Raw genomic sequence first — 47,102 nt, forward strand, 5'->3', positions numbered from 1 at the left:
GAACCTGAGGCACGCCAACTATACCGAAAGTGGGATAATGTAAAACTAATAAGCGAAGAATTGAAGGATCGCGCCGTCCCACGAAAGGTATATGGCGCAGGAATGTGGGGACTGAGTATTAAGACGAAAGAACGCCTAAAGGAGAAAAATGGTCGAGGCCTTTCATTTGGAGTAGTTGTTACCTTAAAAGAAATGTATGGAGAAAATCGCATTGACGATTTTATTAAACTCTGCATGATGCGGGGATGGATAGTCAATCGCATTGATGTTGAAAATCAGATTGATATTTACAACAAGGCAGAAGAAGAAATTGAACTCTAAAAGGAGGAAAAACATGAATCGAAAGACAAGTAGCAGTGCTATGGCATCAAGGGCTTCTAAGGCATTGAATAGCAGCAGTTCTTCAAAAATCCAAAAATCACTCGCTGCCAGCGTTCTCTCACAGCGAGTTGCATCGAAGCAAACCGGGGCAGCTATGGAGGATATCGCATCTCGCGTGTTGCAAAGCAATAAATACTCAGACGAAACAAAAAGCTTTGCCGCCAGCGTCCTTTCGCAGTCGAATGTAGAAAGATAAAACATTTTCGTAAAATATATCTGCACATATTAGCAGGGCTGTAATCTCAAGTAAGAAATGGGATTGCAGTCCTGCTTTTTGCATTATTATAATCTTATTAGTTTCCACACCGTCAGCTGCACATACCACGCCGCCACGATCAGCCGCCAGACCAGAACAAAGCCTCCGATAATCCCAGCCAGAATGAAGCTCAGCGCGAACAGCGCGCTCCCGCCGCCCAGGGAGCCGCCGCCTGGTATGATCCAGAGGCGCAGCCGCCAGATGCCGAACGGCAGCCCGCAGAGTATCCATAACCATAGGTAGTCCAGCTCACCGGTTTTCACGCAAGCGGACCGGAAGATGCAGTACAGCAGCGCGGCGGCCGCCACGGGCAGGATCGTCTTGCAAAAGAAATCCTTTATTGCTTCGCCTCTCGTCATAGGCTCGCCTCCTTTAATATGTCTATATCGTTATTATATTTGATGTTCTGACAAAAGCCCAGGATAAAACGCAGAAAACGGATTTATTCCAGCTCCACATTCTTTTTCCGCTCCTGCTCCGGCTGCGGCGGGGAAAGAAAATCCTCCACATTCTGACGCATGGCAGCATAGTCCTGTTCTTTCCGCTGGGCTTTCTGCAATTCAGCTTTTAGAATGGCTTTTCTTGCGTTGAGCTCGTCTATTTCGGCCTGCATCCGCTCTGTGGCAGGCAGCGGAACCGCACCCAGCCGCTTACACTCCCTGGCGGCGGCTTCAAAAAGGATGATCTCGCTCTCATGCCCTCGCAGAAACTTTTCCTTATCCCTGGACGCCTTATAGCGGTCATAGATTGGCTTGAGCTGGCGGTAGGCGGCGACGTGCTTCATCTTCAAGGCCAGCTCGTCGATTTTCGCCCCGGTATCCCGAAGGTCCGCTTTCAGCCGGGCAGCGGAGGCGGATGCCACCTCGCACCGATCCAACAATTCTTCATAACTGCCGATACCATGCTCTGTCAGGAAGTTGGAGGTATCTGCAATCCGTTTCAGATTTTCGATGGTCGCCCAGCGGCGATAGCCTGCGCTCTGCTGTGCCTTAATGTTGTTCTGGATATCAATGAGCAGACTGATCTTTCCGTTGTGCTGTTTCGGCTGGCGGGAAGGTCTGGAACGTCCGGCGATTCGGGCGGCAAGGGCTTCTTCGGTGTAGTCCACACCCAGCGTTTTCAAACGGGTGAATCGTTCCTGATCCGGCGCTCTGGCTGAGATATACTTGCCGCGCTTGATCTCATAGCCCTCCCTCTGTAGGCGGCGGAGCAGTTCTTCTAGGTCGGAACAACCCGGCAGGAGCCGGTCAATAGCAGCTTTCAGCTTCGCCTTATAACTGGTGCCGTTTTGCGTGGTCTGATGTTCAATATAGCTTTTGCCCTTGTCCTGTCCGGGGATGATGACGGACAGACCGTGTTCTTTGCAAAGCCTGTCCGAAGTGCGGCGGATATAGTGATAACTCCGCTTGTTGGAATGATAGTGCTTGTGATCCGCAAAGCTGACCGCATTGAAAATCAGGTGGTTATGAACATGATCTTTGTCTATATGAGTAGTAAGTACAAATTCATACTTGCCGCCCAGGATTTCTTTTGCAAGCTCCATGCCGATCTCATGGGCCTGTTCCGGCGTAACCTCCCCAGGCTGAAAGGCTTGGATCAGGTGACGGCCCAGGTTCGTTCCCTTGTCGATGGCATGGCGGCGGGTCCAGGAAAATTCGATATCCGCAGTTTCGGCGGCACAGCCATAGGAAGAAACAAGCAGCTTTCCGTCCGTCTTTTCCGGGTTACAGATATAGTCAATGGCGGCTTTCAGCGTTGACTTGATAGGATGTGTCTTTGTAACTGCCATATCTCATCCAGCCTTTCCCGTATCTCGTCCATGTCGGCCTGATACGCAGGACCTCCGGCGTTGATCCGCTTGGCAATCTGGTTGATATTCCGACCAATGGCGGAAAGCTCTTTGGTAAATGCCTTGATATCTGCGGTGTCCGTATAGATGATATATCCGTCAATCGCCATCTTGCGGAGGTAAGCGCCATATCTGCGTGTGGGTAACTGGCTCATTTTTTCGTCTATGAGCCGTTTTTCGTCCTCCGTGACATAGAATTTTATTTGAATATTTCGCTTTCGGTTTGCCATGCGCCGCCTCCGTTCCTCATAAGGGTTTGGGACTATCCCAACAAGCAATTTTGAATTTTCGGGTAAGGGACCTGAAAATCTCAAAATTCGCAAGCGGGTACTCGCTTGCTGTGCTTGCTATCGTTTCTTTTCCCTACTTATAAAGCGTTTCGGAAACCTCAAAATGCCCGCAAAATAAAAAAACAGAGGATGTTCAGACCCCCTCCGTTTCTTCATTCGGCTTTTCAATTTTTAAGGCCCCGTCAATGGCACCCTCCACGATAGGCAAATACTGTTCCGGGCAGAACTTTAACTTCTGTCCGACCCGCTGGCGCAGCTCGCTTTCCTCTCGCATGACCTCTGGATTGAAATATCTCTCCATTGGCAGACCGCAGATTTTTACAAGCTGTATGATGACCGGCAGGCTGGGGATCGTGCCCTCGTTTTCAATGTTGGCAAGATACCTGGTATCAATATTCACCTTTTCAGCTAAATCTTTTCGTGCAAGGTTCTTCGCCTTCCGTGCTTCTTTTACATCCGCACCGAAGGTTTCAAAGCCAGGGCAGTCTTTCACTTTTGCCATTCAACATCACCCACATACATTCTATATTTCATAGTCTGCACATGGAATGATGTGATATCCATTCTTCCTACACTTTATATTTCATATCTCGGTATTGCTATCATTCGGCTAACCGTATATAATAATGACAAAGGATTTTTTACGGGAGGATAGCAAAATGCTTGAATATATCTCTGCACCAGAAGCGGCAAAAAAGTGGGGCATTTCCGAACGACGGGTTCAAAAGCTGTGTGAAGAAAATCGCATACCTGGCGCTTTTAAGTTCAGCCATATGTGGCTGATACCAACGGGCGCTGAAAAACCAAAAGATATGAGGATAAAAAACAGATAACTCCATACTGGTACAACATGAGTGCTTTATACTTTTTTAAGGAGGTGCTTTCTATGGCTCAGATAATGATCGTTGAAGATAACCAAGGAACAAACAAAGCTATTTGCGAATACTTGAAAACAGCGGGACATACTCTTTTTCCTGCTCTTGATGGCGAAGAGGCTCTGAATATTTTTCGTGATAACATCATTGATTTAGCAGTGTTAGATATTATGCTACCCAAAATGTCCGGTGTAACGATTTTACATGAGATCAGAAAGATTAGCAACATCCCTGTTGTTATGCTTACGGGCCGTTGACGATGAATATACACAGTCCAACAGTTTTGATGAACTAGCAGATGACTACATAACTAAACCGTTTTCTATGCTTATTTTAGGAAAACGAATTACGGCCTTGCTCCGCAGGAGCGAGAATAAATCTACTGTAAGCACAATTCGGCTTGGGAATGTTACCGTAGACTTTGCGGGATATACCGCACATGATGAAAATGGGAAAATTGACATTACCCCGAAAGAACTCGAAATCCTGAAAGTCTTGATTGAAAATAAAGGCTTGGTGTTGTCCCGCAATCAAATACTGGACGATGTTTGGGGCTATGACTGTGATGTAATAGATAGGACAATAGACGCCTACATACGCAACATTCGGAAAAAACTCCGCTTGGATTGCATTACTACGGTTAAGGGCATTGGCTACAAATTCGAGATGGAGAATCACTATGAAAACAAAGCTATTTTATAAAATATTTGCATTTACATTCGGAATGATGCTTCTAATCACCGTTTTGGCTCATGTACTGATTTTTATGATTGCTCCATCGGAAAATGTCCTTATCACAAGCACAACGGTCACAAACGAAGATGTGCTTGCGTTTTCCGAAGTGGATATGCCGCAACTCATAACGCAGACAATCCTAAAGTCATTTCCGCTTTCATTTGCCTGTTGCATGGTAATTTCGCTGGTTTTTTCGTTTTTGTTCTCCAAAGGAATAACGGGCCCGATATTGTCTATCTCAACGTCTGTCCATCAAATGTCAAAGTTGGATCGTACCGCCGAGATCACCGTGATCTCCACAGACGAAATCGGCGGATTAGCTAATGACATCAACAGCTTGTATCAATCGTTGCTTGTGACAATCCGGAATTTGGAGGAAGAAAAAGATAAAGTTCAACTCGTTGAAAAAGAAAAGATTGATTTTCTGCGTACTGCGTCCCATGAATTAAAAACACCTGTTACAGAGTTAAATGCGACATTGGAAAACATGATTCTTAAAATTGGAGAGTACAGCGATTATGAATCATATTTGCCGAGATGCAAAGAAATTACTGAGCAGCTTGCAGAAATGATAAAAGATATTCTCAATGCGTCACGCCTACAAATGCAGATGGAGGATGTTCCTGTAACAACTTTTTCATTAGCAGAATGTGTTAGCGAATTGTGTGAGCCATACCGCCTGATTGCTGAAACGAACGGGCTGCGGTTTCAGATAGAGATTATTGAAGATATGTCAGTGCGTTTGCCAGAAAATCAACTAAAAAAGGCACTGTCGAATATCCTGTCAAACGCCGTGAATTATACAGAAGCTGAAAGGCACATAAAAGTTAAGTTGGAAAAATCAGTTTTGTCAATTCAAAACGAGTGCGTTCCGCTGTCACCGGACGAACTGCAACACATATTTGAACCGTTCTACAGGCCGAATAGAGCACGCGATCCGGCAAACGGCGGCAACGGCTTGGGGCTGTATATCGTAAAAACCATTTTAGATAAGCAGGGGCTTCAATACTGTTTCACTTCTATGAAATCAAAAACCGGCATGGAATTTGTAATCTATTTCTAAACAAGGCTCTGCCCTTTCATCGAAGGGCAGAGTTTTTTGCGTTCAACACTGGTACAACATTGCCTTTATATCCTTTCAACATCAACAGGGTATTCTACTGTACGAAAGGAGGAAAAGTGATTGATTTTTAGAAGCATAAAGTTCAAGGAGGTAATACGATGAAACTGAAAATCTTGACTGGCGCACTTGCGCTCCTGCTTACAGGAAGTGTCCTGACGGGCTTTTCTACACAAGCAGCACCATCAAAAGCAGAATCCGATGACCATCTAGCACAGGAAATTTCCGAGGCTGTATTCCGAATGGATGGTGCTACCGCTCAGGTGAGCTATGATGGCGGAAGTACATGGGATACATCTCCCACCGTAGAACTGCCGGATTTCTACAGCTATGAAGAATTTGCTGGATGGATTGAAACTGAAAGCGACAACCTACAGGCGCTTGTAGCCGCAGGGGAACTTACTCAGGAGGAAGCTGCCGCTGCTATTGCTCAGTATCAATCCGCATTGTCTGGGATCGAGGACGAAGTACAGGTTGGCAAGCGAAGTTCTTATGAAGAGGACCAAATTTTCTTTAGTATGCCTAATAATCCGCAGTCCGAGGTTTTTCAGACAGTCTTGTATGACGGTAACAGTTATCGGAACTTTGGCCCGTATAATACAAAAGCTGAACTGTATGCGGCTTTGGAGCAATACACAAACGATCAGACTAAATCTGGAAATATGACAGAAGTAGAGGCAAATTCGATACTAGACAAGTACAGATAAGAACAACTGCCGCACGACGGCAAAAGAAAAAAAGCCGTCGTAGAGCAGACAATTTGACACGCCCATTTGAAACGGCGGCTTTGATTTTCAGAGCCGCCGTTTCTTTGCGTTTACACAAACCAATGACGACTTGCAGGGACACGGTAGCCGATTGGAGGTTATTTTGCCGTGTCCTTTTCTCTTTTTCGCAGTATCCATGATCTGCACCAGCTAAAAAAAGCGTAGCCCCTCCATCGGAGCAGTCCGGCTTTGGATATGAACTATACCATGTAAGCAATCTTCTTTATAAAACATTTCTGCGTCTAGCAGGTCCGTTGCGACTTGCTGGGCGCTTTTTGCTGTTTTCCGAGGACAAGCCCGCCTCGAAAAAAATTTTTGAGAAATTTTCAAAAAGGAGGCTTTTAGCGGGTAGCGAGCGGCTTTGCGTTCGCCTTGTTAGCGGAAAGGGAGAAACCCACCTCATTCCCCCAGGAAAGGGGGTGAAAAGATGGATATGATCCCCCGCAATGACTATGGCGAGCGGTGCCAGTTCGATGCTTACTGCAAGCTGGTACTGTACCATGAGGCAATCGACTACCTTCGGGAAATGCAGAGGCGCCGTGACAGGGAACTGTCATTCAGCGACCTTCCGCAAATGGAGATGGACAAGCTCTGCGTTGTAGATCATTACCCCAGTGACAGATTTACATTCTCGTCCCACGGGTATGATCTGCATATCGAAAACGAGCTTGTGGCTGACGCCTTCGCCGGTTTGTCTGTTCAGGAGCAGAGTATTTTGATCCTGCATTTTGTTCTGGACCTGCCGGATCAGGAGGTTGGCCGCCTTGTTGGAATGTCTCGCAGTGCCGTTCAACGGCGAAGGGCAAAATCATTGACCGAGCTGCGGATCAAGTTGGCCGCACTCATGCCGAAGGGAGGTTGAAGGTATGAAGAAACCCACTTACAAGGGCAAGGAGCTTCTTCCTCTTTCGGTAATCGATGCCGCCCGTGACGGGGACTCTCAGGCTGTGGATCAGGTACTCCGGTATTATGAGGGCTATATCAATAAGCTCTGCACCCGGACGCTTTACGATCCTGACGGCCAGCCCCATGTTCGGGTGGACGAGTACATGAAGCGCCGATTGGAGATCAAGCTCATTCATTCCATTGTCAGCATGAGCTGACAAGCCCGGTCTGAAAGCGGAAACAGCTTACCCTTTCCCTGTTTCTCTCTTTCGTGACCGGAGGCAGCACCTTAACAAAGAAAGCCCGTTGGGAGGCCAACGCCGCAGTATAAGGCAAACGGATACATTCCTGTTTGTGCCGAGCCATACGGCCGGTGCGCCATGACCTCGTTTCAAGTCCGCAGGACGGGACCACTGTAACGGGCGAGCGAACAGCACCAGATCGTAAAACAAGCGTGGCGGCTTGCGGGCGATGACACACGGGCAGGGTTAAAGATACTCGCGCATTGAACGCCCACAAAGCATTGTGCGCCGCACCCATCAGCATGGGCCGGGGTTAGACTCCCGTGGAGCTGTGCCAGCAGCCGTCCGTTTTGCCTCTTTCATTGCTATCTTTATGCTTTATGAAAGGGGATTTTATCATGCAAGATAAAGCTACAAATCCCGGCAAGACCAGCAGGCCAGAGAAAAATCCTCTGGATGCAAAAACGACCTATCACATTGGCAATCGGTCGTTCGTTGTTGAGCCAGTTTTCAAAGAAGAAAGCCCGGATACCCTGGGCAGCGTTCTCCTTCGCCTGATGAAGTCCGAGAGTGAAAAGCTGTAAATAGCTTTCAAACCCGGCTGACAGAGGCAGCAAATGGCGGTATAATGTGTTCGTACAAGTATATTTGCTATTCGACTGCCTTGACGGAAGGAGGACTTATGAAACAGCCGAATAACAAAAAATCCCGTGACGTGACCGCCTTTCTCTATGAAAGACTTTCCCGTGACGATAATCTTGAAGGCGAAAGCTACAGCATCGGCAATCAAAAGAAGTTGCTTGCCAAAGTCGCAAAGGAAAAGGGCTATACAAATCTGGTCCATTTCCTGGATGACGGTATTTCCGGCGTGACGATGGATCGCCCCGGCTTCGTGGAAATGATCCGCCAGTTGGAACAGGGAAAAGCCGCCGCCGTCTTTGTCAAAGACCTTTCCCGCCTGGGGCGAAACTACATTGAGGTCGGACGGCTGACGGAAGAATTTTTCCCGGACCATGATATTCGCCTGGTGGCCGTTTCGGATAACATCGACACGGCGGAGGGCGAAAATGAGCTTGCCCCGATCCGCAACCTGTTCAACGAGTGGTATGCCCGCGATATCAGCAAAAAGCGGCGCATCAGCAATAAGATCAAGGGCAATGCCGGTGAGCCGATGGGCCAGCCTCCCTATGGTTACATCAAGGACCCGAATGATCCGAAGCATTGGATCGTGGATGACGAGGCAGCCCAGGTTGTGCGCCGCGTTTACAGCATGACTTTGGAGGGGTTCGGAACAGAGCAGATTGCCGCCCAGCTTGAAAAGGACGATGTCCTGACCCCGCGGGCCTACTGGCTCACGAAGGGCATCAAACGCCCTGGCAAGGGCAAACAGCAGCCGCCTACCAAGTGGAACAGCTCCACAATAACCAAAATTCTCTCCCTGCAGGAATACTGTGGTGACATTCTCAATTTCAAAACTTATTCCAAATCCTACAAGAATAAGAAGCGAATCGACAATGACCGTGAGAATTGGGTGGTGTTCCAGGACGTCCATGAGGCGATCATCGAGCGTGCTGTGTATGAGCAGGTGCAGCAGAAGCGTGGCAAAATCCGCAAGCGCCGCACCAACAATGGAGAACACAATATGTTTTCCGGACTGTTGGTCTGCGCCGATTGCGGCAGTAACCTTCACTTTCACTTCAATCAGGGCAATCCGGAGATCAAGTATTTCAACTGCTCCAACTACAAGGGCAATCGCGGCACCTGCACCTCTACCCATTATGTCCGCGTAGACTTCCTGGAGGAAGTAGTGCTGGGAGAGATACGGCGCTTAACGAAATTCGCCAGCCTCTATGAGGACGAATTTGTAAAAGCTGTGATCGGTCATTCCCAGCAGGCGGAACAGACAGACCGCAAGCTGAAGGAAAAAGAGCTAAGAACGCTCCTTGCCCGTGATGAAGAATTGGACGGCCTTTTTGAGCGCATCTATGAGGACAATGTTTCCGGCAAGCTCTCCGATGACCGCTTCGCAAAAATGTCCCGGCGGTATGAGGACGAGCAAAAGGAGCTGGCGGAGAAAATAAAAAAGCTCCGCTCCGAGATAGAGAAGCAGAGCAGCCGTTCCATGACGACAGATATGTTTATCGGTCTTGTCCGCAAGTACACCAGAGCGAGGAAACTGACGCCCCGGATGCTGAACGAACTGGTTGAGAAGATTGAAGTATTCAATGCGGAGAAGATCGACGGCGTATGGGAGCAGCGGCTTCGCATCCACTATAACTGCGTCGGAACGATCGAGATTCCAACGGTGCTGCCCCTGCCGATCCCGGAAGTGTCCGTAAATACAAGAAAAGGCGTAGTCGTCAACTACGCCCCCTGTGAACTCGCTGTATAAAAAGCGAGTGTTCTTACAGCCTTTCAAATGCTATAAGAACACTCGCCATGGTGCGCGAGGCGGGACTTGAACCCGCACGTGCGTAATGCACACTAGAACCTGAATCTAGCGAGTCTGCCAATTCCACCACTCGCGCATTTTGTCGCGCCCGTTCAGCGCGAGATTTATATTACCATCAACAATGCGGTTTGTCAACCACTTTTTTCGATTTATATTTCAAGCAATTGTAGTCCTACAACACGCCCGGAGAGCGGACGGAGGAAGGGTTTGCAATAAGACGGAAAACTTGGTATAATACTTTATTCATACCTGCACACGGACAGGAAGCAATTGCGAGGTGCGCGAGTTTGTACTTAAAAGCGCTGGAGATTCAGGGCTTCAAATCGTTCCCGGAGAAGACGGTGCTCTCCTTCGGGGAGGACATCACAGCCATCGTGGGCCCCAACGGCAGCGGAAAATCGAATATTTCAGACGCCATCCGCTGGGTCATGGGGGAACAGTCCACCCGCGCCCTGCGGGGGGGCAAGATGGAGGACGTGATTTTCGGCGGCACGGCCCGCCGCAAGCAGCTGGGCTTCGCGGAGGTCTCTCTGGTGCTGGACAATGCCGATCGCATGTTCCAGGTGGAGGAGAGCGAGGTCATGGTCACCCGGCGGTATTACCGCTCGGGGGAGAGCGAATACTATATCAACCGCCGCTCGGTCCGTCTCAAGGACGTAAACGAGCTGTTTATGGACACCGGCCTGGGGCGGGAGGGCTATTCCATCATCGGCCAGGGCAAGATCGACGAGATTTTGTCGGTCAAGAGCGCCGATCGCCGTGAGGTCTTTGAGGAGGCGGCCGGTATCTCCCGTTTCCGTCACCGCAAGGAAGAGGCCGAGCGCAAATTGGAGCGCACGCAGGAAAACCTGGTGCGCATCACCGACAAGATCGACGAGCTGGAGCTTCAGGTGGAGCCGCTGCGGGCGCAGAGTGAGAAAGCCAAAAAATTTCTGATCCTCCGGGACGAGCTGCGCGGGCTTGAGATCTCGCTCTGGCTTGAGCAGCTGGAGCGTCTGCGCGCCAACGCCATCAAGATCCTCTCCTACTATGAGAATGCGGTGCGTCAGAAGCAGGCGGCTCAGACGGCGGTGGAGCGGCTCTATGCCGCAGCCGAGGACTACGCATCGCAGATGCGGGAGAAGGACGTGCAGGCCGAGGGCGTCCGCTTCATGATGATGCAGCGGCAGGCCGATGCAAACGGATTGGAAAATGCCATAGCGGTGCTGAAGACCAATATTCAAAACAACCTGGAGAATACCGACCGCATCCGGCGGGAGCTGGAGGCGCAGCAGGGGCGGGCGGGCTCCATCGGCGGTCAGATCGACGAGCGCCGCCGGCGCCTGGAGGAGCTGTGTGCCGAAATGGAGCAGCTCCGGGAAGCCCTCGCACAGCGGCAGCAGTCCGCTGCGGAAACAGCGCGCTCCGCCGGGAGCCTGGCAGCCGAGATGGAGGAGCTGCGCCGGAAGGAGGCGGTGGAGACCGCCTCCGCTGCGGAGGCCCGCGCCCTGTTGTCCGCGCTGGCGGCCGCCGCCCAGGAGCTTTACGACCGGGATGAGGCGGTACGCCAGGAACTCTCTGCGGGCGAGCAGCGCCTGCAGGAAGCACGGACGGCCCGCAAAGCCGCTGCGGCGGAGCTGGAACAGGCCAGGGAGGACCGGGACGCGCTGAAAAATGTCATCAGCGGCTACGCGCTGCGGCTGGATTCCCGGCAGAAGAAGGCCAAGCAGGCGGAGGAGCGCCATGTGCAGCTTCAGATGGAAGAGAACGCTCTGAAGTCCCGGATCCATATGCTTTCGGAAATGGAAAAGCTCTATGAGGGGTACTCCAAGGCGGTCAAAACGGTCATGGGAGAGGCCGGGCGGCAGCTCAAGGGCATCCATGGTCCGGTGGCCGGACTCATCCATGTGCCCGATCGGTATACCGTGGCCGTGGAGATCGCCCTGGGGGGCGCCATGCAGCACGTGGTGGTGGAACGCGAGGAGGACGGCAAGGCCGCCATTGCCTATTTGAAACGCCGGGACGCGGGCCGATGCACCTTCCTGCCGCTGAGTTCCATCCGGCCCTCGGAGTTCCGGGACCGGGGCGTGGAGGAGGAGCCGGGCTTTGTGGGGATGGGGGACGCGCTGATCCGGTTCGACCCCCGGTATGAGAAGATCTTTTCCAGCCTGTTGGGCCGCACGGTCATCGCGGAAGATCTGGACAAGGCCATCGCGATGGCCCGAAAGTACGGCCATCGTTTCAAAATCGTCACGCTGGACGGCCAGCTCCTCAATCCCGGCGGTTCCATGACCGGCGGCTCGGTGAGCCGCAGCGCCGGGATTCTGAGCCGTTCCAACGAGCTGGAGCGGCTGAACCGGCAGATCGGCGGGGTGCGGGAGCAGCTGGCGCAGGCCGGGCGCGCCCTGGAAGAGGCGCGCCGGGAGGCGGCTGCGGCCGCCTATGAGCTGGAGACCGCCCAGGCTCAGCAGCGCGCCCATGAGGACGACGTGCTCAAGCTGGAGGAGCGCAACAGCCACCTGGACGGCCAGCTGGCCGACCTTACCCGCCAGCGGGACGAGCTGCGCGCGGAGCTGGAGCAGATCCAGGCCCGCTCCGCCCAGACCGAGACCGACACCGGGAACGCCCGGGCCCGCATCGAGGCGCTAGAGGGCGCCGCCGCCGCCCTGAGGACGGAAGCGGAGGGGAAGGCCCGGGGGCAGAGCCGGCTGCAGGAGCGCGTGAGCGCCATGACCGAGGAGATCGCCAAGGTCAATATGCGCCTGGCCGCCCTGGATGCGGAGCGGCTGGCTTCCGAGCAGAGCCTGAACGAGCTGGAGCAGCTGCGGCAGGACCTGTCCGGCGACCGGGCCGAGCGGGAGCGGATGATGGCCGGCTTCCAGAGCCGGAACGCCGCGCTGGAGCAGGAGATCCTGGAGAAGGAGCAGCAGCTGCAAGTCATCCGTCGGGAAAACGGGGAGCAGCAGGAACAGATCGGGCGCATCAACGAGGAGAAGCTGGCCCTGGAGGCCCGCCGCAACCAGGCGGATAAGCAGGCCCGGGAGAAGAACAGCGAGCTTTTGTCCATGGAGCGGGAGGTCTCCGTGCTGGAGCAGAAGAAGGTCACCGCCGCCCTGGAGGAAAAGCAGCTGCTGGATAAGCTGTGGGAGACCTATGCGCTCTCCCACGAGGCGGCCCGGGCCCAGCGGGTCGAGCTGGAGAGCGTGCCAAAGGCCCAGCGCAGGGTGGCGGAGCTCAAACGGAGTATTTCCGCCCTGGGAAACATCAACCTGGACGCCATCGAGGAATTCCAGCGCATCAACGAGCGGTATACCTATCTGACCGACCAGCGGGACGACGTACAAAAGGCCAAAGGGGAGCTGGAGGGGATCATTGCGGACATCACCGAAGAGATGAAGAGCATCTTTGCCCGTCAGTTCGCGGTGATCAACGAGGCGTTCCAGCAGACGTTCCTGGAACTCTTCGGCGGCGGCAAGGCCACCCTGGAGCTGGAGGATCCGGAGGACATCCTGAACTGCGGCATCGAGATCCGGGTGCAGCCGCCGGGCAAGGCCCTGAAGATCATCACCCTGCTTTCCGGGGGGGAAAAGGCCTTCGTGGCGATTGCGCTGTATTTTGCTATTTTAAAGGTGCGTCCCACCCCCTTCTGCGTCATGGACGAGATCGAGGCCGCCCTGGACGATGCCAACGTTACCCGCTTTGCCCGTTATCTGCGCCAGATGGCGGACAAGACCCAATTCATCGTCATTACCCACCGCCGGGGTACCATGGAGGAGGCCGACGTTTTGTACGGCGTCACCATGCAGGAACAGGGTGTGAGCCGGATTTTGACCATCAACCTGAACGATGTGGAACAAGAACTGAACCTTCCATCCCATTCCCCGTACCCCGGGTGAGGTCCGCAGCGGCGGACCGGCCGGGAGAAAGCGGGCAAATCTTATCGTTGAACCGCGAAAGGAAGCAGACCACATGGGCTTTTTTGAAAAAATCAAGGCGGGCCTGACCCGCACCCGGGAAAACCTGGGCCACTCCTTCGACAGCCTCTTTGCCGGGGAGCTGGACGACGCCTTCTACGACGAGCTGGAGGAGACCCTTATCCTGGGCGACATGGGGGTGGAGACCACCCTGAAGACAGTGGAAGCGCTGCGCTGCCGGGTCAAGGCGGAAAAGATCAAGGAGATGGGCGCGGCCCGAGCCTGCCTGCGGCAGATCCTGACGGAGATGCTCCAGGTGGGGGAGGCGTCGCTGAAGCTGGATACCGCGCCCTCTGTCGTATTGTTCATCGGGGTCAACGGCGTGGGGAAGACTACCACCATCGGCAAACTCTCCGCCCGGCTCAAGGGGGAGGGCAAGCGCGTGCTGATGGCCGCCGCCGACACCTTCCGGGCCGCCGCCGCCGACCAGCTGGAGGTCTGGAGCGGGCGCAGCGGGGTGGACATCGTCCGCCAGCATGAGGGCGCCGATCCCGCCGCCGTGGTCTTCGATGCGCTCACCGCCGCCAAGGCCCGCAAGACCGACGTGGTGCTCATCGACACCGCCGGACGGCTGCACAACAAGCAGAACCTGATGAACGAGCTGAACAAGATCAGCCGGGTGGTGGACCGGGAAGCGCCCGGCTGCGCGCGGGAGACCCTTCTGGTGCTGGACGCGACCACCGGCCAGAACGGGCTGATCCAGGCCAAGCAGTTCAAAGAGGCGGCCGGCGTGACCGGTATCGTTCTCACCAAGCTGGACGGCTCCGCCAAGGGGGGCATCGTCATCGCCATCGCTCAGGAGCTCCAGGTGCCGGTCAAGTACATCGGCGTGGGGGAGGGCATCGACGATCTGATGCCGTTTGAAGCCGAGGCGTTTGCAGAGGCGCTCCTCTAGCGGGGAGCTGCGTCCCCCTCAAGTACGCCCCGCCTGCGCGTGGCGGAGACGGCTGCCCGCCGGTGCGGGCAAGCCGCGGCGGCCTGGAGGGTCCGGCTTGCGATCAATTGGAATGGAAATCGCCTGCGGCGATCGAAACGGGAGGAAACCATGGCAAGAATCGACGGACGGGCGGCAGATCAGCTGCGGCCCATTGAGATCATCCCCAATATCAACCGGTTCGCGGAGGGCTCCTGCCTGATCCGCTGCGGCAATACCCATGTGCTGTGCACGGCCAGCGTGGAGGAGCGCACGCCCCCCCATGTCCCCGAGGGAGAGGGCTGGGTCACCGCCGAGTACGCCATGCTGCCCCGGGCCAACCGGGAACGGTCCAGGCGGGATATCGCGAAACTGAAGCTCTCTCCCCGCTCAGCCGAGATCCAGCGGCTCATCGGCCGCTCCCTGCGCGCGTGCGTGGATCTGGCCGGGCTGGGGGAGCGCACCATCACCGTGGACTGCGACGTGCTCCAGGGGGACGGCGGCACCCGTACCGCCAGCGTCACCGGGGGCTTTGTGGCCCTCGCCCTGGCCCTGTGGAAGCTGGTGCAGGACGGCGTTTTGCCGGAGATGCCGCTCAAGACCTGCGTGGCGGCGGTATCCGCCGGCATCGTGGGGGATGAACTTTTGCTGGACCTGTGCTATGAGGAGGACTCTGGCGCCCAGGTGGATCTGAACTGCGTCATGACCGGCGAAGGGGCGCTGGTGGAGCTTCAGGGGACCGGTGAGGGCCGGAGCTTCACCATTGCCGAACAGCAGGCTCTGGTGGCGCTGTGCCAAAAGGGCATCCGGGAGATCCAGCGCATCCAGAAACAAGTTTTAGGAGGCGGACGCGATGAAAATGGTATTAGCCAGCAAGAACGCCCATAAGCTGACGGAGATGAAAGACATCCTCTCCCGGCTGGGGGTGGATGTCGTGCTGGAGTCCGAGGCGGGCGTGGATGTAGACGTGGAGGAGACGGGAGCCACCTTCGAGGAAAATGCCCGCCTCAAGGCGCATGCGGTGATGCAGGCCAGCGGCCTGCCCGCGATCGCGGACGATTCCGGGCTCTGCGTGGACGCCCTGAACGGTGCGCCGGGGGTCTATTCCGCACGGTACGGGGGCGAGGGGCTGGACGATACCGGGCGGTATCAGCTCCTGCTGGAGAACATGCGCGGGCAGCTGGACCGGCGGTGCCGGTTCGTCTCCTGTATCTGCTGCTGCTTCCCGGGCGGGGGCGTGGTAGAGGCCCGGGGGGAGTGCTGCGGCGCCCTGGCCTATGCGCCCCGGGGAGAGGGCGGATTCGGCTACGACCCCATCTTCTTTGTGCCCGCGCTGAAAAAAACCTTTTCCGAGCTGACGGCCCAGGAGAAGAACGCCATCTCCCACCGGGGGAAGGCGTTGGATTCATTTGAAAAAAAGCTGAAGGAATATCTGAAAAAGGCGGAAGGGTGAAGGCGGCATGAAGAACAGCAAGGTCTGCCCGAAATGCGGCGCTTCCGATCCGGAGCGGACCAAGAGCTTTCTGATGAAAAGCTGGGGAGCGGTAGAAGTGGAGCAATGGTGCTGTCTCTCCTGCGGATACAGCGAGCTGTGGATGCCGGAGGACGAAATCGAATCTTTAACGGAAAAGCGCCGGAAGCGTCTCGGCGGGAAGGAATGAAATATGGATCTAACCAGTAAACAGCGCGCCCAGCTGCGGGGGCTGGCCAACGGCATCGACACCATCGTTCACATCGGCAAGGACGGGATCGGAGAGAACCTGACCCGGCAGGCCAACGACGCGCTGGAGGCCAGGGAGCTGATCAAGTGCAGGGTGCTGGAGAACAGCATGCTCACCAGCCGGGAAGCGGCGGAAGAGCTCGCCCGGGCCACCCGCAGCGAGGTGGTACAGGTCATCGGAACAAAATTCGTTTTGTACCGTCCAAGCCATAATAAGGAGAAGAAGGACAAGATCGTCCTGGTATCGGACCGAAAGCGCAAGTGAGCGAGACCGGATAGGGGGCAGCGTCTATGAAACTGGGAATTTACGGCGGCACCTTCAATCCGCCCCATACGGGACATCTGACCGCGGCGCGGTCCGCCCTGGAGGCGTTGGAACTGGACCGGCTCGTGCTCCTGCCGGCGGCCCAGCCGCCCCACAAGGTCCTGCCGCCCGGCGCGCCCTCCGCGGAGCAGCGCCTGGATATGACGGCCATCGCCGCCGACGCTCTGCTTCTGCCCGGCCGGGTGGAGGCCAGCGCTCTGGAGCTGAAACGTCCCGGCGTCAGCTATACCGCCGATACGCTGCGGCAGCTCCGGGAACAGGAACCGGACGCGCAGCTGTGGCTGCTGATGGGCGCGGATATGTTCCTCAGCTTTCAGAACTGGAGGGAGCCGGATGTGATCGCCCGCCTGGCGGGCATCTGCGCCTTTGCCCGCACCCCGGACGCGCCGGAGCAGGCGCTGTGCGCCCAGGCCCGCCGTCTGGAGCGCGAGCTGGGTGCGCGGGTGCGGCTGGTCCACTCGCCCGATATCGTAGACATCTCGTCCACCCGGCTGCGGGCGCTGCTGGCGGCGGGGGAGGGACGGGAATTCCTGGCCCCGGCGGTGTACGGCTATATCATCCGCAAGGGCCTCTACGGCGTACACTATGACCGGAAGCGTCTGCCCGACCGGGAACTGCGGGCCTGTTCCTACTCCATGATCCGCGCCAAGCGCATCGCCCATGTGCAGGGCACGGAGGCGGAGGCAGCCCGGCTCGCCCGCCGGTGGGGCGCGGACGAGGAAAAAGCCCGGCGTGCGGCCATCCTGCACGACTGCACCAAATATCTGGACATGGAAGAGCAGTTGCAATTATGCGCGAAATATGGTATCGTACTGGACGAATTGGAGCAAACGGCGGTCAAGCTGCTCCACGCCAAGACGGGCGCGTGTGTGGCCCGGGACGTGTACGGAGCGGACGACGACATATTTGAGGCGATTTACTGGCACACTACCGGCAAGGCGGACATGAGCCGGCTGGAAAAGATCCTGTATATTGCCGACTACATGGAGCCGAATCGGGATTTCCCCGGCGTGGAGCGGCTCAGGACCCTGGCTTACCAGGATCTGGACGCAGCGGTGCTGGCCGGGTGTGAGATGAGCATCCGGGAAATGGCGGACCGGGGCCTGCCCGTGCATGCAAACACGGTGCGGGCGCGGGATTGGCTTGCGCGCGAGAGAAATGGAAAGGATCAATAGAATGAACCCGGAACAGAAAAAGAACCACCAGGGCGGTTCCCGCCTGCAAAAGACAGAGAAAAAGCCGCGGGAAAAACGTCCCGGCCGACCGCGTACCCGCAGGCAGAAGGTCCTGCGGGGGCTGTACATCGCCCTGACCGTGATCGCCGCCGTCATCGTGGCGGGCTTTATCGCCTGGAACCTGATTACCGCTCCGCCCGACGTGGACGACCCCAGCGCCAGCCGCAAGCCGCAGAGCACCACCATGGTGGACGACGACGGCAACGAGATCGAAGTGGAGATCCCCGGCCTTTCCGCCGACCGGAAGAAACAGTTCTATACCTTCCTGGTGGTGGGGCAGGACACCTTCGGCGGCGGCAATACCGATACCATGATGCTGGCGGCGTACGACGTGCCCAACCAGCGTCTCAGCGTCATGAGCCTGCCCCGGGACACCTACGTGGAGTATTATGGACGCAAGGTGCTGCTCAATTCGGTCTATAACCGCGCCGGCGGAGGGGACGACGGCATCGCGGCGCTGAAGGAAGAGGTGGGAGAGTTGACCGGGGTGGTCCCGGACTTTCATGTCATTATCCAGTGGGAGGCCGTCGGCAAGCTGGTGGACGCCATCGACGGGGTGTGGTTCGACGTGCCCCGGCGGATGTACTATAACGATCTATCCCAGGATTTCAAGATCGATCTGAAGGAGGGCTATCAGCTCCTGGACGGCAGCGACGCCATGGGGCTGCTGCGCTGGCGGCACAACAGCGACGACAGCGGCCATATTCTCAACAGCGGCTATGCCACGGGCGACCTGGGCCGCATCGAGACCCAGCAGTCCTTTATGAAGGCTGTGGTAGCCAAGTGCCTCCAGCCGGATGTGCTGCTGCCCAATCTGATGGAGTATATCAGCATCTTCCAGGAGAACGTGGTGACCAACCTGAACGTGTCCAACATGGCCTACTTCGGAAAATCCGCGATCGGCGGGCTGGACATGGACAACGTGGAGTTTTTGACCATGCCCAACAAGTCCGCCGGGGACGGGGCGCATCTGCTGCCCATCGCCAGTGAGATCCTGGAGGTGGTCAACGAAAGGTTCAACCCCTATCTGGAGGACCTGCGCCTGAACGAGCTGGATGTGGTGAGCAGTATTTCCTCCGGCAGCTCCGGCGGCAAAGGCGGCCAGACGGCGGCCACACCCACCCCGGCCCGCCCCGTGGAGGAGACGCCCGACGTGGGTACGGAGCCTTCCCCCAGTCCGGCGCCCAGTGGGGAGAGCACGCCGCCCGCCGCGGCGGAGACGCCTGCGCCCTCCGGAAGCGCCGCCCCCATTCAGACTCCCGTCCAAAGCGCTGCTCCGGCGGCCACTCCGTCGCCCGTGCAGACCGCACAACCCACCCCGCCTCCGGCTGAGACCCCTGTGACGACCCCGGACGGCGCTTCCGGACCGGGTATGGAACCCATTGAGTAAAGGAGAACTGCCAATGACACCAAAAGAGATTGCGCTGGAGTGCGTTCGTGCCCTGGACGCCAAAAAGGGCCGGGACATCAAGCTGCTGGAGACGGGGGAACTGACCACGCTTGCAGATTATTTTGTCATCTGTTCCGCCACCTCCACCACCCAGATCAAGGCCCTGGCGGACGCCTGTGAGAAGGCGCTCAAGGACGCGGGAGAGCCTCCCCACCACATTGAGGGCCACCGGGGCGGCACCTGGGTGCTGCTGGATTTCTCCAGCGTGGTGGTGCACATCTTCAACGAGGAGGCCCGGAAGTTCTACGACCTGGAGCGCCTGTGGAGCGATGCCGTGCCCATGGATCTGAGCGGTGTCCTGACACAGGACTAGGGCCTCCTGGGCCCCGCAGAGCGGAACGGCGCCTGCGCCGAACAAGCGTTTTGGCTTGGCCAAAACCTTGCTGCGGGGCGGATTCACTTCGCAGCGCAGGTGAAATAGGCGGCCGGGCTCCCGCAAAAGCGCAGCTTTTGCGGGACGGCCCGGAAGTTCTACGACCTGGAGCGCCTGTGGAGCGACGCCGTGCCCATGGATCTGTCCGGCGTGCTGACCGAGAATTAAATCAGATGGGGCCCGGCGGAGTTCCGCCGGGCCCCATGTCTGTTCGGAACGTTTTTTTGTCCCAGGGGAACCAAACCGCCCGCCCGTGCATCTATAGAGTGTCCGGACAAGGAAAGACGAGGTGAGCACATGGAACAGACCAGGGAAGGCGTGGACCGGGCATCGGCGCGGGAGGAATTTGCCGCGGCGGTGACCGAGCACAGCCGCGGCATGTTCCGGGCGGCCCGGAGCATTCTGGACAGCGACGCCGACGCGGAGGACGCGGTGGGCGAGGCCGTCCTGCGGGCCTGGCAGGTCTGGGACCGCCTGCGGGCCCGGGGAGCGGTCCGCGCCTGGCTGCTGAAGATCGCGGTCAACTGCGCCTATGAACAGCGGCGGAGGGGCGGCCGGGTGATCTATACCGACGAGCTGGAGCCGCTGGCCGGCGGCGCGGAGGACGCGTACCCCGGCGGCCTGTGGGAGGCGGTGCTCTCCCTGCCGGAAGAGCAGCGGGCTGCCGTGACCCTCTACTACTACGAGGATTTGCCCGTGGCGGAGGTCGCCCGGGTGCTGGGGGTGGCCCAGGGAACGGTGAAGTCCCGGCTGGGCCGGGCCCGCCAGCGGCTGAAGGAGCGATTGCGGGAGGAGGACGAAGCATGAACCGATTGGATGAGCGGTTGAAAGAGCGGGCCCGGCGGGAGGACTGCCCGGTTCCGCAGGGCTTTGACGGGCGTATGGACGCCATTTTGGAGGGGCTGCCGGAGGGACGGAGGAGGCCCAGCCCCCGCCGGCTCCGCCGGTGGGCGGCGGCTGGGGTCCTGGCGGCGGCCCTGTGCGTGGGCGGCGTGGCGGCGGCCTCCGGCGTGCTGGAGCTGATCGCCCGACCCGGCGGCTTCGGCGGCGCGGCGGAGGGGTTCCAGCCTTATTCCGCCGAGGTGGGGGCATCGGTCACCGACCAGGGCTACACCCTCACCCTGGAGGGCATCGGCGTGGACGAGGCGTTTATCACCCTCTATGCCACCATCACCGGCGAGGAGCCGATCCCCAATTGGGGCGGCGAGGAGGAGACGGGACCCGCGGTCTGGCCTCTGAACCTTCGGGCGGAGGGCCGTGAGCTGGAGGCCTGGGGAGCACAGACGGAATGGGAACGACTGGACAGCCATGCCATTAAGCTGACCCAGCGTTGCCCGGTGATGACCGTCCTGCCCGCCGTTGTGGAACTGGAGGTATATACCGACCAGTTGGTTCCCCGAGTACGGGGGAACTGGAGCCTTGATCTGTTGGTGGATAAAACCGCCCCCGATGGGGAGAGTCTGGTGGCGGAGCCGAACCAGACCTTTACGGTGGACGGACAGCGCATCACCGTGGAGAAGGTGGCGGTGGCTCCCTCCGGGGGAGGGCTGGTGCTGAGTACCAAGAGTGACCGCCCCTTTACCCATTTCATCCTGCGGGACGACCAGGGAACGGTGCTGCCCCACAGTTATTACGGCCTTGTGTCCGGCGGCCTTCGCGCCCTCTCCAATTTCTATGAATTTCAGGGCGGCCGCACCAACATGGCCTCCCTCACCCTGGTGCCCTGGGCGGCGGACGGCGGCACGCACCGGGTGTCCGGCAGCCTGGACGCCCTCCCGCTGACCGACGAGGGGGCGGACAACGGTTATACTCTCCTGTCACTGGATGTGGGAGAGGAGCAGGCAACGGCGGTGTTCCGTGAAGAGGGAATTCTGGGGCTGAGCGACGAGTACACCCCGGACTTCGGCCTGCTGGATGCTGACGGGGCGGAGCTGGCCCTGGGCGGCGCCAAGGAATGGGAACGCGATAAGGAAACCGGGAACTGGATTGTGACTTGGAGCTACCCGGAAATGCAGGCGGAGCAGGTCGCGGGCGTGTGCTTCTGGCAGCCTAACTGTATGCTGCTGGAGGACGAAGCGGTAACCATCCCGCTGAACTGAACACGGGGACACAGGCCAGCGGCGGGCGGGGGAATTCCCCCACCCGCCGCTTTTTGCAGCCTATTTCGATGGAAACGTGTGTATTCTTATATTGAGTAAAGAGAAACGGCCGTGCTGCCGTGGAACGGAAAGAGGCGGCCTCTGAACCGTTCAGGAGCAGATGCGCTCCAGCAGGGCCGTCAGCTCCGCCGCCTGCTCCAGGGCGTCGGAATAGCGCCGCCTGTCCTGGTAGACGCGCCCCTGGCTGTTCACGCCGAAGGAGCGCCCCGTCTCTGCCCGGTCGGGATAGACCGTGACGGCATAGGCGGCGGGGGCGATGGGGACGCAGCCGCCGCTGCGGCCGACCATCACCTGCCGGAGGGACTCGCCCTCCGCTGCGTCCACCCGCTCTCCCGGGGTGGTTGGGCGTAGAAATCAGAAGGCGGCCCCCGGCCCGATGGCCAGCACGGCGGCCGCCGGCACGGCCGGGACGATACCGACAATCTGCATACGCCGGCTTCCCCTCTGCGCCCACGTTCCCTTCCTTGTTATCCCCGCCCTATCCGCACCGCGGGGAAAAGTCAAGCCGCGGGGAAAAGTCAAGCATAACCCTTGCAAATCAGGGCTTTTTCGATTATAATAGCACAGACTGTACGCCCCGGAGGGGCCGATGATAGATCGAAAGAAAGCGTGAGAGAGTTGAAGTACGATTTCGCCCGCATCGAACCCAAATGGCAGAAGAAGTGGCTGGAGGAGAAGACCTACCACTGTGAAAACCACAGTAATAAACCGAAGTTTTACGGCCTGGTGGAGTTTCCCTACCCCTCCGGACAGGGCCTGCACGTGGGCCATGCCAGGCCTTATACCGCCATGGACGTGGTGGCCCGCAAGAAGCGCATGGACGGCTACAACGTCCTGTTCCCCATGGGCTACGACGCCTTCGGCCTGCCCACGGAAAACTACGCCATCAAAAATCACATCCACCCGGCCAAGGTGACCCACGACAACATCGCCAACTTTACCAAGCAGCTGCAGATGCTGGGCTATTCCTTCGACTGGGACCGGGTGATCAACACCACCGATCCGGAGTATTACAAGTGGACCCAGTGGATCTTCCTTCAGCTCTACAAGCACGGTCTGGCCTACAAGACCACCATGCCGGTGAACTGGTGCACCTCCTGCAAATGCGTGCTGGCCAACGAGGAAGTGGTGGAAGGTGTGTGCGAGCGCTGCGGTGCCCCCGTCATCCGCAAGGAGAAGAGCCAGTGGATGCTCAAGATCACCGAGTACGCCCAGCGCCTCATCGACGATCTGGACGGGGTGGATTTCATTGAGCGGGTGAAGATCCAGCAGAAGAACTGGATCGGCCGGAGCACCGGCGCGGAGGTGACCTTCCAGGCCACCACCGGGGATGAGATCGTTGTCTTCACCACCCGGCCGGACACCCTGTTCGGCGCCACCTATATGGTCATCTCTCCGGAGCATCCGTACGTGAAGCAGTGGGCGGACAAGCTGGAGAACCTGGACGAGGTCAGCGCCTATGTGGCTGCCGCCGCGCGCAAGTCCGACTTTGAGCGCACCGAGCTGGCCGCCGACAAGGAGAAGACCGGCGTACAGCTCCGGGGCGTGCGGGCGGTCAACCCGGTCAACGGCCGGGAGATCCCCATCTTCCTCTCGGACTATGTTCTGGCCTCCTACGGGACCGGCGCCATCATGGCCGTGCCCGCCCACGATACCCGTGACTGGGCCTTTGCCAAGAAGTTCGGCTGTGAGATCATCGAGGTGGTCTCCGGCGGCGAGGACGTGCAGAAGCAGGCATTTACCGCCAAGGACGACACCGGTATTCTGGTCAACTCCGGCTTCCTGGACGGCCTGACGGTACGCGAGGCGATCCCTGTCATCACCCGCTGGCTGGAGGAAAAGGGCATCGGCCACGAGCAGGTGAACTATAAGCTGCGCGACTGGGTCTTTTCCCGTCAGCGCTACTGGGGCGAACCCATCCCCATGGTCTGGTGCGAAACGTGCGGCTGGCAGCCCCTGCCCGAGAGCGAGCTGCCGCTGCTGCTGCCCGAGGTGGATTCCTACGAGCCCACCGACACCGGCGAGTCCCCGCTGTCCAAGATGACCGACTGGGTCAGTACCACCTGCCCCCACTGCGGCGCCCCGGCGAAGCGGGAGACCGATACCATGCCGCAATGGGCGGGCTCCTCCTGGTACTTTTTGCGGTATATGGACCCGCACAACCAAGAGGCCCTGGCCTCCCGGGAGGCGCTGGACTACTGGTCTCCGGTGGACTGGTACAACGGCGGCATGGAGCATACCACCCTGCATCTGCTCTACTCCCGCTTTTGGCACAAATTCCTTTACGACCTCGGCGTGGTCCCCACCAAGGAGCCCTATCAAAAGCGTACCAGCCACGGCATGATTCTGGGCGAGGGCGGCGAGAAGATGTCCAAGAGCCGGGGCAACGTAGTCAACCCCAACGACGTCATTGCCGAGTTCGGCGCGGATACCATGCGTCTTTATATCATGTTCATCGGCGACTTTGAGAAGGCCGCCGCCTGGTCGGCCAATGCCGTCAAGGGCTGCAAGCGCTTTTTGGATCGGGTGTGGAATCTGTCCGAGCAGCTTACGGAGCAGGCGGGATATTCCAAGGCCAACGAGAGCGGCCTCCACAAGACCATCAAGAAGGTGGCCGATGATATCGAGGCCATGAAGTTCAACACCGCCATCGCCGCGCTGATGGCGCTGGTCAATGATTTTTACGCCAACGGCTGCTCCCGGGGCGACTATGCCGCCCTGCTGCTCATGCTCTCCCCCTTCGCGCCCCATATGACGGAGGAGCTGTGGGAGGACCTGGGCTTTGCCGAAGCCCGGGGCGGCATGGCCTGTCAGCAGGCATGGCCCGCCTACGACGCGAGCAAGACCATTGCGGCCGAGGTGAACATGGCAGTGCAGGTGGGCGGCAAGCTGCGCGCCACGATCACCGTGCCTCTGGACAGCGAGCAGGACGCCGTGGTGGCCGAGGCCCAGAAGGACCCCAAGGTCCGGAAGTTTACCGACGGGATGGAGATCGTTAAGGTCATCCTGGTCAAGAATAAACTGGTCAACCTCATCGTCAGGCCGAAGCGATGAGCCCGCATCAGGGAATCCATCATATCTCCCTCAAGACGCAGGGCGAGGCGCAGTTCCAGCAGGTGCTGGCCTTCTACCGGGACGTGCTGGGCTGCCCCCTGGTCCGGACCTGGGGCGCCGGCGGGAACAGCGGCGCCATGCTGGATCTGGGCAACACCCTGCTGGAGGTCACCGCCAACGGCGCGCCCGGCCTGAAGAAGGGGCTGTTTGGGCACATTGCCTTCGCTGCCGCGGATGTGGACGCGCTGGCGGAGCGGGTCCGGGCGGCGGGACGGCCGGTATGGATGGGGCCTGTGGATCAAAACCTGGGCGGCGGCTATCCCATCCGCATCGCATTCTGCACCGGGCCGGCCGGCGAGGACATCGAGTTTTTTCAGGAACGCTGACGGAGGCAAAATGTCCTCTTGACAAGCAGGCGTATCGCGCATATAATGATACTGTTAAAGCCATATCTATGTGGCCCTTTGGCGGCGGGTGTCCGCCGTCTCGGAGGGAGGGGAAGTCAATGTCGGAAGTCCATGTAAAGGACGGCGAGTCCTTGGAGAATGCACTCAAGCGTTTCAAGCGCAACTGCGCCAAGTCTGGTGTTCTGGCCGAGGTTCGTAAGCGTGAGCACTATGAGAGCCCGAGCGTCAAGCGCCGCAAGAAGTCTGAGGCCGCCCGCAAGAACCGCAAGAAGTTCTATTAAGAGCAGTAAACCCCGCGCCGTTTGGCGCGGGGTTTTGTTATGCCGGACGGGGCGCCGTCAGCGCAGGATCTCTTCCAGCAGGTCCTCCACCTGAGGATAGGCCAGCACCGCGTCGGCGATGTTCAGGCTGCGGGCGATCTGCAGTTTTTTTCGAATGGAGCCGGCGTCGTCGAACAGCACGAAATGCGCGCCATTCTGCCGGGACATGTAGGTGAAGTAGTGGGCGCACAGCTCATTGGAGAAGAAGACCGAGGGGGCACGCTCCGCAATGCGCTTTTGCAGCTCCTCCCGGGTGAGCGGCATGCCCTGGCCGGTGGGGGAGGGGAGGTAGAAATCCTCGGCCACCCGCTCTACCGCCAGCGCCACCCGCTCCGCGCCATATTGCGCCGCCGCGTCCTGGAGCCGCTGCTGGAGGGAGCCGCCGGAGAGGGAGGAGGGGATGAGCACCTTGGCCTTGTCGGAGGAGCCGCCGTAGGCCTCAGTCACATACAGCGGCCAGCCCCGCCGGTGGAGCATATTCCCCAGGTCGTGGATCACCTGGGCCAGCAGTTGGAGGGGACGGCCCTCGAAGTCGCAGATGACCCCGTCCAGGCCCCGGGCGGAGCATTCCCGCAAGACCTCCTGACAGAAGGGGCCCGCTTCCCCGCCGCCGGAGAAGCCGGTATTGTCCACCACCATCAGACCGCCCCGAACGGAGACGGGCATGCTGGCGCGGAACAGGTGAGGACCGCCCCCCACCCGGTAGGCCACGTGGCCCACCGGGAGACCGAAGCGCCCGGCCGCCCGGCTGTCCGCCGGCGGCGCGGTCAGGATCAGGTTGGATTTGGATAACATACTGAAAGGTACCCCCTTGTCCATGTTGTGAGAAACGTGTATAATCACTGATATGCGGACAAGTTCTGGAATAGAAGAGGTGAAGGGATGGGTTTTTCCCTGTTGGCCGATTGGGCCGGGAAGTGTATTTTTGAGATCGACCCGGCGGCGCTGGAGCGGCGGGGGATTCGCCTGCTGCTGGCCGACCTGGATAATACCCTGGTCCCCTACGGCGTGCCCGAACCCACGGAAGAAGTGCGGGCTTGGGCGGCCGCGCTGGCGGGGCGGGGGGTGGAGCTTTTTGTGCTGTCCAACAACCGCCGTCCCCAGCGGCCGGAGCGCTTTTCCAAGGCGCTGGGGGTCCCGTTCCTCGGCCACGCGGGAAAGCCGAAGGTACGCTCCTTCGCTACGGCGATGGAGCGTATGGGCTGTACCCGGGAACAGACCGCGGTCGTTGGAGATCAGATCTTTACCGATATCCTGGGCGGGAAGCGGGCCGGAGTGACCACCCTGCTGGTGGAGCCGATCCGGCTTGCGGGCAATCCGGGGCGCTATCTGCGCTATGGGGTGGAGTGGCCCTTCCGCGTCTGGGCGAAAAGGAGAAAACGAGCATTATGAGCGCAAGATTCGGGCCGGCGGGCAACGCCGATTCCTTTCCGTACAAGTCCTCAGTGGATGCGCCCCGGTGGCTGAACGAGCTGGGCCTGGACTGCTACGAGTACCAGTGCGGCAAGGGGGTCAATGTGGGGGAGCAGACCGCCCGCAGGCTGGGCGCGGCGGCCCGGGAGGCGGGGATCGCCCTCTCGCTCCATGCGCCTTACTTCATCAACCTGGCCAATCCCGAGCCCGAGAGCCTGCAAAAGACCATCGGCTATATCGTCTCCGCCTGCCGGGCGGCAGACTGGATGGGGGCCGGGCGGGTGGTCGTCCATTCCGGGGCTCTGATGAAACGCAGCCGGCGGGCGGCGCTGGATATCGCGCGGTTGTCGCTCAAAGCGGTGCTTGCCGCCTGCGACGAGGCGGGCTTCGGCCATATCGCCCTGTGCCCCGAGACCATGGGCAAGATCAATCAGCTGGGGGACCTGGACGAGGTGCTGGAGCTGTGTACCCTGGACGAGCGGCTGGTGCCCACGGTAGACTTTGGACATCTGTATGCCCGTACGCTGGGCGGGCTGAGCGGACCGGAAGCCTGCGCGGCCATCCTGGACCGCATCCGGGCGGTGCTGGGAGAGCAGCGGGCCGCCGGTTTCCACAGCCACTTTTCCAAGATCGCGTTCACCCCCAACGGCGGGGAAAAGATGCACCTTACCTTTGCGCAGACCGATTTCGGTCCCGAACCGGAGCCCCTGATGGCGGAGGTAGCACGCCGGGGCTGGAGTCCCACCTTCATCTGCGAAAGCGCCGGCACTCAGGCGGAAGACGCGCTGAGGATGAAACGGATGTATCAGGCCCGCTTGTCATATGCGCCCCAACGCCCCTGAGACGGGCCGGTAGACACGGGACCGGCCGGAGATCGAAAAAACGCCAAGGATTTGAATATGATCAGAAAGGAAGAACTAGGATGAACCATCTCAAACAAATTGCAGCCGGGCTGGACGAGTACGGCCTGGACGCCATGCTGGTTACCAGCGCCCCCGGCGAGTTCTACGCCGTCGGATTCCATGGGGAGGGCGCAGTGGTGGTGACGAGCGGGGAGTGCCGCTACTTTACCGATTCCCGCTATATCGAGGCGGCGGAAAAGCAGGTTGCCGGGGCCCATATCACCATGACCGACCGCAGCAAGAACATTCAGGCGCTGGTAAAGGGCGCGGTGGAAGAGCTGGGCGTGAAAAAGCTGGGGTTTGAGGACGGCTATATGACCGTGGCCCAGTACAACCGGTACGCCGGGGACCTCCCCTGCGCGCTGACGCCTGCCAATCAGCTTATTTCCAAACTGCGCGCCGCCAAGGATGCCGAAGAGATCGAACTGATGAAGAAGGCGCAGGAGATCACCGACAAGGCCTTTTCAGAGATCATCCGGTTTATCCGCCCCGGCATGACCGAGCGGGAAATCGCCGCCAGACTCCAGTACGACATGCTGCGCCTTGGCGCGGATGAGATGTCCTTCGACCCCATTGTGGTCACCGGCCCCAACGGCAGCCTGCCCCATGGGATTCCCGGGGACCGGAAGGTGGAGCCGGGCAGCTTCATCACTATGGATTTTGGCTGCAAGTACGGCGGTTACTGCTCCGACATGACCCGTACCGTGGCGGTGGGGGAACCCACGCAGGAGATGCGCAAGGTCTATGACACGGTGCTCCGGGCCCAGCGGGCGGGCATTGCCGCCACCCGCGCCGGCGTGCCGGGCAAGCAGATCGACGCCGCCGCCCGCAAGGTCATCGAGGAGGCGGGGTACGGGCCGTATTTCGGTCATGGCTACGGCCACAGCGTGGGCATTGAGATCCATGAGTCGCCCAATGCCAATACCGCCGACGAGACCCCCATGCCGGTCGGGGCCGCCGTGTCCGCCGAACCGGGTATCTATCTGCCCGGCCGCTTCGGCGTACGCATCGAGGATGTGGTGGTCATGACCGAGGACGGCTGCGAGATCCTCACAAAATCGCCCAAAGAGCTGATTATCCTGTAAAAACCCTTGCCAACAAGGGAATAATGGAGTAAAATAGCATAGCTAAAATATGCGAAACCTTGTTTTGGAGGATGAATACCAATGCCGACGATTACTGCCAGTGATTTCCGCAACGGCGTGACCTTCGAGATGGATGGTCAGGTCATGCAGGTGGTCGAGTTCCAGCACGTCAAGCCCGGTAAGGGCGCGGCCTTTGTCCGCACCAAGATGAAAAACGTCATTACCGGCGGCGTGACCGAGACCTCCTTTAACCCTACCGCCAAGTTCGAAAGCGCCTATGTGGACCGCAAGGATATGGAGTACAGCTATAACGACGGCGACCTGTACTACTTCATGGATCCCGAGACCTATGACCTGATCCCCATCGGAAAGGATACCCTGGGCGACAATTTCCGTTTCGTCAAGGAGAACATGTCCTGCAAGATCAACTCTTACAAGGGCAAGATCTTCGCTGTGGAGCCCCCCACCTTTGTGGAGCTGGAGGTCACCGAGACCGATCCCGGCTTCAAGGGCGATACCGCCACAAACGTGACCAAGCCCGCCACTCTGGAGACCGGCGCCGAAATCAAGGTGCCCCTGTTCATCAACCCCGGCGACAAGATCAAGATCGATACCCGTACCGGCGAATATCTGGAGCGCTGCAAGGCCTGATCATCCGCTTTGGCGGTACGAAGGCAGAACCGCTCCGGCGGGTGTCGGAGGCCCCGCAGCGCGGGGCGCGCCGTATGGCGCGGACAAGCGTTTGCCGCAGGCAAAACCTTGGCGCAAGGCGGAATTTACTTCCGCCGCGCAAGTAAAAAGCAGGGCTCCCATACAAAGCCATGACCTGTATGGGATTCACCCGCACCGGCGAATATCCGGAGCGCTGCAGGGCCTGAGCCGGCAGCGGCAGAGCACGGGCCTGACCCGTAAGGCGGCGGCGTGACGCCGCCGTCAATAAAAGGAGAAAAGTATGACTATTTCTGAAAAGGTCGCATACCTGAAGGGGCTGGCCGAGGGCCTGGCCATCGACACCGAGAAGTCCAAGGAGGGAAAGCTCATCTCCGTGATGATCGGCATCCTGGAGGAGATCGGTCTGTCGATTGAGGATCTGGAGGAGAACACCGTAGCTCTGGGCGAGGAGATCGACGCGCTTTCCGACGACCTGTCCGAGGTGGAAGAGGCCGTCTTCGAGGAGGACGACGAGGACGAGGACGACGACTGCTGCTGCGAGGACGATTTTTTTGAGACCGAGTGCCCCAACTGCGGGGAGACGCTGGTCATCGACGCATCCGTGCTGGAGGAGGGCGTGATCCAGTGCCCCAGCTGCAAGGAGAAATTTGCGCTGGATCTTTCCGACGAGTGCTGTGACGAGTGCTGTGACGACGGCTGCGACTGCGGCTGCGGCTGTGAACACGACCACGACGAGGAATAACACGTAAGCCAACGAGCGCCCCGGAGTATTCCGGGGCGCTCGTTCTGGTCTGTTCGCTCCAGCCGTCTTCCGCGCGCGGCGGTTTTGTCAGCCGCTCCCGATCATCCGGGGCCTTGATCCTGCAGAGGACTTTGGGGAAGGCGGTAAAGCGCACCCATACGTGTGCCCGGATGGGTGCGGGCTCGGCCCGCGCTGTCGGCTCCCCCGGCCGCTGTTTCAGGAGAATTGGAAGTAGGAGGCGCCGGGAGGCGGACAAAAAGGGAAGGGGCCGAACGGATGGAGGGAAAGATATCCCGGCCGGCGGGGAATTCTTTTTGGAAACGGATTGCACCCGCACGACGGCGGTAGTATAATCTCTACGATATGCAATTTTTTCGAACGTAAGCAATGAACAAATAGGCGGTAGAAGGTATATGAGGACACAGGCGGAGCAAGAACGAAAAACACTGGAGGACGTGGCCCCGGGGGAGCGGGGCGTGATCCTCAAGGCGGGAAATGAACGGGGCGCCGTCAAGCGGCGGCTGGTGGATATGGGCCTGACGCCCGGCACTGAGATCACGGTGCGCAAGGTGGCGCCCTTCGGGGATCCCATCGAGGTCAATCTGCGGGGCTACGAGCTCTCCCTGCGCAAGCAGGACGCGCACCAGATCCTGATGGCCACCGGCGCGGAAGGGGAGGCCTTTGCCGATACCCGCAGGCAGCGCATCGGTATGGTGCAGCATCTGCCGGACGAGGAGGCGCTGCGCCGCATGAGCGCCGACCACGCCCACGAGGCGGCGGAGCACGGCGGCGTGCCGGATTATGCCAGTCACGATACCCGGGAAATGAAACTGGCTCTGGTGGGCAATCCGAACTGCGGCAAGACCACGCTGTTCAACGCCCTTACCGGCTCCAACCAGTATGTGGGCAACTGGCCCGGCGTCACGGTGGAGAAGAAGGAGGGCAGGGCGGACGTAGATGGCAAGGCGCTCACCGTGGTGGATCTGCCCGGCATCTACTCCCTGTCGCCCTATTCCATGGAGGAGATCGTGGCCCGGGACTTCATCGTGGGCGAGCACCCGGACGCCGTCATCAATATTGTGGACGCCACCAATATTGAGCGCAATCTGTACCTGACGGCCCAGCTGCTGGAGCTGGAACGCCCCATGGTCATTGCCCTGAATTTTATGGACGAGGTCGAAAAGCACGGCGACCGGATCGACGTGGCGCGGCTTTCCCAGGCCCTTGGAGTACCGGTGATCCCGATCACCGCCCGCTCCGGGAAAAACGTCAAGGAGCTGCTGCGGCGGGCCCATCAGCAGATGCATGTGGGCGTTACCGTAGAGCCCGACGATCTGTACGACGATTTTACCCATCAGATCCACCACAAGGTGGGCGAGTTGATCCACGACAAAGCCTATGCCGCCAAGGTACCGGCACACTGGGCCGCCATCAAGCTGATTGAGGGAGACGAGCTGGTGGAGCAGGCGCTGGGCCTGGACGAGGCCGCCAAGACGCAGCTGGAAGCGGTATGCCGGGAGTATGAGGGGGCCTACGCTCTGGGCGACCGGGAGACCCTCATCGCCGACGCGCGGTATCAGTTCATCCAGCGGGTGGTGGCCCACTGTGTGAAGAAGGGACGGCCGCTGGGGGAGCCGACCCTTTCCGACAGGATCGACTCCATCGTCACCCATAAATTCCTGGCCATTCCCGTGTTCCTGCTGATGATGCTGTGTATGTTTGCCCTCACCTTCGGCCCCGGCCAATTGCTCTCCGATGGGGTAGATACCCTGATCGGCGGCTATTTTGCCGGCTTTGTCCGTGCCGGACTCACCGCCGCCGGGGTGGCGCCCTGGGTGGAGGCCCTTCTGGTGGACGGAGTGATCGCAGGGGTGGGCGGCGTGCTCACCTTCCTGCCTCAGATCGCGATCCTGTTCCTGTTCCTCTCCTTTCTGGAGGACTCCGGCTATATGGCCCGGGCGGCCTTCATCATGGACCGGCTGCTGCGGCGCTTCGGCCTCAGCGGCAAGGCCTTTATCCCCATGCTGATGGGCTTTGGCTGCACGGTGCCCGCGGTGATGGGGGCCCGCACCATGGAGAACGAAAAGGACCGGCGTATGACCATCATGCTGGTGCCCTTCATGTCCTGCTCCGCCCGTCTGCCCGTATACGGGCTGCTCACCGCGGCCTTTTTCCCGCGGTACGGCGGCGCGGTGGTCTTTTCCCTGTACCTGCTGGGCCTGCTCTTTGCCATCGCTTCGGGGATCCTCCTCAAAAAGTTCGTCTTCAAGGGGGAGCCCGCCGCCTTTGTGCTGGAACTGCCGCCTTACCGCCTGCCCACCCTGAAAAATATCTCCCTGCACGTGTGGGAGAAGGTAAAGGGCTTTTTGGTCAAGGCGGGCACCCTGATCCTGGCCATGAGCGTGCTGCTGTGGTTCCTCCAGGCGTTTGGCGTGGAAAACGGCGCCTTCGGCATGGTGGAGGACGCCAGCCGCTCCCTGCTGGGATACGTGGGCTCCCGGATCGCGCCGGTGCTGATCCCCCTGGGGTTCGGCACCTGGCAGGCGGCCGTGGCCCTGCTGTCCGGATTGGTAGCCAAGGAGATGGTCGTCTCCTCCATGAGCATGCTTTACGGCTTCTCCGTCACCGCCGGCGGCGCAACGGTGGCCGCGGCGCTGAGCTCCACGTTCCAGAGCCCGGCGGCCGCCTACGCCTTCCTGGTGTTCGTCCTGCTGTATGTCCCCTGCGTGGCGGCGGTATCCACCATCCGCAAGGAGATGAACTCCCTCAAATGGACCCTGGCCTCCGTTGCCTGGCAGATCGGGGCGGCTTACCTGGGGTCCTTCCTGGTCTATCAGATCGGAAGTCTGATCCTGAAGGTGCTGTAACATGAAGTATGTCATTTACATCGGCGTGGCGGTTTTGATCCTGTGGGCGGCGGCCTACCTGATCTACCGCTTCCATCAGCGGCTCAGGGGCAAGCGGGGCTGCGGCTGCGGCGGCTGCTCCAGCTGTCCACACACGTATTGCCGCCACCGGAAGAAACCATAGGGCGGGGCGTGTACCCGCCGCCGCGGATCAGGAGGTTTTTATGAACGAAAAGCAGGCGCGGCTTCAGGAATGGATCACAGACAGTCCGAATATCGTATTTTTCGGCGGCGCGGGCGTGTCCACCGAGAGCGGCATTCCGGATTTCCGCAGTGTGGACGGCCTGTACAACCAGCAGTATCCCTATCCGCCCGAGACAATTTTGAGCCGCACGTTTTTTGAGCGTTCCCCAGAAGAATTCTACCGGTTTTACCGCGATAAAATGCTCTTTCCCGACGCCAGGCCCAACGCCGCCCATTGGAAGCTGGCGGAGCTGGAGCGGGCGGGAAAGCTCTCCGCGGTGATCACCCAGAACATCGACGGACTTCACCAGGCGGCGGGGAGCAAAAACGTGTACGAGCTGCACGGCAGCGTCCACCGCAATTTCTGCAGGAAGTGCCGCCGGTTCTACGATCTGAAGTTCGTGCTGCGCAGTCAGGGCGTACCTAGGTGCCCGGCCTGCGGCGGGATCATAAAGCCTGACGTGGTGCTCTATGAGGAGCCGCTGGACCAGCAGACCATGGAGGCGGCCCTGCTGGCCATTGCCCGGGCGGACCTGCTCCTCATCGGCGGGACCTCTCTGGCGGTGTACCCGGCGGCGGGCCTGATCCGCTATTACCAGGGGCGGCATCTGGTGCTCATCAACAAAAGCCCCACGCCCTACGACAAGAACGCCGATCTGGTGATCGCGGGACCCATCGGGGCCATCCTGGGGGAGATCCGGGTTTAGTGAAACGGCGGGAAAAAAGGAGATGGCCGGGACCATCTCCTTTTTCTTCGGTAAAAATTTATTGAATAACGATAAAAAAGAATTGACAATCAATATAATGCATGCTATCCTTTCTGAGAGAGGTGAGAAGATGGATATGACCGGAGTACAAAAGCTGGCGAGGGTATTGAACGTCCTGGTGACCATCACGTTTGTGTGCAATCTGCTCTCCCTGCTGTTGGTGCCGGGGCTGAGCATGACCCGAGGAGCGGAGGGCCTGCTGAGTCTCACGCCCTATGAAAATCTGCTGGAGGTTCCGCTGCGTCTTGCGGTGGTCTTTGCAATGAGTTGGGGATGGGTATGGTCCTCGGACGTTTACAGCGTCGTCCTCACCTTGTTCCTCCTGTTCTGCGGAGTGTGTACGGCGGTGATCCTCTGGCAGGGGCGGCGGGTGCTCGGGACCGTTATCTGCCGGACCCCCTTCTGCCGGGAAAACGGCGTCAGCATGCGCCGGGCGGCCCTGTGCTGTTTTCTGATCTCCGCCGCCGCGCTGGCACGGGTGGTGTGGGGGCTGTTTTACTACCGCTCCGCCGCTCCGCTGCTCACCTATAACGCCCTGTTTGTCCCCATCTTCCTGATGGCGGGCCTTTTGTGCATGGTCATGTCCGCCCTCTTCCGTCAGGCCGCCGAACTGAAGGAAGAGAATGACCTGACCATTTAAGGGGGCGGAACGATGGCGATCATGGTCAATCTGGACGTCATGATGGCGAAACGGAAGATGAGCCTGAACGAACTGGCCCAGCGGGTGGACCTGACCCTGGCCAACCTGTCCATCCTGAAAAACAACCACGCCAAGGCGGTGCGCTTCACGACCCTGGAGGCCATCTGCAAGGCCCTGGACTGTCAGCCGGGGGATATTCTGGAATATGTGCCCGATGATGCGGGAAAACGCTCTTAGGAAAGGGGAAATACGACATGGGTTATGCCTGGCTCAATCTGGGCAGTCTGGCGTTGGGAGGGATCGCCTGGGCCCTGCCGGTCGCCGCCCTGGTCCGGAGGGATAAAGCTACCCGCCGGGAAGCGGCCGTATGCTCTGCCGCCAGCGCAGCCTCCTGTTCGCTTGCTTTGTGCCTGGTGGTCTTCTACCTGGGCCATCTGGCCGACAGCCGGGACTGGTCCGCGCTGTTGGACACGGCGGGCGCGTTCCGGCTGTGCACCGGGGGGCTTTTCCTGGGGACTCTGCTGCTGAATGCGCTGGCGCTGGCCGGTCACCCCTGGCGGAGGGGCGGAGCGGGTGCGCATGAAACGGCGTAACGGCTGCGCGGCGCTGCCGCCGCTGTTGCTGTTGCTGGCGCTGTGCGGCTGTTCGGGCTCCCGGGCGGATTATGTGGGACGGCAGGTGGGCCTTGACCTGCCCCGGACGGAGTCGGTGACCTATCAGGACAGCCATGGCGGGTTCCACGGGGACGGCCTGCTGTTGGTGGAGCTGGCCTTCGCTCCGGAGGACGCCCCGTCGGTGGAGGACGGCATCCTCCGCCGGGGCGACCTGTGGAATGAGGGGCCGTTTGACGATTATCTGGGCGGCATCCTGTACGAAGGCGGCCCGGCGGGGGAGGGCGGCTGGCCCAGGGGGAACGACAACTGCTACTGGTACTTCCGGGACCGTCAGCAGGATGAACGCCCCCTGAACCGGCGGGGCTCCTGGAATTATACCGCGGCCCTCTACGATGCCCAAAGCGGCACCCTCTACTATCTGGAATTCGATACCTGAAAGGAGATGCCGGATGCGACGCTTTGCATGTGAGCGATGGTTCCGGGGAACGCTTGTTCCCGTGCTGCTGCTGGGATGGCTGCTGCTGCCCGTACTGTTCCAGACCCGGATGGGATTTCAAAGCGGCGCCCGCTGGGCCTGGGAGTGGAGCTATTTTGCCCTGACGGCGCTGGCCGCGGCCGGACTGCGGCGTTACCGGTGGAATGGGCGGGGCGGGCTGTGGTGCGCGCTGCTCTCGCCCGCTGCGGCGCTGGGCGCCGCCTTTTGCCAGAATGTTCTGCTGGGCGGGGCGCTGGCAGTACTGGCAGTGGCCCTGCTGGTGCGCGCCCGTCTGCCGCTGCTGCCACGCCTGCTGTCCGCTGCGGCGTTGGTCCCGCTGTGTGCGTGGGTACTGCTGTCCATCCTGGTCCTGCCGCTGGGCGCAACGGCGCGCTATCTGGTAGACGATCCGGCGGGCGCGCCGCGGCAGTATGCCGAGGTTACCATAGTGGCCCCCGGAGCAATGGGCCGGGTACGCTACCATGCGGTGGAGCAGTACGCCCTGGTGGAACTGGATCCGGTGGCTCGTCTCTCCTGGGTCACCGGGCGGGATTCCGCCCCTTCCGGGAGCGGGACCTACGGCTATCTGGTGCGGGACTATCTCAGCGGCACAGCGCCAGTTTTTCCGACCGGGTCAGGCGCTTGATGGCGGCCTCCCGGCGCAGCGCCGCGGACCGGTCGGCACAGGCTTCCCGATAGACCACCTCCACCGGACCATGGCTGCGGGTGTATTTGGCGCCCTTTCCCGCGTTGTGGAGGGCGCAGCGGCGCTCCACGTCGGTGGTGCTGCCGGTATAAAGAGAGCCGTCCCGGCAGCGCAGCATATAGACCCAATAAGACACGAACCGTTCCCCTCACCAGATGACCGCCGCATCCTCCCGAAGGGGGAGCGACTGGAAGATATGATTCACCGCCGCTTCATAGGCGGCCGGGTCGGCCGCCTTGCGCAGGGCCTTGGCCTGGCCCGCCCCGTCCTGAAACAGGCCCAGCAGATAGGACCAGAATTCCTTCATCCGCAGGGTGGCGTTGCGGCGGCTGCCGAAGGCCTGCGCATAACCCGCGTAGAGTTCGTCGTGGAAGGCGCGCAGCGCCCCGCGGTCTGCGCCCGGTCCGCCCCGGGCCTTGGAGAAAAGCGCCGGGTCGGCCACGGCCCCCCGGCCCGCCATCAGGGCCGTTACGCCGGGAAAGCGCCGGATCAGGGCGGCGCAGTCCGCCGCCGTGACCAGGTCCCCATTGTAGCACACCGGGGCGCGGCAGCTTGCCAGTGCGGCGGCAAAGGCGTCCAGCCGTGGCTGATTCCGGTAAAAGTCCTTCTGCACCCTAGGGTGGATGATCAGCTCGCAGACGGGATAGCGGTTGAAAAGCTCCAGCAGAGGGAAAAATTCCTCCGGGTCCCTCAGGCCGAGCCGGGTTTTGATGGAGACGGGGATGCCGGCACGGGCATAGATGCCGTCCAGCAGGCGCTCTAATTCCTCCCTCCGCCCCAGAAGGCCCGAGCCCTTTCCCTTGGCCACCACCGTGCCGGAAGGACAGCCCAGATTCAGGTTGACCTCCCGATAACCCAGGTCTGCCAGCACTCCGGCGGCCCAAAGAAAATCATCCGCGCTGCGGGTGAGCAGCTGGGGTACGGCGTACAGGCCCCGATTGTGCTCAGGCAGAAAATCGGAGGCCTCCCGGCGGGTGAAGGCGTGTTCCTGCCGGGGCGAAAGAAAGGGCATGAAGTACCGGTCCACCCCGGAGAACCAGTGGCGGTGGGCCTGGCGAAAGAGCCAGCCGGTCACCCCCTCCATGGGGGCGAAGTAGTAACGCATGTCGATCAGGTCCCTTTCCGCAGGATACGTACGGCTCTGGCCATGGGCACGCCGGAGCCGGGTCAGGCCCGGTAGTCTTTACTGATGAGCAGATGGACGTAATACTGGCGCAGGGAGGCGTAATGCCGGCGGACCGCCTGCTCGGCGGCGGCGGCGTCCCCGGCGGCGAGCTGCTCACAGATCGCCTTGTGCTCCTGACAGGAACGCTCCGAGAGGGTCATGTCGTGGAGGGAACGGGCGATAAAGCGCAGCTGCTGGTTGTGAAGCTGCTCATAGATGCCCTGCAAACGGTGGTTGCCGGCCTTTGCCACAATAAATTCATGGAAGCGCTGGTCCCATACGGAGGTCTCATAGGGATCGCCGCTGTCGATGGCCTGCCGGTTGCGCTGGATGATCCGGCCCAACGTCTCCAGAGCGAACGCGTCGGGGCGTTCGGCCCACAGACGAACGGCATAGAGCTGGCACAGCTCGATCAGGTCATAGACCTCCAGGATATCCTCCAGAGAGAAATCCGCCACGACCGTACCCTTGCCGGGCTGGTAGGAGAGAAACCCCTCAAAGGTGAGCTGCTGAAGGGCGTTTCGGATGGGGGAACGGCTGACCCCATAGATATCGCACAGTTTGCGTTCCACCATGACGGTGCCGGCGGGAAATTCATCGCGCAGGATGGCGTCCCGGATGAGCTTGTAGACTTGCTGCTGCTTGCTCTCCGGGGCCTGGACCAGCGCGTTGGTATCATGCTGAGTTGGCATTGGCTTGGCGCTCCTTTCCTGCTCCATCCGCAAAACCGGTTGGAATACCACAGGTATTCTGCCTTTGTACCATATTATACCGAAGACGCCGCCGCCTGTAAAGGTGAAAATCAGGCGCCCGCAGCGTGTGATTGACCTGAGGGCCGGAATGGGGTACAATAAAGGCAGTGTCGGACGTAATGCGGAGAGGAGGCGGCAGATTTGTTTGGCAGAATATTCAACCCGGAGAACGCCTTTTTCCGGACCGCGGACAAGCTGGCGGACCTGGTGATGCTGAGTTTGATGTGGGCGCTGTGCAGCATTCCGCTGGTTACCCTTGGCCCGGCGACGGCGGCGTTGTACGACGCGGCGGTCAAGATCTTGCGCCGCGGGGAGGCAGGGAACATTTACCAGCGCTTCTTCCATTCCTTTCGGCTCAATTTCAAGGTGGGCGCGCTTACTTCGCTTGCAGTGCTGGCGGCGGCGGTTCTGCTGTACGGCCTGGGAAATTTCCTTTACCGGCTGGCGATGACGGGGAAGGCGGGCGTGGTCCTTTACTATGCCTATCTGCTTTTGCTGCTTCTGCCCATCGGGATGATCAGCTATCTCTTCCCCGTGCTCTCACGGTTCACCTTCGGCGCGGGAGGACTGATCGGCACCTGCTGGAAACTGGCGCTGAACCATCTTCCTTCCACGCTGCTGCTGGGGCTGCTGACGGCGGCGGCCGCGTGGGCGTGTCTCTCCTTCTGGATCCCGGTGCTGGTTCTGCCGGCCGTGGCCGCGCTGCTGGCCTCTTTGCCGTTGGAGCGTATCTTCAGACCCTATCTGGAGCTCCCCGGCGGCGGGGAGACGGAGGAATAGACGGCGGCGGAAGGCCGCGGCCCGATGAAAGCCTGATCTGAAAAAGGATGGAGAATTGCCGTTTTGAGCAATTCTCCATCCTTTTTGGTTGGCGGTTTATTGATCAGATGAGATAAGCTGGCTTCCAGAACAGGGCCGTTATGGAATGGGCTTGGGGTTCGCCTGCGGTTGGACATAATCCAGATAGGCCTGACGGATGGATTTCAGATCCCGCTGGCGGATCAATACGCTCTCGCCGGTGGTCAAATGAAATTGGCGGTCGGCCTGGGCGATAAAGTCCATGTTGACCAGATAGCTCTGATGACAGCGGAGAAAACGGTTGTCGCTGAGTTCCGCCTCGATTTTTCCCAGCTTTTTATAGACGATGTAACAACTGCCGTCGCTGCGGTGGAGGATACACTTGGAGTTGGAGCTCTCTATGAACGTGATCTCGGTATACGGTACACGGACGATTCGCATCCGCTGCTGTACCTGGTACGTGCAGGTATCAAAATCCTGAAGGACGCGGTCCATACACCGGCACAGCTTATCGAAGCTGTGGGGCTTGAGCAGGTATCCGGCGGCCGCCACGTCATAGCTGTCCACCGCGAAATCAGCCGAGGCGGTCAGAAAAATGATCGCGCCGTCAAAACCAAGGGCGCGAAGCTTGTGCGCCGCGTCGATGCCGAGCAGGCCGTTCATATAGATATCCAGAAAGATGATATCAAACCAGCAGCCATCCTCTACGTCGCACACCAGATTGATGCCGCTGTTATATTGGGCCAATTTGTATTGAAATGGTTTTTGTGCGAAATAGATGTGTAGCAGTTCAACAATCAATTCACGGTCAAAGGCACTGTCGTCACAGACCGCGATGTGCATGAAAACACCTCCCGATTTGATGAAAGGGCAGGAATTGAACCACCAAAGCAAAACACACGATATTCCATATAATAGAAAATATGGTGTGCTTTTTCAACAAGATATTGTTGCTGCCGCAGGCCGAACTATGACAAATTCATCGACCAACGCCCTGTTTTCACCAAAAGCGTACAACCGGTGCCTGTTGTGCTAAGATAGGGACCAGAACAAAAGAAACCACAGAGAGGAGAAGCCATCATGGTTGCTTATCAGGCGGTTCAGGAGGAGTTCCATGATCACGACTTAGGCGTATATACTGCTTTTGGTGTGTGTGCCTATCAAATCGTAGAACAGCAGCAGGAACAGGTTGCATACATTCCGGACGTGTTTTTAAGCACAGAGACTGCCCAGCACTTCGTAGAGATTTGCAACCGGCTGCAGCTGGAAATCATCCACTTGCGCGAGGTGATTGAAGACGCGATTTTATAAAGGACCGGAAAAATCAGGGCGAACCACAGAAACGGTACTCCGAAACGGGATGGTTCCGTGCCAGAGTCCGTTCTCATTTTGTCATATTTCATATTATATCGCGTATTACGGCAGGACGCAATAAAAATTGCGTTATTTTCCAGCCGCTTTGCTGCCAAAACGTTTGCAATGCCAAAGCGCAGCAAAGTGGAGCGTTCCGACTGCGGGGGAGGCCGTCGGGTGCAGCGGATCAAATCCCGCAGACGCTGTGCGGAAAAGGATGGGTTTAAAAATCAGAAAAAAATGGTTGCAGCTGCAACCGTTTTTTTCTGATTTTGTGCTATACTATAAACAATCTTGTCCCATGGAAGGAGCGGAATCCATGCAGCAATTCAAACATCTTCCCATCAACCATACAGAACAGCTCTCCGGTATGGTCACATTCCAGCCGAACCGTGTGGTGAGCATGGCGCTTTCCCGGAATGAGCATTGCCAAATGACGCTGCTCGCCTTCGCTGATAAGGAGGGCGTCAGCGAGGAGAGCTATCCGGGAGACACCTTCTACTATGTTTTGGAGGGGGAGATGCCGTTACGGGTTAACGGCGCTTGCCACCTGCTCGGGGCCGGCGACTGTATGGCGGTGCCGGCGGGCACGCTGCACGCGGTGGGAGGCGGGCCCGCATTCAAGCTGCTGCAGATTACCGTGCAATAATCAAAAAAGTTGGAGGAAAACAGATGGAACAGCTCATCAAGAATTTGGACCGTGCGCAGCCTCTGCCGCTGAAAGAGCAGGTGGCTTACGAGAAGGGCAAGGTCGTCAGCCTCACCCTGACCCAGCGTCCCGGCGTGGGAATGACGTTGTTTGCCTTTGATGCGGGAGAAGGCATCAGCACCCATGCTGCGCCCGGCGACGCCATGGTTTATGTTTTAGACGGCGAGGCGCAGATCACGATCGGCGGCGCGGCGCATACGGTCCCGGCGGGCAGCGCCATTATCATGCCGGCCGGGATCCCGCATGCGGTGCAGGCGCGTACCCCATTCAAAATGCTGCTCACGGTTGTCAAAGCGAACTGAACAGAGCGGATCAACACGGAGACGGCTGTGCCCGGAGATACCTGGAGCACAGCTCGTTTCGTTTGAAACGCCGGGCGCGGACCGAAAAGGCGAAGGCGCCGGCCTGCGCCCGGCGGTTTACTCGGCCCGGGCCTTCCAGCAAGGGGCTGCCGCCTTCTCCCGGATCAGATGGGTAACAATGATATCGATGAATTCAATGGGTTTGGGCGGGTCGTTCAAGGGCCGGCAGGCCAGTTCTTCCAGATAGGCCCGGTTGGATTTCCATGCCGCCTTGACGGCCGTACGTATATCCCGTTCCACACGCTTCCAGTTCGTATTGAAATGACTGGCTACGTCAGGATAAAGGCACTTGGTCACCAGAAAAAAGTAATTTTCATTCTGCAGGGTGATCCGGATGCTGTAAGCCAGGTAGTCTCTGCCCAGGTATTTCCGCACGACGCCGAGCCTGGAGAGGATATCATAGATATCAGTCACAACAATAACTCCTTTTTTATGGTTCACTGCAACCATAATAAAACAAAATCTGGAAATATGCAAGAAAATTTCACCCGAAAAAAGGAAAAATATAAAATCAGTTCCAAAAATATTGTATTATGGAAATGGACGCCTTGCAAACGGAGCCGGGCAAAGGTATCTGAATGAACGCAGGGCCAAGCCGGCCGCCTGAAAGCTCAAAGCGTTCCATGCCTGAATCGCGTACAGAAGCTGTTTGCAGTCCGTTTGCGCAATTGCACGGCAGCTGCCGTGCGGAGCGGCCGCACAGCGGCGATTTGCGCTTTGTTTCCCGGAACGCCCGTTATTCCCCGGCGGCGCCGGGAACGCGGGGGGATTCGATTTTTGGGGATTGCTGTGCGGGCAAGGCGGAACCGTTGCCGGAAACGCTCCCTGGCGCGGAAGCTTGGCGTCGGATTTGCCGATGCGGGGGCCCGGGGCGTGGAGCCGGCCTTCGACGGAGTGCATTTTTCCGGGGCGGGCCATCGGCTCTTTGCCCGGGCATGCTTCAGGCCCTGGCGGAATGCTTCCGCTCAGGGCCTGAGGCGTGAGGAGGGGAGAAACCGCCGCAGCCTTGGCGGCAAAAGCGAAGCTGAGGCGGGGCAGCCCGCCGAAAGCCGCTTGCAATCAATCGAACCGCGCGCCCGGGACCTGTAGCAGATCCCGGGCGCGCGGTTCAGAAACGGTTCAGGGGCGCGGAGCCGTCGTCCTCGCTCTTTTCGATGGCACGCACCACCGCGTCGTAGCCATAGCGTTCGCTGACCTGGATATGGAAACGCTCTCCCACGCGGCGGCCCAGCAGGGCCTTCCCCACAGGAGATTCCTTGCTGATCCGGCCGCGGAGGGCGTCCTGACGCATGGTGGTGACGACCTGATAGGTCTCGTCCACATCGTCGTCGGCCAAGCGGATGGTGACCTTGTCAAACAGTCCCACCGTATCGGCCTGGGATTGGTCTGAAATGACCACCGCGGTTCGGATCATGTTCTCCAAAAAACGGATGCGGCGCTCGTTTTGGTTCTTTTCCTGCTTGGCGGCCTTGTATTCGAAGTTTTCGCTCAGATCTCCGAAGGCCCGGGCCTCCTTCACCGCTTCCAACAGTTGGGGCCGCAGAACGGTACGGCGCTGATGCAGCTCCTCCCGCATCATCTGGATGTCCTTTTTCGTCAGTTCGTTGTGCATGGCAGTTTCCCCCCGCTTGCAAGTGATTCTGCCGGATATTATAGCACAACTCAGCGCTGTTTGCCACGGAATTTCCGGGGCTCCTCTCCGCGGAGCATGCGGCGCAGCCCCCGCACGTGGCGGGAGAACATCGTCAGGGCCAGGATCAGGGCCAGGGCCCCAGCCTCCCGCCCGTAGCAGAGAAAGGCGGGAGGGACGAACAGGACAGGAATCGTCACCGCGCCCAGCGGCAGGTAACCGGAGAAAAGCACTGCCGCCAGCCCGCCCAGACAGGCCAGGCCGCCCCAGAGAGGGGAAAACAGGACCAGACAGGCACAGGTGACCGCCACGCCCTTTCCGCCCCGAAAGCCCCGCCAGAAGGGGAAATTGTGGCCCAATACGGCGCCCAATCCCGTCCACAGGGGCGCCAGAGCCAGGCCGGGGCACAGCAGACGGCCCAGGAGCCAGGCTAAAATGGTTTTTGCGATGTCCCCCAGCAGCACCACGGCCCCCCAGCTCCTTCCCAACTGGCTTGCGATGTTGGCCATGCCGGGATTGCCGGAGCCCAGAGCGGCGGCGCTTTGGCCGGCATGCCGCCAGGCGACCGCCTCGGCGGTGAGAAAGCAGCCGCAGAGATAGCCGAGCAAAAGGCAGAGCCCGCGTTCCATGTCCGTCGCCCCCTTTCCAACTGCGCTCAGTTTGTCCGGAAAAGCCGCGTTTTAGCCGCCGGAGGCGTCCTCGTTGTCGTGGACTGCCCGGCCGGAGGCAAGGGCCTCCCGCTCACGGAGCAGCTCCGCGTGGAGCCGGAACGAGTCCCAGTCCCGGTTGGTCCGGGTGAGCACCGCCTTGAGGGCCACCGGCGGGAGCCTGTTCCGGCGGAAGCCCTGGAGAAAGGCGTCCAGCTGGGGGCCCGTCAAGCCGCAGAGCAGCAGCATCTCGTCGTCGAAGTCCTGGTCCGGGTGGGGCGCGGCCCTGCCGTCTCCCTCCGCCAGGACGGACAGCGGCAGGGCGTATTCCTCCTTGGAGACCAGCCGGGTGCGCAGTTTCAGGGGCAGGCACATGCGCCGGAGCTTGGAGCCCCTGGGGTTGTCCAGGTTGTAAAGCAGAATCAGCGGTGCGCTCATGAGGATCGCCTTCCTTTCCCTGCTATTGTACCCGTTTACCGGCGGAAGGTCAACATACAACGGATGGTTGTGAAGGAAACAGCATTGAACTGTTGGACAAAAAGCAGCGGAACGCATATAATCTTTTTGACAAAATAGACAGAAACAGAACCCGCGCACAAACAACAAAACGGTATGTAGGAGGAACTGGACATGAAGATTCTCGGCCTTTCCGGGGGGACCCCCAACGGCAGCAACGACGCCATGTGCAAGGAGGCGCTGATGGGCGCGCAGGAGTGCGGCGCCGAGGTGGAATTCATCAATCTCAACCAGCTGGAGATCAAGCACTGCACCGGCTGCAAGGCCTGTGTCATGAGCCTGTTCTCCGGCCGCGGAAACGCCTGCGTGCTGAAGGATGACTTTCAGTGGCTGGTGGACAAGATGTACGATGCGGACGGCATCGTCTGGGCGGTGCCCATCTTTGAAAAGTGCGCGTCCGGCCTGTTCCACACCGTCATGGACCGCTTTGGACCCCGTCTGGACCGCGGGAACGTCATGATCGCCGCCAAAATTGCCGAGCAGGGCGGTAAGCCCATCGACCCCAAGTACCTGAAGGAGAAGGTCGTCTCCTACATGGGCATCGGCGGCTCCGACTGGGCCACCCGCATCCAGTGCGACTTTAACACGCAGGCCCTTACGCCCAAGTGGTGCGTGATCGATAACGAGTGCTTCAAGTGGTCACTGGACATCATCATGAACGATGCGGCCATCGCCAAGGCCCATCAGATCGGCGTGAACATTGCCCATGCCGCCCGAAAGGTGGAGGACGGCACCCTGAACGTGCCCCACGGCATCATGGGCGAGGATTACAAGGGCGCCCAGGGCGTGTGCCCCTACTGCCACAGCAATAACTTCTTCCTGCAGGAGGACGGCACCGCCATCTGCTGCCTGTGCGGCATGGAGGGCGTCATGAAGAACGTGGACGGCAAGTACGTTTTTGAGTATGACGCCGAGAAGTGGCTTCCCCACGCCCACGATTCCATCTCCGGCAAGTTCATCCACGGAGACGACATCCAGAACAACGAGGGCAAGGCGCGCGCCGCCATGGCCACCGACGAGGCCAAGGCCCGCAAGGCCAAGTACCGCGATTTTATTTCCTCCAGCAGGCCCGTGCGGGCTTGATCTTCCCGGGCGGCGTTGCCGCTTGAGCGACAGGCGGCGTGTACGCCGCGGAAAGTACATCCCGGCCCGCGCGTGTGCGCTTCGGGCCGCGGCCTGCGCCCCAAAGCGGCTTCGCCGGATTTGGGCGCGTCACACTCAGGAGGCTGTCAAAAAGGCCTTTTTCGACAAGCTGTGAGGCGGGACCGCGTAAGCGGTCCTGCCTCAGTTGTTGCCTTGCCTTTTCTGCGGAGAGCGTGTAAACTGGCCCTGTATGGACCGGGGCGGTTTCGGGAAAACTGAACGGAACCATAACGGCATTGGAAAGGGGAGCGGTACGCGTGAAGATCGCCATCGTGACGGGGGCGTCCTCCGGCCTGGGGCGGGCGTTTGTCCAACGGCTTGACGCGCAGGGAGGATTGGACGAGATCTGGGGCGTGGCCCGCCGGGGCGGGCGGATGGAGGAGCTGGCGGGAAGGCTGAGCACCCCCATGCGCTGCCTTGCCCTGGATCTGGCCAAACAGGAGTGTATCCTGGAGCTGCGGGACCTCCTGGAGCGGGAAGAGCCCGACGTGCGGGTGCTGATCAATGCCGCTGGCTTTGGAAAGTTTGGCACCTGGAGGGATATGACCCTTCAGGAGACGGGCGATATGATCGATGTGAACTGCCGCTCCGCCGTGGAAATTACCGCCGCGGTGCTGCCCCACATGGGGCGGGGCGGCAGGGTGCTGGAGATCTGCTCCTCCGCCGCGTTCCAGCCGCTGCCCGGCTTTAATGTGTATGCGGCCACCAAGGCGTTTTTGCTGCGTTACAGCCGCGCCTTGCGGTGGGAGGCGGCGCCCCGCGGCATCCGGGTGTGCGCGGTGTGCCCCGGCTGGATCAAGACGGACTTTATGGCGGTGGCGCGGGACACCAAAAACGGCAGGACCGTGCGCCGTTTTCCCTTTGCCCTGCGGCCGGAGACCGTGGCCCGGCGTGCCTTGCGGGACAGCCGTCTGCTGGCGGTGACCACCTGCGGGCTGCCCGCCCTGGTGCAGCGGGTCGCCAGCAAATTTTTGCCCCACTGCTTTATCATGGCCTGCTGGGAGGGACTGCGCCGGGTATGATATCCGGCGCAGAAGCGCAGGCGCGGCAAACGGACTGCCGGGCGCTTGCCGCAAACCAGAGCGGGGGGGGGGGGGGGGGGGGGGGGGGGGGGGGGGGGGGGGGGGGGGGGGGGGGGGGGGGGGGGGGGGGGGGGGGGGG

The 47,102-nt window shown here is 59.7% G+C and carries 58 protein-coding genes, 1 tRNA gene and 2 pseudogenes (1 of these 61 only partly in view); 46 read left to right on the top strand and 15 right to left on the bottom strand.

The genetic code is table 11. From position 1 onward, the window contains the following. Together NE547_RS06275 and NE547_RS06280 are read left to right on the top strand one after the other, a co-directional pair. On the top strand, positions 1–321 hold the final stretch of the coding sequence (locus NE547_RS06275; RefSeq protein WP_256175025.1) for a S8 family peptidase. 1,908 nt of this gene lie to the left of the window's left edge; the window shows 321 of its 2,229 coding nt (coding positions 1,909–2,229); its start codon lies off the left edge, out of view; it ends in the stop codon at positions 319–321. Positions 322–334: 13 nt separating this feature from the next. Then, complete coding sequence (locus tag NE547_RS06280) at positions 335–577, top strand: hypothetical protein (RefSeq protein ID WP_256175026.1); 243 nt, start codon at positions 335–337, stop codon at positions 575–577. Positions 578–663: 86 nt separating this feature from the next. Here NE547_RS06280 and NE547_RS06285 read toward each other — a convergent pair whose 3' ends face one another. The 4 genes from NE547_RS06285 to NE547_RS06300 form a co-directional block, all read right to left on the bottom strand. Beyond that, on the bottom strand, positions 664–996 hold the full coding sequence (locus tag NE547_RS06285) for a DUF6050 family protein (protein ID WP_256175027.1): 333 nt from the start codon (positions 994–996) through the stop codon (positions 664–666). 83 nt (positions 997–1,079) lie between these two features. Continuing rightward, positions 1,080–2,426 carry a relaxase/mobilization nuclease domain-containing protein gene (locus NE547_RS06290; protein WP_256175028.1) on the bottom strand — a complete coding sequence of 449 codons (1,347 nt, stop codon included), beginning with the start codon at positions 2,424–2,426 and terminating at the stop codon, positions 1,080–1,082. Continuing rightward, a complete protein-coding gene (locus NE547_RS06295; RefSeq protein ID WP_021632164.1) occupies positions 2,387–2,716 on the bottom strand; it encodes a MobC family plasmid mobilization relaxosome protein in 330 nt (109 codons plus the stop codon). The genes NE547_RS06290 and NE547_RS06295 overlap by 40 nt, the downstream gene beginning before the upstream one ends. Before the next feature lie 193 nt (positions 2,717–2,909). Continuing rightward, the gene (locus tag NE547_RS06300; RefSeq protein ID WP_256175029.1) at positions 2,910–3,278 is read right to left on the bottom strand and encodes a helix-turn-helix transcriptional regulator; all 369 of its coding nucleotides are present in this window, start codon (positions 3,276–3,278) and stop codon (positions 2,910–2,912) included. Positions 3,279–3,435: 157 nt separating this feature from the next. On the opposite strand from NE547_RS06300, the gene NE547_RS06305 reads away from it, so the two are divergent. The 9 genes from NE547_RS06305 (at position 3,436) to NE547_RS06340 (ending at position 9,792) form a co-directional block, all read left to right on the top strand. Then, a complete protein-coding gene (locus NE547_RS06305) occupies positions 3,436–3,609 on the top strand; it encodes a helix-turn-helix domain-containing protein (RefSeq protein WP_256175030.1) in 174 nt (57 codons plus the stop codon). Positions 3,610–3,662: 53 nt separating this feature from the next. Further along, the gene (locus NE547_RS18550; protein ID WP_370866824.1) at positions 3,663–3,908 is read left to right on the top strand and encodes a response regulator; all 246 of its coding nucleotides are present in this window, start codon (positions 3,663–3,665) and stop codon (positions 3,906–3,908) included. Further along, positions 3,856–4,353, top strand: a complete 498-nt coding sequence (locus NE547_RS06310) for a response regulator transcription factor (protein ID WP_370866825.1) — start codon at positions 3,856–3,858, stop codon at positions 4,351–4,353. Before NE547_RS18550 ends, NE547_RS06310 begins: the two co-directional genes overlap by 53 nt. Continuing rightward, positions 4,331–5,449, top strand: coding sequence for a cell wall metabolism sensor histidine kinase WalK (locus tag NE547_RS06315; RefSeq protein WP_256175031.1), 1,119 nt, complete (start codon positions 4,331–4,333; stop codon positions 5,447–5,449). Before NE547_RS06310 ends, NE547_RS06315 begins: the two co-directional genes overlap by 23 nt. A gap of 158 nt (positions 5,450–5,607) precedes the next feature. Beyond that, positions 5,608–6,213 carry a hypothetical protein gene (locus NE547_RS06320; protein WP_256175032.1) on the top strand — a complete coding sequence of 202 codons (606 nt, stop codon included), beginning with the start codon at positions 5,608–5,610 and terminating at the stop codon, positions 6,211–6,213. 487 nt (positions 6,214–6,700) lie between these two features. After that, positions 6,701–7,135 carry a sigma-70 family RNA polymerase sigma factor gene (locus tag NE547_RS06325; protein ID WP_005541445.1) on the top strand — a complete coding sequence of 145 codons (435 nt, stop codon included), beginning with the start codon at positions 6,701–6,703 and terminating at the stop codon, positions 7,133–7,135. 4 nt (positions 7,136–7,139) lie between these two features. Further along, complete coding sequence (locus NE547_RS06330) at positions 7,140–7,376, top strand: helix-turn-helix domain-containing protein (RefSeq protein ID WP_007705888.1); 237 nt, start codon at positions 7,140–7,142, stop codon at positions 7,374–7,376. A 422-nt stretch (positions 7,377–7,798) separates the two neighbouring features. Beyond that, entirely contained in the window at positions 7,799–7,984 is a 186-nt protein-coding gene (locus NE547_RS06335) for a hypothetical protein (protein ID WP_113992624.1), read from the top strand. 98 nt (positions 7,985–8,082) lie between these two features. After that, positions 8,083–9,792 carry a recombinase family protein gene (locus tag NE547_RS06340; protein ID WP_256175033.1) on the top strand — a complete coding sequence of 570 codons (1,710 nt, stop codon included), beginning with the start codon at positions 8,083–8,085 and terminating at the stop codon, positions 9,790–9,792. A 48-nt stretch (positions 9,793–9,840) separates the two neighbouring features. On the opposite strand, the gene NE547_RS06345 is transcribed toward NE547_RS06340, so the two are convergent. Beyond that, positions 9,841–9,928 (bottom strand) — tRNA-Leu (locus NE547_RS06345). A 211-nt stretch (positions 9,929–10,139) separates the two neighbouring features. Here NE547_RS06345 and smc point away from each other — a divergent pair. From smc to NE547_RS06400, 11 genes are all read left to right on the top strand, one after another. After that, positions 10,140–13,727 carry a chromosome segregation protein SMC gene (gene smc / locus NE547_RS06350; RefSeq protein WP_256175034.1) on the top strand — a complete coding sequence of 1,196 codons (3,588 nt, stop codon included), beginning with the start codon at positions 10,140–10,142 and terminating at the stop codon, positions 13,725–13,727. 73 nt (positions 13,728–13,800) lie between these two features. Next, the gene (gene ftsY, locus NE547_RS06355; RefSeq protein ID WP_256175035.1) at positions 13,801–14,700 is read left to right on the top strand and encodes a signal recognition particle-docking protein FtsY; all 900 of its coding nucleotides are present in this window, start codon (positions 13,801–13,803) and stop codon (positions 14,698–14,700) included. Between the two features lie 150 nt (positions 14,701–14,850). Next, the gene (gene rph / locus NE547_RS06360; RefSeq protein WP_186907090.1) at positions 14,851–15,606 is read left to right on the top strand and encodes a ribonuclease PH; all 756 of its coding nucleotides are present in this window, start codon (positions 14,851–14,853) and stop codon (positions 15,604–15,606) included. After that, entirely contained in the window at positions 15,572–16,171 is a 600-nt protein-coding gene (rdgB, locus tag NE547_RS06365) for an RdgB/HAM1 family non-canonical purine NTP pyrophosphatase (RefSeq protein ID WP_256175036.1), read from the top strand. Before rph ends, rdgB begins: the two co-directional genes overlap by 35 nt. 7 nt (positions 16,172–16,178) lie before the next feature. Next, complete coding sequence (locus NE547_RS06370; RefSeq protein WP_186907092.1) at positions 16,179–16,379, top strand: hypothetical protein; 201 nt, start codon at positions 16,179–16,181, stop codon at positions 16,377–16,379. Positions 16,380–16,382: 3 nt separating this feature from the next. Further along, positions 16,383–16,703, top strand: coding sequence for a ribosome assembly RNA-binding protein YhbY (gene yhbY, locus NE547_RS06375; RefSeq protein WP_186907093.1), 321 nt, complete (start codon positions 16,383–16,385; stop codon positions 16,701–16,703). A 26-nt stretch (positions 16,704–16,729) separates the two neighbouring features. Continuing rightward, positions 16,730–17,938: a bis(5'-nucleosyl)-tetraphosphatase (symmetrical) YqeK gene (yqeK, locus tag NE547_RS06380; protein WP_186907094.1), complete on the top strand. Its 1,209-nt coding sequence runs from the start codon at positions 16,730–16,732 to the stop codon at positions 17,936–17,938. 1 nt (position 17,939) lies between these two features. Then, positions 17,940–19,388: an LCP family protein gene (locus tag NE547_RS06385; RefSeq protein WP_256175037.1), complete on the top strand. Its 1,449-nt coding sequence runs from the start codon at positions 17,940–17,942 to the stop codon at positions 19,386–19,388. A gap of 13 nt (positions 19,389–19,401) precedes the next feature. Then, the gene (gene rsfS, locus NE547_RS06390) at positions 19,402–19,761 is read left to right on the top strand and encodes a ribosome silencing factor (RefSeq protein ID WP_186907096.1); all 360 of its coding nucleotides are present in this window, start codon (positions 19,402–19,404) and stop codon (positions 19,759–19,761) included. A gap of 357 nt (positions 19,762–20,118) precedes the next feature. Continuing rightward, a complete protein-coding gene (locus NE547_RS06395; protein WP_256175038.1) occupies positions 20,119–20,628 on the top strand; it encodes an RNA polymerase sigma factor in 510 nt (169 codons plus the stop codon). Continuing rightward, the gene (locus NE547_RS06400; RefSeq protein WP_256175039.1) at positions 20,625–21,920 is read left to right on the top strand and encodes a DUF4179 domain-containing protein; all 1,296 of its coding nucleotides are present in this window, start codon (positions 20,625–20,627) and stop codon (positions 21,918–21,920) included. Before NE547_RS06395 ends, NE547_RS06400 begins: the two co-directional genes overlap by 4 nt. A gap of 150 nt (positions 21,921–22,070) precedes the next feature. On the opposite strand, the gene NE547_RS06405 is transcribed toward NE547_RS06400, so the two are convergent. Then, positions 22,071–22,304, bottom strand: a complete 234-nt coding sequence (locus NE547_RS06405) for a hypothetical protein (protein ID WP_256175040.1) — start codon at positions 22,302–22,304, stop codon at positions 22,071–22,073. 294 nt (positions 22,305–22,598) lie between these two features. Here NE547_RS06405 and leuS point away from each other — a divergent pair, with 294 nt between their 5' ends. The 3 genes from leuS (at position 22,599) to rpsU (ending at position 25,722) form a co-directional block, all read left to right on the top strand. Next, the gene (gene leuS / locus NE547_RS06410; protein ID WP_186907198.1) at positions 22,599–25,034 is read left to right on the top strand and encodes a leucine--tRNA ligase; all 2,436 of its coding nucleotides are present in this window, start codon (positions 22,599–22,601) and stop codon (positions 25,032–25,034) included. After that, the gene (locus NE547_RS06415) at positions 25,031–25,420 is read left to right on the top strand and encodes a VOC family protein (protein WP_186907099.1); all 390 of its coding nucleotides are present in this window, start codon (positions 25,031–25,033) and stop codon (positions 25,418–25,420) included. The genes leuS and NE547_RS06415 overlap by 4 nt, the downstream gene beginning before the upstream one ends. 119 nt (positions 25,421–25,539) lie before the next feature. After that, positions 25,540–25,722, top strand: a complete 183-nt coding sequence (gene rpsU / locus NE547_RS06420) for a 30S ribosomal protein S21 (protein WP_186907100.1) — start codon at positions 25,540–25,542, stop codon at positions 25,720–25,722. A gap of 57 nt (positions 25,723–25,779) precedes the next feature. Here the strand turns inward: rpsU and NE547_RS06425 are convergent, their stop codons facing one another. After that, positions 25,780–26,556, bottom strand: coding sequence for a hypothetical protein (locus NE547_RS06425; RefSeq protein ID WP_256175041.1), 777 nt, complete (start codon positions 26,554–26,556; stop codon positions 25,780–25,782). A gap of 87 nt (positions 26,557–26,643) precedes the next feature. On the opposite strand from NE547_RS06425, the gene NE547_RS06430 reads away from it, so the two are divergent. The 15 genes and pseudogenes from NE547_RS06430 to NE547_RS06490 all read left to right on the top strand — a co-directional run bounded on the left by NE547_RS06430 (position 26,644) and on the right by NE547_RS06490 (position 36,806). After that, positions 26,644–27,153, top strand: coding sequence for a YqeG family HAD IIIA-type phosphatase (locus NE547_RS06430; RefSeq protein WP_256175042.1), 510 nt, complete (start codon positions 26,644–26,646; stop codon positions 27,151–27,153). After that, on the top strand, positions 27,150–28,016 hold the full coding sequence (locus NE547_RS06435) for a TIM barrel protein (RefSeq protein ID WP_186907102.1): 867 nt from the start codon (positions 27,150–27,152) through the stop codon (positions 28,014–28,016). The genes NE547_RS06430 and NE547_RS06435 overlap by 4 nt, the downstream gene beginning before the upstream one ends. 80 nt (positions 28,017–28,096) lie before the next feature. Continuing rightward, complete coding sequence (locus tag NE547_RS06440) at positions 28,097–29,161, top strand: Xaa-Pro peptidase family protein (RefSeq protein WP_256175043.1); 1,065 nt, start codon at positions 28,097–28,099, stop codon at positions 29,159–29,161. An 81-nt stretch (positions 29,162–29,242) separates the two neighbouring features. After that, positions 29,243–29,812: an elongation factor P gene (gene efp / locus NE547_RS06445; RefSeq protein WP_186907104.1), complete on the top strand. Its 570-nt coding sequence runs from the start codon at positions 29,243–29,245 to the stop codon at positions 29,810–29,812. A 301-nt stretch (positions 29,813–30,113) separates the two neighbouring features. Next, positions 30,114–30,575, top strand: coding sequence for a CD1247 N-terminal domain-containing protein (locus NE547_RS06450; protein WP_256175044.1), 462 nt, complete (start codon positions 30,114–30,116; stop codon positions 30,573–30,575). A gap of 413 nt (positions 30,576–30,988) precedes the next feature. Then, positions 30,989–31,216: pseudogene (locus NE547_RS18555) on the top strand (ferrous iron transport protein A); the annotation flags it as partial. Positions 31,217–31,256: 40 nt separating this feature from the next. Beyond that, positions 31,257–31,328 (top strand): hypothetical protein, encoded by a 72-nt coding sequence (locus NE547_RS18560; protein ID WP_352408574.1) that lies wholly within the window; start codon positions 31,257–31,259, stop codon positions 31,326–31,328. Positions 31,329–31,399: 71 nt separating this feature from the next. Next, positions 31,400–33,442, top strand: coding sequence for a ferrous iron transport protein B (feoB, locus tag NE547_RS06455; RefSeq protein ID WP_370866827.1), 2,043 nt, complete (start codon positions 31,400–31,402; stop codon positions 33,440–33,442). A gap of 1 nt (position 33,443) precedes the next feature. Beyond that, positions 33,444–33,605 (top strand): FeoB-associated Cys-rich membrane protein, encoded by a 162-nt coding sequence (locus NE547_RS06460; protein WP_186907107.1) that lies wholly within the window; start codon positions 33,444–33,446, stop codon positions 33,603–33,605. A 40-nt stretch (positions 33,606–33,645) separates the two neighbouring features. Next, positions 33,646–34,371, top strand: coding sequence for an NAD-dependent protein deacylase (locus NE547_RS06465; RefSeq protein WP_186907108.1), 726 nt, complete (start codon positions 33,646–33,648; stop codon positions 34,369–34,371). Positions 34,372–34,501: 130 nt separating this feature from the next. Further along, positions 34,502–35,071, top strand: a complete 570-nt coding sequence (locus tag NE547_RS06470; protein ID WP_256175046.1) for a DUF2975 domain-containing protein — start codon at positions 34,502–34,504, stop codon at positions 35,069–35,071. A gap of 12 nt (positions 35,072–35,083) precedes the next feature. Continuing rightward, entirely contained in the window at positions 35,084–35,308 is a 225-nt protein-coding gene (locus tag NE547_RS06475) for a helix-turn-helix transcriptional regulator (RefSeq protein WP_186907109.1), read from the top strand. 17 nt (positions 35,309–35,325) lie between these two features. Continuing rightward, positions 35,326–35,664: a hypothetical protein gene (locus tag NE547_RS06480; RefSeq protein WP_256175047.1), complete on the top strand. Its 339-nt coding sequence runs from the start codon at positions 35,326–35,328 to the stop codon at positions 35,662–35,664. Further along, entirely contained in the window at positions 35,651–36,121 is a 471-nt protein-coding gene (locus NE547_RS06485) for a hypothetical protein (protein ID WP_256175048.1), read from the top strand. Before NE547_RS06480 ends, NE547_RS06485 begins: the two co-directional genes overlap by 14 nt. Before the next feature lie 13 nt (positions 36,122–36,134). Then, on the top strand, positions 36,135–36,806 hold the full coding sequence (locus NE547_RS06490; RefSeq protein ID WP_256175049.1) for a hypothetical protein: 672 nt from the start codon (positions 36,135–36,137) through the stop codon (positions 36,804–36,806). On the opposite strand, the gene NE547_RS06495 is transcribed toward NE547_RS06490, so the two are convergent. From NE547_RS06495 to NE547_RS06505, 3 genes are all read right to left on the bottom strand, one after another. Then, positions 36,763–37,002, bottom strand: coding sequence for a GIY-YIG nuclease family protein (locus NE547_RS06495; protein WP_352408573.1), 240 nt, complete (start codon positions 37,000–37,002; stop codon positions 36,763–36,765). The genes NE547_RS06490 and NE547_RS06495 overlap by 44 nt on opposite strands. Positions 37,003–37,014: 12 nt before the next feature. Continuing rightward, entirely contained in the window at positions 37,015–37,971 is a 957-nt protein-coding gene (locus NE547_RS06500) for a tRNA-dihydrouridine synthase (protein ID WP_243204714.1), read from the bottom strand. A gap of 62 nt (positions 37,972–38,033) precedes the next feature. Beyond that, positions 38,034–38,723 carry a GntR family transcriptional regulator gene (locus NE547_RS06505; RefSeq protein ID WP_256175051.1) on the bottom strand — a complete coding sequence of 230 codons (690 nt, stop codon included), beginning with the start codon at positions 38,721–38,723 and terminating at the stop codon, positions 38,034–38,036. A 201-nt stretch (positions 38,724–38,924) separates the two neighbouring features. Between NE547_RS06505 and NE547_RS06510 the strand changes: the two genes are divergently transcribed. Then, the gene (locus NE547_RS06510) at positions 38,925–39,563 is read left to right on the top strand and encodes a YesL family protein (protein ID WP_256175052.1); all 639 of its coding nucleotides are present in this window, start codon (positions 38,925–38,927) and stop codon (positions 39,561–39,563) included. Between the two features lie 138 nt (positions 39,564–39,701). On the opposite strand, the gene NE547_RS06515 is transcribed toward NE547_RS06510, so the two are convergent. Beyond that, complete coding sequence (locus NE547_RS06515; protein WP_256175054.1) at positions 39,702–40,424, bottom strand: LytTR family DNA-binding domain-containing protein; 723 nt, start codon at positions 40,422–40,424, stop codon at positions 39,702–39,704. A 228-nt stretch (positions 40,425–40,652) separates the two neighbouring features. Here NE547_RS06515 and NE547_RS06520 point away from each other — a divergent pair. The 3 genes and pseudogenes from NE547_RS06520 to NE547_RS06530 form a co-directional block, all read left to right on the top strand. Beyond that, positions 40,653–40,892, top strand: a pseudogene (locus tag NE547_RS06520) (DUF6514 family protein); the annotation flags it as partial. A 361-nt stretch (positions 40,893–41,253) separates the two neighbouring features. Beyond that, the gene (locus NE547_RS06525) at positions 41,254–41,583 is read left to right on the top strand and encodes a cupin domain-containing protein (RefSeq protein WP_186907118.1); all 330 of its coding nucleotides are present in this window, start codon (positions 41,254–41,256) and stop codon (positions 41,581–41,583) included. Between the two features lie 23 nt (positions 41,584–41,606). Next, on the top strand, positions 41,607–41,945 hold the full coding sequence (locus NE547_RS06530) for a cupin domain-containing protein (RefSeq protein WP_186907119.1): 339 nt from the start codon (positions 41,607–41,609) through the stop codon (positions 41,943–41,945). Between the two features lie 117 nt (positions 41,946–42,062). Here NE547_RS06530 and NE547_RS06535 read toward each other — a convergent pair whose 3' ends face one another. The 4 genes from NE547_RS06535 to NE547_RS06550 form a co-directional block, all read right to left on the bottom strand. Beyond that, positions 42,063–42,419, bottom strand: a complete 357-nt coding sequence (locus tag NE547_RS06535; RefSeq protein ID WP_256175056.1) for a sporulation initiation factor Spo0A C-terminal domain-containing protein — start codon at positions 42,417–42,419, stop codon at positions 42,063–42,065. A gap of 694 nt (positions 42,420–43,113) precedes the next feature. Continuing rightward, entirely contained in the window at positions 43,114–43,617 is a 504-nt protein-coding gene (locus tag NE547_RS06540) for a GreA/GreB family elongation factor (protein ID WP_186907121.1), read from the bottom strand. Between the two features lie 50 nt (positions 43,618–43,667). Then, positions 43,668–44,264, bottom strand: coding sequence for a glycerol-3-phosphate acyltransferase (locus NE547_RS06545; protein WP_186907122.1), 597 nt, complete (start codon positions 44,262–44,264; stop codon positions 43,668–43,670). A 51-nt stretch (positions 44,265–44,315) separates the two neighbouring features. After that, entirely contained in the window at positions 44,316–44,720 is a 405-nt protein-coding gene (locus NE547_RS06550; RefSeq protein WP_256175058.1) for a DUF3783 domain-containing protein, read from the bottom strand. 192 nt (positions 44,721–44,912) lie between these two features. Here NE547_RS06550 and NE547_RS06555 point away from each other — a divergent pair, with 192 nt between their 5' ends. Both NE547_RS06555 and NE547_RS06560 read left to right on the top strand, forming a co-directional pair. Continuing rightward, positions 44,913–45,881, top strand: coding sequence for a flavodoxin family protein (locus NE547_RS06555; protein ID WP_186907123.1), 969 nt, complete (start codon positions 44,913–44,915; stop codon positions 45,879–45,881). A 317-nt stretch (positions 45,882–46,198) separates the two neighbouring features. Beyond that, on the top strand, positions 46,199–46,963 hold the full coding sequence (locus NE547_RS06560; protein ID WP_186907204.1) for an SDR family NAD(P)-dependent oxidoreductase: 765 nt from the start codon (positions 46,199–46,201) through the stop codon (positions 46,961–46,963). The last annotated feature ends 139 nt before the right edge of the window (positions 46,964–47,102 follow it).

It is taken from the genome of Flavonifractor sp. DFI.6.63 (genome assembly GCF_024462255.1).
Taxonomy (GTDB): Bacteria; Bacillota; Clostridia; order Oscillospirales; family Oscillospiraceae; genus Lawsonibacter_A; species Lawsonibacter_A hominis.

What these genes read in the sequence shown, in the direction of transcription:
- NE547_RS06280 (WP_256175026.1), top strand. Translation starts at nt 335, where the DNA reads ATGAATCGAAAGACAAGTAGCAGTGCTATGGCATCAAGGGCTTCTAAG.
- NE547_RS06285 (WP_256175027.1), bottom strand. Translation starts at nt 996, where the DNA reads ATGACGAGAGGCGAAGCAATAAAGGATTTCTTTTGCAAGACGATCCTG.
- NE547_RS06290 (WP_256175028.1), bottom strand. Translation starts at nt 2,426, where the DNA reads ATGGCAGTTACAAAGACACATCCTATCAAGTCAACGCTGAAAGCCGCC.
- NE547_RS06295 (WP_021632164.1), bottom strand. Translation starts at nt 2,716, where the DNA reads ATGGCAAACCGAAAGCGAAATATTCAAATAAAATTCTATGTCACGGAG.
- NE547_RS06300 (WP_256175029.1), bottom strand. Translation starts at nt 3,278, where the DNA reads ATGGCAAAAGTGAAAGACTGCCCTGGCTTTGAAACCTTCGGTGCGGAT.
- NE547_RS06305 (WP_256175030.1), top strand. Translation starts at nt 3,436, where the DNA reads ATGCTTGAATATATCTCTGCACCAGAAGCGGCAAAAAAGTGGGGCATT.
- NE547_RS18550 (WP_370866824.1), top strand. Translation starts at nt 3,663, where the DNA reads ATGGCTCAGATAATGATCGTTGAAGATAACCAAGGAACAAACAAAGCT.
- NE547_RS06310 (WP_370866825.1), top strand. Translation starts at nt 3,856, where the DNA reads ATGAGATCAGAAAGATTAGCAACATCCCTGTTGTTATGCTTACGGGCC.
- NE547_RS06315 (WP_256175031.1), top strand. Translation starts at nt 4,331, where the DNA reads ATGAAAACAAAGCTATTTTATAAAATATTTGCATTTACATTCGGAATG.
- NE547_RS06320 (WP_256175032.1), top strand. Translation starts at nt 5,608, where the DNA reads ATGAAACTGAAAATCTTGACTGGCGCACTTGCGCTCCTGCTTACAGGA.
- NE547_RS06325 (WP_005541445.1), top strand. Translation starts at nt 6,701, where the DNA reads ATGGATATGATCCCCCGCAATGACTATGGCGAGCGGTGCCAGTTCGAT.
- NE547_RS06330 (WP_007705888.1), top strand. Translation starts at nt 7,140, where the DNA reads ATGAAGAAACCCACTTACAAGGGCAAGGAGCTTCTTCCTCTTTCGGTA.
- NE547_RS06335 (WP_113992624.1), top strand. Translation starts at nt 7,799, where the DNA reads ATGCAAGATAAAGCTACAAATCCCGGCAAGACCAGCAGGCCAGAGAAA.
- NE547_RS06340 (WP_256175033.1), top strand. Translation starts at nt 8,083, where the DNA reads ATGAAACAGCCGAATAACAAAAAATCCCGTGACGTGACCGCCTTTCTC.
- ftsY (WP_256175035.1), top strand. Translation starts at nt 13,801, where the DNA reads ATGGGCTTTTTTGAAAAAATCAAGGCGGGCCTGACCCGCACCCGGGAA.
- rph (WP_186907090.1), top strand. Translation starts at nt 14,851, where the DNA reads ATGGCAAGAATCGACGGACGGGCGGCAGATCAGCTGCGGCCCATTGAG.
- rdgB (WP_256175036.1), top strand. Translation starts at nt 15,572, where the DNA reads ATGAAAATGGTATTAGCCAGCAAGAACGCCCATAAGCTGACGGAGATG.
- NE547_RS06370 (WP_186907092.1), top strand. Translation starts at nt 16,179, where the DNA reads ATGAAGAACAGCAAGGTCTGCCCGAAATGCGGCGCTTCCGATCCGGAG.
- yhbY (WP_186907093.1), top strand. Translation starts at nt 16,383, where the DNA reads ATGGATCTAACCAGTAAACAGCGCGCCCAGCTGCGGGGGCTGGCCAAC.
- yqeK (WP_186907094.1), top strand. Translation starts at nt 16,730, where the DNA reads ATGAAACTGGGAATTTACGGCGGCACCTTCAATCCGCCCCATACGGGA.
- NE547_RS06385 (WP_256175037.1), top strand. Translation starts at nt 17,940, where the DNA reads ATGAACCCGGAACAGAAAAAGAACCACCAGGGCGGTTCCCGCCTGCAA.
- rsfS (WP_186907096.1), top strand. Translation starts at nt 19,402, where the DNA reads ATGACACCAAAAGAGATTGCGCTGGAGTGCGTTCGTGCCCTGGACGCC.
- NE547_RS06395 (WP_256175038.1), top strand. Translation starts at nt 20,119, where the DNA reads ATGGAACAGACCAGGGAAGGCGTGGACCGGGCATCGGCGCGGGAGGAA.
- NE547_RS06400 (WP_256175039.1), top strand. Translation starts at nt 20,625, where the DNA reads ATGAACCGATTGGATGAGCGGTTGAAAGAGCGGGCCCGGCGGGAGGAC.
- NE547_RS06415 (WP_186907099.1), top strand. Translation starts at nt 25,031, where the DNA reads ATGAGCCCGCATCAGGGAATCCATCATATCTCCCTCAAGACGCAGGGC.
- rpsU (WP_186907100.1), top strand. Translation starts at nt 25,540, where the DNA reads ATGTCGGAAGTCCATGTAAAGGACGGCGAGTCCTTGGAGAATGCACTC.
- NE547_RS06425 (WP_256175041.1), bottom strand. Translation starts at nt 26,556, where the DNA reads ATGTTATCCAAATCCAACCTGATCCTGACCGCGCCGCCGGCGGACAGC.
- NE547_RS06430 (WP_256175042.1), top strand. Translation starts at nt 26,644, where the DNA reads ATGGGTTTTTCCCTGTTGGCCGATTGGGCCGGGAAGTGTATTTTTGAG.
- NE547_RS06435 (WP_186907102.1), top strand. Translation starts at nt 27,150, where the DNA reads ATGAGCGCAAGATTCGGGCCGGCGGGCAACGCCGATTCCTTTCCGTAC.
- NE547_RS06440 (WP_256175043.1), top strand. Translation starts at nt 28,097, where the DNA reads ATGAACCATCTCAAACAAATTGCAGCCGGGCTGGACGAGTACGGCCTG.
- efp (WP_186907104.1), top strand. Translation starts at nt 29,243, where the DNA reads ATGCCGACGATTACTGCCAGTGATTTCCGCAACGGCGTGACCTTCGAG.
- NE547_RS06450 (WP_256175044.1), top strand. Translation starts at nt 30,114, where the DNA reads ATGACTATTTCTGAAAAGGTCGCATACCTGAAGGGGCTGGCCGAGGGC.
- feoB (WP_370866827.1), top strand. Translation starts at nt 31,400, where the DNA reads ATGAAACTGGCTCTGGTGGGCAATCCGAACTGCGGCAAGACCACGCTG.
- NE547_RS06460 (WP_186907107.1), top strand. Translation starts at nt 33,444, where the DNA reads ATGAAGTATGTCATTTACATCGGCGTGGCGGTTTTGATCCTGTGGGCG.
- NE547_RS06465 (WP_186907108.1), top strand. Translation starts at nt 33,646, where the DNA reads ATGAACGAAAAGCAGGCGCGGCTTCAGGAATGGATCACAGACAGTCCG.
- NE547_RS06470 (WP_256175046.1), top strand. Translation starts at nt 34,502, where the DNA reads ATGGATATGACCGGAGTACAAAAGCTGGCGAGGGTATTGAACGTCCTG.
- NE547_RS06475 (WP_186907109.1), top strand. Translation starts at nt 35,084, where the DNA reads ATGGCGATCATGGTCAATCTGGACGTCATGATGGCGAAACGGAAGATG.
- NE547_RS06480 (WP_256175047.1), top strand. Translation starts at nt 35,326, where the DNA reads ATGGGTTATGCCTGGCTCAATCTGGGCAGTCTGGCGTTGGGAGGGATC.
- NE547_RS06485 (WP_256175048.1), top strand. Translation starts at nt 35,651, where the DNA reads ATGAAACGGCGTAACGGCTGCGCGGCGCTGCCGCCGCTGTTGCTGTTG.
- NE547_RS06490 (WP_256175049.1), top strand. Translation starts at nt 36,135, where the DNA reads ATGCGACGCTTTGCATGTGAGCGATGGTTCCGGGGAACGCTTGTTCCC.
- NE547_RS06500 (WP_243204714.1), bottom strand. Translation starts at nt 37,971, where the DNA reads ATGCGTTACTACTTCGCCCCCATGGAGGGGGTGACCGGCTGGCTCTTT.
- NE547_RS06505 (WP_256175051.1), bottom strand. Translation starts at nt 38,723, where the DNA reads ATGCCAACTCAGCATGATACCAACGCGCTGGTCCAGGCCCCGGAGAGC.
- NE547_RS06515 (WP_256175054.1), bottom strand. Translation starts at nt 40,424, where the DNA reads ATGCACATCGCGGTCTGTGACGACAGTGCCTTTGACCGTGAATTGATT.
- NE547_RS06525 (WP_186907118.1), top strand. Translation starts at nt 41,254, where the DNA reads ATGCAGCAATTCAAACATCTTCCCATCAACCATACAGAACAGCTCTCC.
- NE547_RS06530 (WP_186907119.1), top strand. Translation starts at nt 41,607, where the DNA reads ATGGAACAGCTCATCAAGAATTTGGACCGTGCGCAGCCTCTGCCGCTG.
- NE547_RS06540 (WP_186907121.1), bottom strand. Translation starts at nt 43,617, where the DNA reads ATGCACAACGAACTGACGAAAAAGGACATCCAGATGATGCGGGAGGAG.
- NE547_RS06545 (WP_186907122.1), bottom strand. Translation starts at nt 44,264, where the DNA reads ATGGAACGCGGGCTCTGCCTTTTGCTCGGCTATCTCTGCGGCTGCTTT.
- NE547_RS06550 (WP_256175058.1), bottom strand. Translation starts at nt 44,720, where the DNA reads ATGAGCGCACCGCTGATTCTGCTTTACAACCTGGACAACCCCAGGGGC.
- NE547_RS06555 (WP_186907123.1), top strand. Translation starts at nt 44,913, where the DNA reads ATGAAGATTCTCGGCCTTTCCGGGGGGACCCCCAACGGCAGCAACGAC.